Source organism: Brevundimonas sp. MYb52, assembly GCF_002979535.1.
Lineage (GTDB): Bacteria > Pseudomonadota > Alphaproteobacteria > Caulobacterales > Caulobacteraceae > Brevundimonas.
On record NZ_PCPB01000001.1, the window covers coordinates 106,017 to 162,680 of the forward strand.

Annotated in this window: 52 protein-coding genes (2 of these 52 running past the window's edge); 19 read left to right on the forward strand and 33 right to left on the reverse strand. The window is 65.8% G+C overall.

The window, feature by feature from the left end:
* On the forward strand, positions 1-337 hold the final stretch of the coding sequence (locus CQ039_RS00640; RefSeq protein WP_105564418.1) for an endonuclease/exonuclease/phosphatase family protein. The gene continues 563 nt to the left of window position 1, outside the view; the window shows 337 of its 900 coding nt (coding positions 564-900); the start codon falls outside the window, past its left edge; its stop codon occupies positions 335-337.
* A 43-nt stretch (positions 338-380) separates the two neighbouring features.
* On the opposite strand, the gene CQ039_RS00645 is transcribed toward CQ039_RS00640, so the two are convergent.
* From CQ039_RS00645 to CQ039_RS00665, 5 genes are read right to left on the reverse strand one after another with little or no spacing between them, the layout of a single operon-like run.
* Complete coding sequence (locus CQ039_RS00645; RefSeq protein WP_105564417.1) at positions 381-1,280, reverse strand: DUF4238 domain-containing protein; 900 nt, start codon at positions 1,278-1,280, stop codon at positions 381-383.
* A 57-nt stretch (positions 1,281-1,337) separates the two neighbouring features.
* Positions 1,338-2,225: an NgoMIV family type II restriction endonuclease gene (locus CQ039_RS00650; protein WP_105564416.1), complete on the reverse strand. Its 888-nt coding sequence runs from the start codon at positions 2,223-2,225 to the stop codon at positions 1,338-1,340.
* The gene (locus CQ039_RS00655; protein ID WP_105564415.1) at positions 2,222-5,119 is read right to left on the reverse strand and encodes a Z1 domain-containing protein; all 2,898 of its coding nucleotides are present in this window, start codon (positions 5,117-5,119) and stop codon (positions 2,222-2,224) included. Before CQ039_RS00655 ends, CQ039_RS00650 begins: the two co-directional genes overlap by 4 nt.
* Positions 5,116-6,102, reverse strand: coding sequence for a PD-(D/E)XK motif protein (locus CQ039_RS00660; protein ID WP_105564414.1), 987 nt, complete (start codon positions 6,100-6,102; stop codon positions 5,116-5,118). The genes CQ039_RS00655 and CQ039_RS00660 overlap by 4 nt, the downstream gene beginning before the upstream one ends.
* A gap of 4 nt (positions 6,103-6,106) precedes the next feature.
* Positions 6,107-7,597 (reverse strand): ATP-binding protein, encoded by a 1,491-nt coding sequence (locus tag CQ039_RS00665; RefSeq protein ID WP_158256015.1) that lies wholly within the window; start codon positions 7,595-7,597, stop codon positions 6,107-6,109.
* Positions 7,598-7,697: 100 nt separating this feature from the next.
* Between CQ039_RS00665 and CQ039_RS00670 the strand changes: the two genes are divergently transcribed.
* The 6 genes from CQ039_RS00670 to CQ039_RS00695 all read left to right on the forward strand — a co-directional run bounded on the left by CQ039_RS00670 (position 7,698) and on the right by CQ039_RS00695 (position 13,913).
* A complete protein-coding gene (locus CQ039_RS00670; RefSeq protein ID WP_105564412.1) occupies positions 7,698-8,402 on the forward strand; it encodes a hypothetical protein in 705 nt (234 codons plus the stop codon).
* Positions 8,403-8,485: 83 nt separating this feature from the next.
* Entirely contained in the window at positions 8,486-9,535 is a 1,050-nt protein-coding gene (locus tag CQ039_RS00675) for a DNA cytosine methyltransferase (RefSeq protein ID WP_105564411.1), read from the forward strand.
* A 24-nt stretch (positions 9,536-9,559) separates the two neighbouring features.
* Positions 9,560-9,967, forward strand: coding sequence for a very short patch repair endonuclease (locus tag CQ039_RS00680; protein ID WP_105564410.1), 408 nt, complete (start codon positions 9,560-9,562; stop codon positions 9,965-9,967).
* Positions 9,968-10,222: 255 nt separating this feature from the next.
* Complete coding sequence (locus tag CQ039_RS00685) at positions 10,223-12,313, forward strand: ParB/RepB/Spo0J family partition protein (protein ID WP_105564409.1); 2,091 nt, start codon at positions 10,223-10,225, stop codon at positions 12,311-12,313.
* Positions 12,314-12,460: 147 nt separating this feature from the next.
* Complete coding sequence (locus CQ039_RS00690; protein WP_158256014.1) at positions 12,461-12,940, forward strand: thermonuclease family protein; 480 nt, start codon at positions 12,461-12,463, stop codon at positions 12,938-12,940.
* 64 nt (positions 12,941-13,004) lie between these two features.
* Complete coding sequence (locus CQ039_RS00695; protein WP_105564407.1) at positions 13,005-13,913, forward strand: HEPN domain-containing protein; 909 nt, start codon at positions 13,005-13,007, stop codon at positions 13,911-13,913.
* Between the two features lie 164 nt (positions 13,914-14,077).
* Here CQ039_RS00695 and CQ039_RS00700 read toward each other — a convergent pair whose 3' ends face one another.
* The 8 genes from CQ039_RS00700 to hxsB all read right to left on the reverse strand — a co-directional run bounded on the left by CQ039_RS00700 (position 14,078) and on the right by hxsB (position 27,675).
* Positions 14,078-15,406, reverse strand: coding sequence for a response regulator (locus tag CQ039_RS00700; protein WP_105564406.1), 1,329 nt, complete (start codon positions 15,404-15,406; stop codon positions 14,078-14,080).
* Positions 15,403-15,882, reverse strand: coding sequence for a response regulator (locus CQ039_RS00705; RefSeq protein WP_105564405.1), 480 nt, complete (start codon positions 15,880-15,882; stop codon positions 15,403-15,405). Before CQ039_RS00705 ends, CQ039_RS00700 begins: the two co-directional genes overlap by 4 nt.
* The gene (locus CQ039_RS00710) at positions 15,879-18,644 is read right to left on the reverse strand and encodes a hypothetical protein (protein ID WP_105564404.1); all 2,766 of its coding nucleotides are present in this window, start codon (positions 18,642-18,644) and stop codon (positions 15,879-15,881) included. The genes CQ039_RS00705 and CQ039_RS00710 overlap by 4 nt, the downstream gene beginning before the upstream one ends.
* A gap of 347 nt (positions 18,645-18,991) precedes the next feature.
* Positions 18,992-22,588, reverse strand: a complete 3,597-nt coding sequence (locus tag CQ039_RS00715; protein WP_199183518.1) for a DEAD/DEAH box helicase — start codon at positions 22,586-22,588, stop codon at positions 18,992-18,994.
* 219 nt (positions 22,589-22,807) lie between these two features.
* A complete protein-coding gene (locus tag CQ039_RS00720) occupies positions 22,808-23,989 on the reverse strand; it encodes a lysozyme inhibitor LprI family protein (protein ID WP_105564403.1) in 1,182 nt (393 codons plus the stop codon).
* 83 nt (positions 23,990-24,072) lie between these two features.
* Positions 24,073-25,086, reverse strand: coding sequence for a His-Xaa-Ser repeat protein HxsA (gene hxsA, locus CQ039_RS00725; RefSeq protein WP_105714850.1), 1,014 nt, complete (start codon positions 25,084-25,086; stop codon positions 24,073-24,075).
* Positions 25,073-26,233 (reverse strand): His-Xaa-Ser system radical SAM maturase HxsC, encoded by a 1,161-nt coding sequence (hxsC, locus tag CQ039_RS00730; RefSeq protein ID WP_105564975.1) that lies wholly within the window; start codon positions 26,231-26,233, stop codon positions 25,073-25,075. Before hxsC ends, hxsA begins: the two co-directional genes overlap by 14 nt.
* Positions 26,230-27,675 (reverse strand): His-Xaa-Ser system radical SAM maturase HxsB, encoded by a 1,446-nt coding sequence (gene hxsB / locus CQ039_RS00735; RefSeq protein WP_105564976.1) that lies wholly within the window; start codon positions 27,673-27,675, stop codon positions 26,230-26,232. Before hxsB ends, hxsC begins: the two co-directional genes overlap by 4 nt.
* A 217-nt stretch (positions 27,676-27,892) precedes the next feature.
* Here hxsB and CQ039_RS00740 point away from each other — a divergent pair, with 217 nt between their 5' ends.
* The 8 genes from CQ039_RS00740 to CQ039_RS00775 all read left to right on the forward strand — a co-directional run bounded on the left by CQ039_RS00740 (position 27,893) and on the right by CQ039_RS00775 (position 33,243).
* Positions 27,893-28,123: a hypothetical protein gene (locus CQ039_RS00740; protein ID WP_105564977.1), complete on the forward strand. Its 231-nt coding sequence runs from the start codon at positions 27,893-27,895 to the stop codon at positions 28,121-28,123.
* A 3-nt stretch (positions 28,124-28,126) separates the two neighbouring features.
* Positions 28,127-28,444 (forward strand): hypothetical protein, encoded by a 318-nt coding sequence (locus CQ039_RS00745; protein ID WP_105564978.1) that lies wholly within the window; start codon positions 28,127-28,129, stop codon positions 28,442-28,444.
* A complete protein-coding gene (locus tag CQ039_RS00750; protein WP_105564979.1) occupies positions 28,441-28,707 on the forward strand; it encodes a hypothetical protein in 267 nt (88 codons plus the stop codon). The genes CQ039_RS00745 and CQ039_RS00750 overlap by 4 nt, the downstream gene beginning before the upstream one ends.
* A gap of 43 nt (positions 28,708-28,750) precedes the next feature.
* The gene (locus CQ039_RS00755) at positions 28,751-29,470 is read left to right on the forward strand and encodes an SOS response-associated peptidase (RefSeq protein WP_105564980.1); all 720 of its coding nucleotides are present in this window, start codon (positions 28,751-28,753) and stop codon (positions 29,468-29,470) included.
* Between the two features lie 752 nt (positions 29,471-30,222).
* The gene (locus CQ039_RS00760) at positions 30,223-30,516 is read left to right on the forward strand and encodes a DUF736 domain-containing protein (RefSeq protein WP_105564981.1); all 294 of its coding nucleotides are present in this window, start codon (positions 30,223-30,225) and stop codon (positions 30,514-30,516) included.
* 66 nt (positions 30,517-30,582) lie between these two features.
* Positions 30,583-31,473: an ArdC family protein gene (locus CQ039_RS00765; RefSeq protein ID WP_105564982.1), complete on the forward strand. Its 891-nt coding sequence runs from the start codon at positions 30,583-30,585 to the stop codon at positions 31,471-31,473.
* Between the two features lie 220 nt (positions 31,474-31,693).
* Entirely contained in the window at positions 31,694-32,215 is a 522-nt protein-coding gene (gene mobC / locus CQ039_RS00770) for a plasmid mobilization relaxosome protein MobC (protein WP_105564983.1), read from the forward strand.
* Positions 32,216-32,295: 80 nt separating this feature from the next.
* A complete protein-coding gene (locus CQ039_RS00775; RefSeq protein WP_199183519.1) occupies positions 32,296-33,243 on the forward strand; it encodes a hypothetical protein in 948 nt (315 codons plus the stop codon).
* Positions 33,244-33,250: 7 nt separating this feature from the next.
* On the opposite strand, the gene CQ039_RS00780 is transcribed toward CQ039_RS00775, so the two are convergent.
* From CQ039_RS00780 to CQ039_RS00870, 18 genes are all read right to left on the reverse strand, one after another.
* Complete coding sequence (locus CQ039_RS00780) at positions 33,251-34,567, reverse strand: type II toxin-antitoxin system HipA family toxin (protein WP_105564984.1); 1,317 nt, start codon at positions 34,565-34,567, stop codon at positions 33,251-33,253.
* Positions 34,564-34,908, reverse strand: a complete 345-nt coding sequence (locus tag CQ039_RS00785; protein WP_105564985.1) for a helix-turn-helix domain-containing protein — start codon at positions 34,906-34,908, stop codon at positions 34,564-34,566. The genes CQ039_RS00780 and CQ039_RS00785 overlap by 4 nt, the downstream gene beginning before the upstream one ends.
* Before the next feature lie 156 nt (positions 34,909-35,064).
* Complete coding sequence (locus tag CQ039_RS00790; RefSeq protein ID WP_105564986.1) at positions 35,065-35,724, reverse strand: LPD7 domain-containing protein; 660 nt, start codon at positions 35,722-35,724, stop codon at positions 35,065-35,067.
* Positions 35,724-37,595, reverse strand: coding sequence for a type IV secretory system conjugative DNA transfer family protein (locus tag CQ039_RS00795; RefSeq protein WP_105690018.1), 1,872 nt, complete (start codon positions 37,593-37,595; stop codon positions 35,724-35,726). Before CQ039_RS00795 ends, CQ039_RS00790 begins: the two co-directional genes overlap by 1 nt.
* Positions 37,561-38,571 carry a P-type DNA transfer ATPase VirB11 gene (virB11, locus tag CQ039_RS00800; protein ID WP_105564783.1) on the reverse strand — a complete coding sequence of 337 codons (1,011 nt, stop codon included), beginning with the start codon at positions 38,569-38,571 and terminating at the stop codon, positions 37,561-37,563. The genes CQ039_RS00795 and virB11 overlap by 35 nt, the downstream gene beginning before the upstream one ends.
* Entirely contained in the window at positions 38,571-39,704 is a 1,134-nt protein-coding gene (gene virB10, locus CQ039_RS00805) for a type IV secretion system protein VirB10 (protein WP_199183520.1), read from the reverse strand. Before virB10 ends, virB11 begins: the two co-directional genes overlap by 1 nt.
* Positions 39,701-40,525, reverse strand: a complete 825-nt coding sequence (locus CQ039_RS00810) for a TrbG/VirB9 family P-type conjugative transfer protein (RefSeq protein WP_105564784.1) — start codon at positions 40,523-40,525, stop codon at positions 39,701-39,703. The genes virB10 and CQ039_RS00810 overlap by 4 nt, the downstream gene beginning before the upstream one ends.
* Positions 40,522-41,205: a virB8 family protein gene (locus CQ039_RS00815; RefSeq protein ID WP_105564785.1), complete on the reverse strand. Its 684-nt coding sequence runs from the start codon at positions 41,203-41,205 to the stop codon at positions 40,522-40,524. Before CQ039_RS00815 ends, CQ039_RS00810 begins: the two co-directional genes overlap by 4 nt.
* On the reverse strand, positions 41,202-41,420 hold the full coding sequence (locus tag CQ039_RS00820; protein WP_105564786.1) for a hypothetical protein: 219 nt from the start codon (positions 41,418-41,420) through the stop codon (positions 41,202-41,204). The genes CQ039_RS00815 and CQ039_RS00820 overlap by 4 nt, the downstream gene beginning before the upstream one ends.
* A 1-nt stretch (position 41,421) precedes the next feature.
* Positions 41,422-42,342 (reverse strand): type IV secretion system protein, encoded by a 921-nt coding sequence (locus CQ039_RS00825; RefSeq protein WP_105564787.1) that lies wholly within the window; start codon positions 42,340-42,342, stop codon positions 41,422-41,424.
* A 226-nt stretch (positions 42,343-42,568) separates the two neighbouring features.
* On the reverse strand, positions 42,569-43,288 hold the full coding sequence (locus CQ039_RS00835) for a type IV secretion system protein (RefSeq protein ID WP_199183546.1): 720 nt from the start codon (positions 43,286-43,288) through the stop codon (positions 42,569-42,571).
* On the reverse strand, positions 43,288-45,663 hold the full coding sequence (locus tag CQ039_RS00840; protein ID WP_105564790.1) for a VirB4 family type IV secretion/conjugal transfer ATPase: 2,376 nt from the start codon (positions 45,661-45,663) through the stop codon (positions 43,288-43,290). Before CQ039_RS00840 ends, CQ039_RS00835 begins: the two co-directional genes overlap by 1 nt.
* On the reverse strand, positions 45,656-45,991 hold the full coding sequence (locus CQ039_RS00845) for a type IV secretion system protein VirB3 (RefSeq protein ID WP_105564791.1): 336 nt from the start codon (positions 45,989-45,991) through the stop codon (positions 45,656-45,658). The genes CQ039_RS00840 and CQ039_RS00845 overlap by 8 nt, the downstream gene beginning before the upstream one ends.
* Entirely contained in the window at positions 45,984-46,166 is a 183-nt protein-coding gene (locus tag CQ039_RS00850; RefSeq protein WP_105564792.1) for a hypothetical protein, read from the reverse strand. The genes CQ039_RS00845 and CQ039_RS00850 overlap by 8 nt, the downstream gene beginning before the upstream one ends.
* The gene (locus tag CQ039_RS00855; RefSeq protein ID WP_105564793.1) at positions 46,166-46,468 is read right to left on the reverse strand and encodes a TrbC/VirB2 family protein; all 303 of its coding nucleotides are present in this window, start codon (positions 46,466-46,468) and stop codon (positions 46,166-46,168) included. The genes CQ039_RS00850 and CQ039_RS00855 overlap by 1 nt, the downstream gene beginning before the upstream one ends.
* Positions 46,465-47,079, reverse strand: coding sequence for a lytic transglycosylase domain-containing protein (locus CQ039_RS00860; RefSeq protein WP_233190328.1), 615 nt, complete (start codon positions 47,077-47,079; stop codon positions 46,465-46,467). Before CQ039_RS00860 ends, CQ039_RS00855 begins: the two co-directional genes overlap by 4 nt.
* A gap of 77 nt (positions 47,080-47,156) precedes the next feature.
* Positions 47,157-47,408, reverse strand: a complete 252-nt coding sequence (locus CQ039_RS00865; RefSeq protein ID WP_105564795.1) for a helix-turn-helix transcriptional regulator — start codon at positions 47,406-47,408, stop codon at positions 47,157-47,159.
* A 59-nt stretch (positions 47,409-47,467) separates the two neighbouring features.
* Entirely contained in the window at positions 47,468-47,866 is a 399-nt protein-coding gene (locus tag CQ039_RS00870; protein ID WP_199183521.1) for a hypothetical protein, read from the reverse strand.
* A 308-nt stretch (positions 47,867-48,174) separates the two neighbouring features.
* Here CQ039_RS00870 and CQ039_RS00875 point away from each other — a divergent pair, with 308 nt between their 5' ends.
* The 4 genes from CQ039_RS00875 to CQ039_RS00890 all read left to right on the forward strand — a co-directional run bounded on the left by CQ039_RS00875 (position 48,175) and on the right by CQ039_RS00890 (position 51,553).
* Positions 48,175-48,780, forward strand: coding sequence for a GntR family transcriptional regulator (locus CQ039_RS00875; protein ID WP_158256023.1), 606 nt, complete (start codon positions 48,175-48,177; stop codon positions 48,778-48,780).
* A gap of 79 nt (positions 48,781-48,859) precedes the next feature.
* Positions 48,860-49,096, forward strand: coding sequence for a hypothetical protein (locus tag CQ039_RS00880; RefSeq protein ID WP_105564798.1), 237 nt, complete (start codon positions 48,860-48,862; stop codon positions 49,094-49,096).
* Between the two features lie 55 nt (positions 49,097-49,151).
* Positions 49,152-49,790 (forward strand): lasso peptide biosynthesis B2 protein, encoded by a 639-nt coding sequence (locus tag CQ039_RS00885; RefSeq protein ID WP_105568033.1) that lies wholly within the window; start codon positions 49,152-49,154, stop codon positions 49,788-49,790.
* Complete coding sequence (locus tag CQ039_RS00890) at positions 49,787-51,553, forward strand: asparagine synthase-related protein (RefSeq protein WP_105564800.1); 1,767 nt, start codon at positions 49,787-49,789, stop codon at positions 51,551-51,553. Before CQ039_RS00885 ends, CQ039_RS00890 begins: the two co-directional genes overlap by 4 nt.
* 194 nt (positions 51,554-51,747) lie before the next feature.
* Here CQ039_RS00890 and CQ039_RS00895 read toward each other — a convergent pair whose 3' ends face one another.
* Together CQ039_RS00895 and CQ039_RS00900 are read right to left on the reverse strand one after the other, a co-directional pair.
* Positions 51,748-54,129, reverse strand: coding sequence for a S9 family peptidase (locus tag CQ039_RS00895; RefSeq protein ID WP_105564801.1), 2,382 nt, complete (start codon positions 54,127-54,129; stop codon positions 51,748-51,750).
* Positions 54,129-56,664: the 3' portion of a TonB-dependent receptor gene (locus tag CQ039_RS00900; protein ID WP_105564802.1), read on the reverse strand. The gene runs 422 nt beyond the window's last position; the window shows 2,536 of its 2,958 coding nt (coding positions 423-2,958); the start codon falls outside the window, past its right edge; it ends in the stop codon at positions 54,129-54,131. Before CQ039_RS00900 ends, CQ039_RS00895 begins: the two co-directional genes overlap by 1 nt.

Below are 56,664 nucleotides of genomic sequence, written 5' to 3' on the forward strand. Positions count from 1 at the left end.
ACTCCCGGTGCTCGAGACCTGGGTCGATGATCGCGCTCGGGCCGGCGAGGCCTTCGTTGTCCTGGGCGACTGGAACCGACGCATGGCGAGCCGGGGCGACGCCTTCTTCGACGGGCTGAATGACGGCGAGCCGGCGGCTGCAGCGTTGACCCTTGCCGGCGGCGACCGTTCGGCAGGCTGCAAGGCGCTCTACCGGGAGTTCATCGACTTCATCGTCGTCGGCGTGGACGCCGCCGCGCGGGTCGAGCCAGGCTCGTTCCAGGAATACGTCTATGACGCGCCTGAGGCTGAGCATCCTTCGGATCACTGCCCGATATCGGTGCGCCTTCAGGGGTGAGGGCGTTCAGCGCGGGGCCAGGTCGTCGGCGGGCGCGAGCGCTTCACGCCGCGGTTTCGGCGAGACGCTCTCCGAGCGTCGGCGCTGAAACCGTTGCAAACCGCGCCTTGATGAAGGCTTCTTGGCTCCTGTCCGACGCCCAGACGTAGGTCCGTGCCAAGGAGACAGACGTCAGGTTCCGGGCCCGTACGATGTCCCTTGGAGGATGGGTGCGGAGGTTTTCGATGCGCACGGCGTCATGGGCGGCAATGAACAGCTTTTTGGGGCTGATCGGGACGGTGATGATGGCCCTCGTATCGCCCAAGCCCAGACTCTGCTCGATCCCGCGGTCAGAGAAAACAAGCTCCAAGTTTGAGGGCGACAGGTCCAGAACCGACCAGCGCATATTGTTGATCAGGGCGCCCGTCTTCGGATTGTCTATCAGCACCGTGGCCAGTTTCATGCCGACGCGCTCGACCATATCGGGGTCGTCGCCGGTGATGAACTCTTCAAAGGTCGCCGGTTCGCCCAGGCGCTTGATGGACTCATAGGTTTCCCGGACCTTGGGAATCTCCGTGCCCCAGTCGTTTCTGGCCCGGGCCTTCACACCGGCGATGTCGGCGGGGGTGCGCAGCTGCAAAGAGAGCATGTAGCGGGTCCAGGCGCTGCGCTGAGCCGAAGTGGACGGCAGATCACCCGCCTTCATCCGCGCCAGTTCCACCGCAGCCAGAGAATCGACCTCCTGCATGAACAGGGTCTCGGCCTGCTGCGTCAGATGCGCCGGCAGACCGGGCATGGCGTAGAGATCGGTCTTGAAGCCGGTCGCCGTCGGCGGCAGTCGACGGACCTTGATCTGCGGCCCCCACGGTCGATGAAACTGCTCCAGCTCACCATCCGCACCGGTCCATTCATCCAGATGGAAGACCGGGGTGAAGTGGTGCTTGCGGGGAGGGTTCGAGGTCATGATGCGCCGGCGATTTCAAACCGACACGTAGGAGCTGGGCCAACAGGCGTATAGCCCCTACAGCAACAGATCCAGCGGCAGGTCGGCTATGTCCTTCAGTCGGCCGTTCTTCACCATCAACTCGAGATCCCGCTTCTGTTTGGCGCGGGCCTTATGACCGGGTTGACCCTCGCCGCTCTTTTCGTGCTCCGCCATGGCGGCGCGCAGCTCCGTAAGCGCAACATGGTAGGTGCAGTCTAGGTCGCCGGTGCCGATGGCGACCGAGCCGATCCGCGAGGGGAGGGGCTCTGAGGTGACGACGACGATATGCGGCGCGCGGCCGGTGCGCATCCGCAGGAGATTCAGGGCTTCCAAACGTGAGTTTTGGGATCGGTCGGAACGGATCGTCTGCTTGCAGGAAATGCTGGCGTGCAGGATCAGGCCTTTGGCGGCTCGTATCGTCGATAAATCGCCGTAGGCGTCATCAACCACGAGCCCTTTGGCGTTCAGTTCCTCACGGGACAGCGCCCGACGTTCGACGAGGATGTCGGGGGTGACCACGTAATCCCCTCCGAAGGCGTGACGAAGCGCGTCGAGCTCAGGCAGGGTGAGGTTTTCCGGAGCGATCGGCCGGTACTGATGATAGTCGGTGATATCCTTCCTGCGTCGGGTGCTGAAACTGCGCCCGCCGAAGATGTCCAGCAGCTCCAGCGTCCGTAGGACGAAGTCCTCGACGACGACCTCGAACTTGCTCCCGCCGGTTTGGGGCGCAATCTTCTCCAGCCAAACCTCGGCTTTCAAAGCGTTGAGATACCCGTTGCCGAGCGCAATCGAGGTCGTGTTGCTTCCGTCCGCGACATTGGCGTTTCCGTTGTCGCGGAAGTGCAGAACATTCGATTTCAGCAGCTCCGCATGGAAGCGCCGCCGCTCTTCCGTCAGCTGGGCGATGAGAGGCGGTTCGCTCAAAGGGCCGCCTCATCGCCCTGCGCCGCGCCGTCGGCGTCGAGGTCGACCACGGTCTCGTAGGGGCCCGGGATGTGGACCGTAAAGCCGACCGCGTTTCGGATGTTGTTCTTGGGGAAGAGCAAGGTGAAACCAACGGTCACCGCCTCCCGATTCGCCGATCCCTTTGTTTCTGTGATCGGATAGAGCAGCATCACGCCGGTCCTGGGACCAACCAGCGGGGTAAGCGTCGCGGACGGTTCAGACAGCGGTTTAATACCGGCCAAATGCTCGGCGAACGCCCGATGGCGCTTGTCGTTATAGGTGTTGAAGCGTGTGCCGCCTGCCGGTTTGCGGGATCGATACACGACATTCAGCTCGGCTCCCCCCAGTGAAAGGTTGCCTTGAGCGTTGGCGATCTCGGGGCTGGCCACGAGCCATCGGTCGATCCCAGGCAAGCCCGCCGATCCCTCCAAAAACTCCATCTGCAGCTGCATCGGGTTGCCGGGGCGAGGGGCGTTCGGCTTGTCGTCGTGCCAGCGATACTCTCTCAGGAAGGCGGTCATGCGCTCGGGCGAGGTCTCGAACACAGTCGCGTTCAAAGACAGCCCGCCGTCCATGTTGCGACCTGTAGCCTGTAGAGCCAGGGGCTTGGAGCCTTCAATGAGCGTTTCGAGCGCGGTGAGATTGACCTTCTTAAGTTTTGCGTCCGTGGGCGCGAAGGTCGATTCCGACAGGTCGCCGCCGTAGTTGCGGAAGGTGATGCGGGCGTTGCGCATCTTATTGGCCGCAGTCGGCCGCAGCATGTGCGCCGGCACGAGCGGCGGGACCGCTGCAGGGATGATGTCCGGATCCTCTGCATAACGCACCAGTTCGCGCCGGAACATCTCTTCGTCCCGGCAGATCGCGCCGAAGGCTTCGTAGAGATTGATCCGTTTCGTGGACTTCGGCCCGCCGTCGATCTCGTCGGTTCCGATGTAGAGGCGGACCAGATCCTGATAGCCTCGGCGGAACCCGAACCAGCGCCCCATCTGCATCAGGGTGTCGCCGGAACCGGCGCGACGTCGATAGTAGCTGATCGACAGGCCTTCCAACGTATAGCCGCGCGACAGCTTCGCACCGCCGACGAGGATCTTCCAAACCCGCGTCCGGTCGAAGTCGGGGGTGTCCTTCTTGTGCTCGTTATTGACGATCTTCACCGCCTGCAGCGGTTCTCCGATCTTCTGCAGACAATCGCCGATGAAGGGCAGCAGGTCCTCGAAGTTTTCCGGGAACGGCAGATCGTCGCCGCGTTGATCGTAGACGCGCCTGAAGTCGCTCTCAAAGAGCTTTTCGAGCCGTTCCAGTCCCTTGCCGCCCTCATATCCGGCCTTGGCGTAGATCGACTGAATGAGCTTCGAGAGCGCCTTATGATCGGCCTGTAGCGTGGAGACGTGCGCCAGCATCGTGTGGTGCTTGAACTTCAACGTCGGATCGAGATCCGCGCGGTACAGCTTCAAGGCTCCGGACAGAACGAAGCTGTCGATCGCATTCGGGAGATTCTTCTTATCGTCGTCCTCGCCCGTGACCGAGCGCACGAAGTCGCGCTCATTGGGCCCGATGGAGTCGTCGGCCGGAATATCGAGGTCGTAAAAGTCCGCCACGCCCATGTATCCGGTCGGCCGCGGCAGGGAGATCAGGAAATCCTTGGGGAAGATGTCGTCGGCGGCGGGATCGACGAGGGCGTTCGCGGACGGCGTGGCGGTGAAGCCGACGTACTGTGACCGCGGCAACTGGTTCAGCAGTCCGACGATGGCTTTGTTGGTGGTCGTGCGGTCGATGATCTCCCCCGACGCCGACGGCGCCGCAGTGTTGATGGACGCCTGATCGCTTTCGTCGTCGATGATCAACACGGGGACCTGATCGAGGGGCGCGCCGATCTTGCCGCGTCCCAGCGCTCGCAGGTCCGTCGCCAGCTTCTGAAGAACCTTCGGATTCTTTTTGACGACGGCTATGCGCGCGACGGACGGGTGCAGGTTTTCCGGGGCCCAGAACGGCTTGGTCGTGTCCTTGCGGTCGAACTTCCATCCTTCCTTGCCGTAGGCGAGGCTCTTGTAGTCCTCATCGGGCCCGGTCAGCCGACGGATGTCGAAGGCGCCGCGATCGCTGGGCAACCCGTCATGAGAGACAAATTCGTAGTAGTCCGGATCGGTTCGGTACTCGTCCTCCAGGAGCTCTCGCCCGATCAACTCCTTGTCCAGTCGACGCTGGGTCTGCGACCGCAGAACATCCAGAGTGCCCGCCATTACGATGATCAGGCGGTAACCGGCGTCGACGGACTTGGCGATCAGGCCGGTGAAGTTGGCGGTTTTGCCGCTCTGAACGTAGCCCACCACGAGGCCTTTGGATTGGTAGGCAGCCTCCGCCCTGGGATCGGCCAGCTTTTCCACGATCCGGTTGGTGTTCTGGTCCAGCTGAAGGACGGCGTCTTCGCTCCATCCGTTGGCGGCCAGTTGGCGTGCGTAGGCTTCCCAATAGAAGGATCGGGCCGCGCGAACCTCCGGCGTGTACCAAGGCGCATTCTTGAGCGCGATGACCGTCGCTTCCTCAAGAGGATGGAACGGCAGCTTGTCGACGCACAGGGCGATCCAGGCGTCATCCAGACCGAGTGTCTCGTAGATGACCGTGCGGCGGGCCTCAGAGTTTCGGGCCGCCCCCTTGGTCCAGTCTCCGTCCGCGTTGTCCCACAAGGCCAGGCGCCGACGAAGCGCGCTGAGCGCATCGTCGGTAGGGGCGCAGGACAGCAGATGGTTCAGTAGCGCGGCGGGCTCGAAACCCTCGATCTCCTGCTGCTCGGCTGCGAACTCGAGCTGACGCATCAACTTCAGCGGGCGGCCCGGCATGCCGGCCAGAGCGGCGTGAAGAATTTCGAACATCATGCTGCTGAAGCCTCGGCGGGAATGACGGCCAGGAACTCGGGAGATCCGTCGGCGTGACCCAGGCCGGTCACGTCGATGTCGTAGCTGACGGCGGCGATGCGCTCGCTCGCAAAACCGGGGGGAAGGGCGGCGAGCGCGCAAGGCGTGAGCCGCGGGACGCCGTCCACCACCGGGATCAGAACGACCGGACTGCGTAGCCGTCGACGTCTCGCATAGTGGGCGCGGTGACGCTCGGCGTAGGCCGACATCTCCAGCTTGGCTTCGAACGCCTGCAGGTCGCCGGAAGGGACGAGACCTCTGAGATCATCGACGAGTGCAGGCAGGGTGCGACCGCCCGTTCCGGCGTCGGCGATCTGCGTCGAGACCAGGAAAAGACTGCAGCCGACGCTGGGAGACAACTGACCCGCGCCGTTGATGGTGTGGACGCGTTTTGCGCTCGAGGTGGTCTTCACCTCGAACTCCACGGATCCCAGCCGAAAATCATGAGCCTGGCGATCGGGGCCGACCCAGGCCGAGACCGCTTGGGTGACGTCCGCTTGCAGAAGGCGTTCCAGGAGAAGCAGCTCGCCGAATAGGCCCGCCTGGCGTTCCTCCGAAAGGATCGCGGTCTGAGCGACGAGCGTGTCCCAGAGTTCGACCGCCCGGGCGAGTGCGGCGTGGGGCGCGATATCGGCCAGAACCGAGCCTGAAACCTGGCCGATCAGGCGGTAGAAGCTTTCGTAGAGTCGGGGCGATCCCGTCGAGATCTCGAGCCATCGACGCCCGTCCGCCGTGACGTCGGCGACCCCTATTTGTTCAAGTGCAGACGGCGGCGCCGCCGGCGCGTTCGCCTCAAGCTCGAACCGCGCGCCGAGGCGCGCCGCGGCCTCGTCGGTGAAGACGAGGATGCCGGGGGAGGCCCGAACGAGCAGTCGATGGGGCAGGCCGGGGTCGAGATAGTCGCGGCGGAGGTCTTCCCACGCCGGCAGAGCGGTGGCGCTCATCGGTTCATTTCCCCAGAGCGTCCAACAGCAGTGCGTTGCAGACCTCGAGCTCGGACGTGCGCTTGCCCGAGAATCGCAGTCGCTCGAAATCGTCCTTGAACAGCAGGAACAGCAGCATCTTCACGAAGGGCGCATCCGCGCCCGAGGCCGGCGCATCGCCCAGGATGTCGCGTCGATAGGTCTTGTTCAGAAGGAGTCGGGTCTCTGACAGATCCAGACGGAAGACCTCTTCGTCCTCCAGCGTCTCCCACGCGAAGTCCAGATCCTCCTGAGGTCCGTCTCCGACCAACAGCTTGGCGGCCGCCTTGCGGGTCGGCATAGGCATGCCCTGGCCCGGGACCAGAGGAATGGTCTTGGCCGCCCGTGTGGCCCGTTTCGACGCGGCGCAGGCTTCGCGCGCGGCGTCCAGATAGTCTTCGAACGTGACCGTTTCTCCGGCCGCACGCGCCAAGGCCTGAGACTGGGCAGCCGTGACCTGCAGGCCCGACTTTTGGACGTTCACCCCGTTTCCGCCCTGCGGCAGTTCGACCGCCACTCGCCCCAGGACGAGGTCGGGATCCTGATCATTGCGCACGACGTCGTTCCAACCGCCCGCCTGAACGATTCGGTTGTTCCGGTAGAAGTAGAAGCCTTGGAAGGACACGCCGTTTCGGCCGCCTAGGAGGAACCCGTCCGTGCCGGATCCGGCCGGCCAGATGTGTGCGAGCATGTCCAGTTCGCCCAGACCCGGAAGCTCGGCCTTGAGAGCCTTCGGCCAACCCTCGGCGCCCGACATCGGATAGTCGAACGGGTCGCGCGCCTTGACCGATCGGGGGACGGCCAGGCTGCGCCTTTCATGGCGGACCGTGATCTGGATCACTAGGGCGCCCTCGGACAGGAACCGATGAAAAACCAGGCCAAGATGAGCGTCCAGGCGCGAAACGGCCGTCGCCAGGAAGGTGTCCAGGTCGTCGTCGCCGCCGCCGACGCCCAGGCGTGTCAGCTTGTCCCAGACCACCAGAGCGCCGGTCGAAGGCCGTTTGGTCGGCAGGCAGAGCCTGCGGAACTCAGCGTCGGACCCTTCGGCTTCGAGAATTTCGCAGGCCCAGTCGTTGTCGATCTGCTCGGCCGACCAACGTGCGGCCGAGGTCACGCCGCCCTGGCGCGTGATGACCGTCATCGTCTCGCACTGGCTGAAGGACGCCGACTTCATCCCCATACCGAAGACGCCCAGCGCACCGGGATCGTGATCCGTGCGACCCGCGAACTCCATGCCCACCATGAGCTGGTCGGGGCTCATGCCGCGCCCGTCGTCCGCGATCGTCAGGGACGTCACCTCGTGGTCGTTGCGGAAGAGCGTGATCTCCACGCGGCCGGCTCCGGCGTCGATGGAGTTATCGATCAAGTCCGCAACTGCGTCCTGCAGCTCATAGCCGATGCGTGACCAGGCCTTGACCGTCGCTCCGCCGTGCGGCGGCAGGTGCCGGCTCTCGACCGCTTTCAATCCCTCAAGCATTCCGCCCCTCATCCCTACGACCTAGGGCTACAGTCATGCTTAAGCGGCTGCAACCGACAAGCGAGATGGTCGGGGCCGACTACGTCCGCTATTGACGGTCATGGCCCGTCGTTCCCAAACCTCCGATCCCGAGCTTCTGCGCAAGCGTCTGATTGAGCTTCTGCACGACCTCCCGCAGCGCCTGGCCCACGGCACAGTCGGCGAGCAGGTCGGCGAGCTCGTGCAGGTTCATCATCATCTGAGGGACCTCGGCGCCTCGATCGGCGCGACCCTCGCCCCTGACGATTCCGATTCCGGACGCGCGCGTCTGATCGCCTACCTTCGCGCTCAAGTCGGCAGGATCGTGCATACAGACGAGCTCATGATCGTCGCCGGCATCGGCGACTACCCGCGACGCATCCGCGAGCTGCGCGCTCACCACGGCTGGCCCATCATCTCGGGGTTGGCCGTGCGCGACCTTCGCGTTCTGCCGGTATCCAAAGAGGCCCTTAAGGCCGTGCCGGCCGGGATCGCGCCCGACGAGTATCTCTTGTTGGAGGATCATCAGGATCGGGAGGCGCCGCTGCGATGGACCGCGTGCGGCGCGATGCGCGACCCTGCGGCCGCTCCGCGCAGTCTGGTGCGGGACTATTTCGAGCGTTTTCCCGGTCAGAGGATCACGGCCGAGGAGCTGCGCTATCTGGTCGGCAACAAGACCGATTGGGTGGCCGGCGTCGCAGACCTTCTCGCATCCGGGCGGATGATCGAGGGTGCGGATCTCGCCGCCTCGAATTCGCCGCCTGGAATTTTCATCCTACGGGATTGACGGCAGGGCGTATGTTCGCGTTTTGTTCTCCTGCGGATTTCAATCCGTGCTTCGAATCGCTTCTTTGGGCAGACTGATCGACTATGGCTTATCGTCTCATCGATCTCTTTTCCGGCGCCGGCGGCATGTCGCTGGGATTCCGTGAAGAGGGCGTCGAGCCCGTCCTCGCGCTCGACAACGACGCGGCCGCGATCAAGACGCATAAGCTCAACTTTGACGGCGAGGCTCACTGCGCCGACATCGAAGCCTGGCTGAAAACCGCCGAAGTGCCGCAGGCTGACGTCGTCATCGGCGGTCCCCCTTGCCAAGGCTTCAGCCTGCTCAACAAGAAGCGCGACGGCGACAGCCGACGGGCCCTTTGGGAGCCCTACCTCGAGATAGCGAACCGCTCGAAGGCTCGGGTCTTCGTCATGGAGAATGTAGCCGAGCTCTACAAATCTCCTGAACTCGTCCAGATTCGCGCCAAGGCCGAAGATTACGGCTTCAAGACTAAGGCGGTCATCGTCAACGCGGCCGATTACGGCGCGCCGCAGACCCGTAAGCGGACCATTGTGATCGGGTGGCGCGATGTCCCGGAGCCGGACTTCCCGCCGCGTCCGACCCATGCCGATCCGAGCAAGAACCTCAACCTGCCGGCTTGGCGCACGGTGAAGCAGGCGATCGGGGATCTCCCCAAACCCGTCGGCACCGAAATCGGCGTCGGCTCGCCGATCGATCTGCACTTCGGACGCAACCCTACGGCCAAGAGCCTCGCGCGTTACAAGGCGGTCCCGCCAGGCGGCAACCGCTTCAACCTGTTCCAAAACGCGCCTGAGCTCACCCCGGACTGCTGGGTGCGCAAGACCTCGGGCGGCACGGATCTGTTCGGCCGACTGTGGTGGGACCGCCCTTCGGTTACCATCCGCACCGAGTTCTTCAAGCCGGAGAAGGGGCGCTACCTTCATCCCGTCGAAGATCGGCCGATCACGCACCGCGAAGCCGCGCGCCTGATGGGCTTCCCCGATGACTTCCGTTTCCACGGCACCAAGACGGAGGTGGCGCGCCAGATCGGCAACGCCGTTCCGCCTCCGCTGGCCGGCGCTTTGGCCCGCATGGTCGTGCGGATGCTGAACCCGCTCAAGATGAGCGCCTGATTCCGGAGAAGCCGGGCCGGGGCGATGGACAAGCTCGATCCTGAACGCCGCAGCGCCAACATGGCGCGGGTGCGCGGCAAGGACACCGGCCCTGAAATGCGGGTGCGCCGGATCGCCCACCGCATCGGCCTGCGCTTTCGTCTTCATCGCAAGGACCTGCCGGGCAAGCCGGACCTGGTGTTCCCGAAGCATCGCCTGGTGGTATTTGTGCACGGCTGCTTCTGGCACCGGCATCCCGGTTGCAACCGCGCCTCTACGCCGGCGACACGGCCGGAGTTCTGGCAGGCGAAATTCGAAGCGACCGTCGCTAGAGATAACCGTCAACAACAGGTGCTCGAAGCTGCTGGGTGGAAGGTGCTGGTGCTCTGGGAGTGCGGGCTCAAGGATGAGGCGGTAGTCGAGCGCCGCCTGAGAGAGGCCATCGCCGCCTAGCTACGACGAAGTAAGCTCTAAGGGCTCCGCCCTCGCGCGGGCCAGGGTGAAGCGGCTTCGCCGCCGGATCGACCGGTCTCCCCGGCCTTCCGCGCCGGCATTCCTGAATTTTGGACATGGGCGCCAGGCTTGTGCAGGCCGGGTGATCCCCCTCCGGTCGATCCGCCCTGGCCCTTGCTACCCCGGTCTCGCCGACGGGCAGGGTTCCAGGCGCGCCTTTCGCGTGCCTGGAACCCTTGCCCAAAGGAGGCAGACATGACTGCTCATGACGTCCAGACCGCCCCGACCGCGCACCAGACAGAGGTGGCTCCCGAGCCCGCGCATGGCGCGGAGATTGTGGTCCCGCTGAACCGGCTCAAGGCGTCCCCTAGGAACGCCCGCAAGGTGAAGCACTCGACGGCGGCTATTGAGGCGCTTGCGGCCTCGATCAGGGCCAAGGGCGTGCTTCAGGCGCCCGTGGTGGAGATCGAGCGGGACGGGGAGGGGACGGCGACGGGAAACTATCTTGTCACCATCGGGGAGGGACGGCGGCAGGCTTTGCGGATGTTGGTGAAGCGCAAGGCGATCAAGCGGACCCATCCGGTCAAGGTGGTGGTGGACACCCTGAACGACGCCCATGAGATCAGCCTTGACGAGAATATCACACGCGAGGCCATGCACCCCGCCGACCAGTTCGAGGCTTTCCGCAAGCTGGCGGAGGAAAAGGGTTACGGCCCGGAGGAGATAGGGGCGCGTTTCGGGGTGACGGCCCATGTGGTGCGCCAGCGTCTGCGGCTGGGCGCGGCGGCGTCGGAGTTGATGGCGGCCTATCGCGACGGGACCCTCAATCTGGACCTCCTGACCGCCTTCTGCGTCAGCGAGGATCAGGACCGGCAACGTCAGGTGCTGGAACAGATGGGGCCCTACACCTCCGTCTTCGCCATTCGTCGCGCCATGACCGAGGCCAAGGTCCGCGCCGACGACCGGCGCGTCAGTTTCGTGGGGCTTGAGGCCTATGAGGCCGAGGGCGGGGCGGTGCTGCGCGACCTCTTCACCGAGGACGGCGGCGGCTGGCTGGAAGACCCGGCCCTGCTGGCTCGGCTGGTCGGCCAGAAACTGACGGGGCTGGCCGAGGAAGCGCGCCAGCGCGAGGGTTGGAAATGGGCCGAGGCCTGCGCTGAGTTCTCGGAGGCGGCGGACTTCGGGCGGGTCTATCCGGTGGTGGTGGTCCGGTCTGAAGCGGACATGGTGGAGATGGCGGCTCTGTCGGAAGAGTATGACCGGCTCATTTCCGAGGCGGATGCGGTCGAGGTCCTGCCGCCCGAGACGGACGCCCGACTTGAGTCCATCGACAAGGCCTTGCAGGCCTATGGACCGGACTATGACTACACGCCCGAGGCCAAGGCGCGGTCCGGGGTCATTGTCATGCTCGGCCATGACGGGCTGGCCCGTTTCGAGCGCGGTCTGGTCCGGGCCGAGGATGCGGCGCAGGCGCCGCCCCCGCCGTGGGATACGGACGAAGGCGCGGACGGCGAGGCCCCGGAATACGCGGAGGCCGATGACGCCCGCGCGGACGGAGAAGCGTCGGAGCCTGATGAAGGACTGGCGCCCCTCTCTGAACGTCTGCTCATCGACCTCACGGCCCACAAGACCATGGGGCTGCGGGACGCCGTGCAGGCCGATGTCGCCGCCGCCCTGGCGACGGTGGTTCACGCCATGGCCTTGCAGGTCTTCTATCCGGGCTACGGCGACTTCACCCCGCTGCAGTTGCGTCTGTCGGCGGGCGGGTTGGAGCGTCTCGCGCCGGGGGTGGGAGATAGCCCCGCCGGTCGGCGCGTGACCGACCGCCTTGAGGCTTGGGGCGCGCGGCTTCCGGAGCGGGCCGAGGACCTGTGGTCGGTGGTGGCGGGGCTGCGCCGGTCCGACCTTCTGGACCTGCTGGCCTGCTGCGCCGGGGTCGGCCTCCATGCCGTGCGCGATCCGCACGACCGTCGGCCCGGCGCATGGGCGCAGGCCGAGACGCTGGCCACGGCGGTCGGGCTGGACATGGCCGGGAGCTGGTCGGCCACCGCCGCCAGCTACTTCTCCCGTGTCCCTAAGGCGCGGGTGCTGGAGGCCGTGACCGAGGCTGTCGGCGCGGAGGAGGCCGGTCGGATTGTCGGCTTCAAGAAGGGCGATATGGCGGACGCCGCCGAGCGGCTGTTGGAGGGGAGGGGCTGGTTGCCGACCGTGCTGCGGGTCGTGGTTCCTGAGCCGGAGAGTGAAGCCGAGGTCGTGGCGGGAGAGGCGTCTCCTGACGCGGCCACTTCGGGTGACGCTGAAGATGCGGCGCCGACCGACAACGGCTACGCCTTCGCGGCGGAATAGGTCGAAGCCGAAAGAGGCCGCGCGTCCGGAGGGGCGTGCGGCCAGCCTTCGTCTGAGCGGCGGGCGGACCGGGCGCTCGCGTCCCTGTGGGCCGCTCGCGGAGCCATCCACGCAATGCCTCAAGCTCTACGTTATACAGGTCGTCAGATGCGCATCCTGATTCCTCTTATGGTCCTGCTTGCGGCCTGCGCCCCGGCGCCGCCGACCGTCATGGGGCGAGCCTCGGTGATCGATGGCGACACCCTGGAAATACATGACCAGCGCATTCGACTGTGGGGCGTGGACGCCCCGGAGGCGCGGCAGCTCTGCGACGACGCAGTCGGCGCGGCCTACGCCTGCGGACGGCTGTCGGCCAACCGGCTCGATCAGCGCCTTGAGAACAAGACCGTCTCCTGCTGGCTCCAGGACACAGATCGATATGGCCGAATGGTCGCCCGGTGCGAGATGGACGGCGAAGACGTCGGCGCCTGGCTGGTGAGGCAGGGTCTCGCCGTGCGCAACGCCCGTTACGCCGGAGCCGCCTATCTGATCGAGGAGGTCGCCGCCCGGCGAGACAAGGCCGGTATCTGGGCCGGGTCCTTCACTGATCCCGAAGACTGGCGCCGCCAGCGCAGGGGAGGGAAGTGATGGCCCGCCCTGTAAGCTTATCTGTGCTTGCGGTCCTGCGCCCCATCGGGGAGACTCGTTTCCGATGAACAAGAGCCTCGACCATTTGCCGAGCCTGAAGCGCGCCGAACTCCTGCGGGTGGTTGACGTGCTCAAGGCGTCGTTCGCCGAGGCCATGTCCACCAAGCGCGCCGACCGCCTGAAGAACGGCCGCATCCTCAAGATCATCCTCTACGGATCATATGCCCGCGGCGACTGGGTGCACGATCCGGTAGGGCGCTACTTCTCGGACTTCGACATCCTGATCGTGGTCGATCATGAGGACCTGACTGACAGCGAAGTCTGGGACGCGGCCTTGTGGCGAACGACGCCGGGGGTCTCGCGCCTGCGGACGCCGGTGAGCTTCATTGTTCATAGCCTGGACGACGTGAACCGCCAGCTGGAGCGTGGGCGGTCCTTCTTCGCGGACATCCTGCGCGAGGGGATTGTGCTGGAGGATACGCCGGGCGCGAAGTTCGTAATGCCTGAGGAGCTGTCGCCGAAGGTGGCGCTGGCTGAGGTGGAGGAGCACTTCGAAGAGTGGTTTGATAGCTCGGAAGGCTTCCGTGACACGGCCGCATACAATGTTGAGAAGGGCAGGCTAAAGCTCGCAGCCTTCCACCTGCACCAAGCGACCGAGCACCTGTACCACTGCGTGCTATTGGTGCTGACACTCTACAGTCCGAAGTCCCACAACCTCGTCTTCCTCCGTCGTCGTTGTGAGCCGCTGGACGGTCGGTTGCAGGATGCGTTTCCGCACGACACCAAGTTCGAGCGACGCTGCTTCGAGCTCTTGCGCGCGGCCTATGTGAAGGCGCGCTATTCGAAGCATTACAAGATCACCGACGAAGAGTTGTTCTGGCTTACGGAGCGCGTCAACGTTCTGTCAGGGCAGGTAAAGACGATCTGCGAAGAACGTGTCGTTGCCCTGCGAGCTCGCGTCGAAGCTGCATAGCCACTCAAAAATGAGCGCCGGCTGAAAGCTGGGCACCTCGTGCCGTCGGACGTCTGAAGCCGGCTACGGCCGTATCTGGCCAACTGCGGATGGTCATTAGATGATACGGCTCACTAGTTTGGGTTTCGTGATGTCTGGCTCCCGACAAATGGGAATCTGGCCGCCTAACTAGCTTTGGTCACGCTTGACCGGTTAGGTTCGAAAATGTCCAACTGCCCGATGATGCCGAGAAAGACTTCTGTGGCGCAGCGTGAGGCCATTACCTGAGCGTTGGCACCTTTGTCGGCCCGACCAAAATCCGCTACGCCTTTAACGGCGAGCACTGAAGGCTTCTTTCCGAGGCAACGGTCGACGGCCGCATGTAGGCCAGCGATCTCCATGTCCAAGCCCAAGGCATTTGGATGCCGGCCAAGGATTTCGGTGATCATGTCATCGTCTGCCACAACGCTGGAACCACTGACGATGGGGGAGAATTTAACCTCGGGAATCGCGCGGATATCAGTCTCGTCAAATTGCTCTGCAACCGCCTTATATTGCTTGGTGTTTGCTACCCGACGTAGGCGGGGCGTCAGGTGGGCCGATGCCTGCTCCACAGTCTGTTCAACCTGGTTACGGATCGCATCATCAACTAAACGGGTCTTAGCGCGATTGCGGAACTGACCGTCCCCTGATTGTTTGTCCGACTCGTACTTACCTTCCTCCCAACAAGCGACCTCTCGGGCCACCAAGACGTCGAGCAGTTTTCTGGGTGAGGCACTGACCGAGGTATTGAATCCGCAGCACATCCCGACCATGGCAATCATACGGGGTCTGAACAAATTCATCGCCTCGCTCGCAGCCGCAGCGGCTGGAGCCATCCCCATTTCGCCAATGCAGACAAGAGCAGTTTTCAGGGGGCGCTGTCCTGGCCCGGCGACCTCTCCGATGGAGACCATGCCAGCCCATGGGAGGAACTCTTCCGCTACCTTGCGCTTGAAGAGCGATTGCGCAACGGGCACGTATTCATTCTCGTGGCGTGCGGTCATCACTACAAGATCAAAGTCGTAACTCTCTAGGCGGAAGCGAGCTGCGGCTCGCTTTGAGGCGACCAGATATCGGATGCGGCTACACAGGGCTGTCCGCCATGTGCTGTCAACAGCGTCGTAATGGAGAAGAGCCAGAAGGTGTTCATCGTAGAATGGGCGTTCGCACTCGATTTTGAGCGGGTAGGCGGTCAGGCCGATGATGTGGGTGGGAGGTATTAGGCGATCACCCCTCACGACCTGTTTGATTAGAGCTTTAGAGACGTCATCTGTGGGGGAACGGACCGCGTCGGGCAGAAAGAGATCGAGTACGACGAGATCGTAAAATCCATCGCGTAGACGTTCAAGCGCCTCTTCATAATCGACGGCCTCGTCGAGCTCCAAGGTATACTGGTCCTGAAACTCTGCCTGTAGTGCGCACCGTACATCACGCCGCTTGTCTTCGGCATCGTCGACAATCAAAATTCTCATTTTCTCGGAAGATCTCGTTTTAAGGCGTTTTCGGCGGCCGAAACTAGTTGCTGTTTCCAGTCTTCCCCAGATAGATCTACGTGCACGGTTGTGACGTAGTTTTCGGGGAACAAGTCACGCAGCAACTCGTCCAACTTCTCGATCGAGTCGATGCCCGGAAGCTCAACCGTATGAAAGTTGGTGTGCTGGGTCGCGACTATAACCGGCGTCCGGATACGCATGCGCGACATATATTGTAGCACTTCCACGCCTGCGAGGGACTCCTTTGCGATAGCGCCGCCCCCCTCGTTTGAAATCTGGAAAGTCATGTCCAGGATAACTAGGTCAAAGCGCTTGTTGGCTACTGATCTATAGGCAGCGGCGATTGACGGCGTGGGGAGCACGCCGTCACGAAATGCTGGCGGCAGAGCGTTGATTATTTCCTGCTGCTTAGTCAGATTGTCCTCGACAATCAGAACCTGATATCGCTCGTTCATTTCAGTATGGGAGCTGTAAACAGTCCACCCGGAGGGAGGGCGGAATCAAGTTCGATTACGAACCGCGCCGTCCGAGGTGAAATCGGCGGAATGTTAATGACTGGCTGCTGCATCTGCGCCTGTTTGTAGGCGAGCCGCATCTTCTGGAAACCGGAATGCCGGTCCTTTTGCGCCTCACGGGCGACACGCTTCTGGGCCTTGGCTACAGTCGTTGCATGGTTTTCGATAACCGTTGTGACCTGCTTTATGTTGATAGCGTTGACGCAGCGTATCAACATTCGCTCGTTCGTGACGACCAGCCGAAGCTGGGCTTGAGTTCTTAGATCATCGCCGCTGCCTTTAAAGGCATTGGACAGCAAGTTGCGCACCACCTCTTCGAAGAAGCCGAGCAGTTCGCCGCGGATTTCGAGCCCAGTATGCTCCACACCGTTAACGGTGACGGTCGACTCGACCTTGAGCTTTTCGCGTGCGTCCAGTGTAGCGGAGATAAGATGAAGCTGGACGATGTCTGACAAGGTGAATGGGCGAGAGGCACCCGTGAGACTAACAAGGGCCATCCATTCTCGGACCGACCCGTGCGCCTGATGCAAGCACGTCTCCAGACTGTCGACGTAGGACCTGACCTCATGTCGGGTGCCCTGCGCGATCTTCCGTCGCATCGCCTTGATCTCTGCGTTGATCACCTTTCGGACGTCATCGCTGAGGCCCTTGACGGCGTTGCGCAGGTGGCGGCGAAGTTCGACTTTGGCGGTGGCGACGAGGGTGCGTGGCAAGACCTTGCTAGTGGGCGACCCTCCCGCCGCAAGATAGGCCAACAGACGAAGCCGGATCCGTTCCTGCAGCTCGCCTGCAAAGGCACTTTCTTTTTCGACTGTAAGTCTCACATCCATGAATGTCTTGACTAGATCACTCACCTGTTCGCGTAGGGCAAGAATCCGCAGTCCGTGTTCGCCAAACCGGGCTTGCACCGGACCCTCGTCCCAAGTCAGCATGGCCGCCTTCGGCCAAACGGCCTGCATGGCATCGTCGAAGGCCTTGAGATAGCGCGGTAGGATAACTCCGTGCCGCAGGTTACTGCTCAGTGCCTGATTGATGCCATTCTCAGAGCCTTCAAGCAGATGAGCCGTGATCTGCTGGGCGCTGTAGGCGGCTAGGCGCGGCGCTAGACCTGTGGGGGCCGCCTCCGCGCCTATCTGCATAGCTGAGATGGGCAAATCCTGCGCGAAGAGGTCAGCGATTTCACGCTTGAGCTCAATCCAAGCGACGCGCACTCGACCAGACCGAAACTGACCCTGAAGAAAATCAAATCGGAGATTGTCGAGCTCTCGCTCAAACCGACGGCGCACTTCGGGCAGCGGGATGAGTGACTTCAGGTTCGCAAAACGGAGTGCGCTGATCGTCATCAAGCTGATCCGGTGATGTTCGTTGACCTTCATCGTCCGGTGTGCGCGAGGCGACGGCAGAGAACTAACGAGCCGCTCCATGATGGGGCGATCCAAGATTGCCCGGGTCAGGGCGGCGGCGGGCCGTTCCGGAAGCGCCGAGACCTGCATCAGTAGTTGATTGACGCTGTCCCCACGGCTGCGGATATCGATCAAAGACATCAGGTCGGCGATCAACGCGCCCTTGCCAAATCGAAGGGCAACCCGCGGAAAGCTGGAACTCACCTGATCTTCCGACATCAGATACGTCATAAAGGCAGTCCGGGCGTCCTGACCTAGATGCTCACCCACTGCTCGGCTGATCTGGTCCCAGGGTAAGAATCCGATGAGCGCGGCGTCCAAAGCATAGAGGTCGATGACAGCCTTGATCAGTGAGGACGGCTCACGTTGCTTGAGCGCCCTGCGGATGGCCATGTAGAGCTGCGAGACCGCCTCGAAATAGAGCGCTGGGCGCCCTCTCGAAGTGTCGGTCGGTGGGTCGGGTGCGAGCAGCATCTCAACAGCGGTCGCATGCCGAGCCGAGATCGATCGGCGCACCTCGGGCATTCGTCGACGAAGGAATGCCTGTTCTTCGGAGTAGGGTCCCACCAAGCGCAGAAGAAGAAGTTTAATGACCAGATCGTCTAGGCCCCATTTAGCGGCTAGAGTGAGCATCTGTTCGAGCTGCGCTTCTTGGAGCGGCATCGTCGGTTCGGATAGGGCCTGCAGCAGGGAGAAGACGTCCGGCCCGAACAGCGGCACGTGAGCTTGTTTGGCTTCTTGCACAGCGCGCTGAAAGCCCGCCATCCCTGCATTGGAGCGCGATGGAAGTTCGCCGCGGATAGCTTCCCACGGCGAATCGTATAGGCCAAAGCTATAAGTCTCCTGGGCCGCGAGCGATGAGATCGGGCCTAAATGCCTGAGCGTTTCGGGCAGTCGTTCGGCAGCGGCTAGCGACTCGACAACGATAGACAGGTCCGCTGGACCCAGCACCGAGAGCGCATCCGGCTCGAGGGTGGCGGAACTCATCAAGGCACCGATAGTAAACAAGGTGACGAACTGCTCGTCTTGGGGCGGGACAATGGAGCGGACCAGTGGGCGCTGAGCGTCAAGTGACGGGGCGGTGAGTACAGCCGCGACATAGGCCCAACGATCATCACCTTGGTAGGGCGCTGGTGCCAGGCTTGGGACTTCGCGCCGCCCCATCAAGGTTCCAAACACCGAGGGATGGCGCTGCTCTATGATTCTGTGGGGGCCGCCCGCGAAAATCGCCGACGCCAATTTCCGACGCAGCTCCAAGCCTTCAGCCAAGCGTCGCGCGAGATTCTCCTCCAGAAGCATCTCACGATCGGAAATGCCAGCCTCTAGCGGGCTTGTGTGGGGAGCAAAGGGCATTGAAGTTTTCGTCCGCGGGCGGCGACAGCTTAAGTGTCATTTTCGCGTCACCAGCGACGCTCCGATCAACGCGAATCAACCTTTCTTTTTCGTCTTGTGGTGGAACCATACCGTCTCCAAGGGTTCCCGCAACGGTGATCTTCAATGTGGAAAGTCAGCGTTTTTGGGAAGTGTCGCGTCGCCGCGCGAATGGGTTCCACGTTCATCAATCGCCTTCTAGTTCTGCTTCTCGACGGTGGGCCAACGACCTCTTCTGGTGAGTTTCAGTTTTCGAATTGAAAGCCCCCCTATCCCTATGGAGTGAGTTGTGACGCCAGCTCGCGTGTGTGACCCACGCCCGACCAAGCCCCATACGATCCCACAACGTATAGCCTCTGCTTTGCGCGTGAGACCGCGACGTTGAGGATGTTTGGGGTTCCCGCAGCCCAGGAACGGGCTCCATTCTGAGAGGCTTTTGGCGCACCCAGGACCAGGATGACGGCCTCGGCCTCTCGGCCCTGAACCGTGTGAATCGTGCCGACCCTGTCCTTCAGCCAGGTGCCTGGGTCCACGCCGAACCGCGCGAATACCGCCCGCTCGGCTTTCAGCCGGGTGCGCAGTTCCTGGGCGACGATGCGGAAGGGGGTGATGATGAAGACGTCAGGATTTTGAACGCCCGCCTCGGCGATTTCACGAAGCAGGGCCACGACGCGCTCGCCTTCGTCCGGGCTCCATTTCGAGTCTGCGTCACCGTCGACGTTGTGCCACTTGGAAGCCCCGAGAATGTCGCCGATAGTGCTTGCCTTGGGACCGGGCGCGTGGACCATCTGCCCGTCGTAGGCGATGCGGTTGGATATGCCGAACATCGGTTCCTGGCAGCGTCTGTGGACGAGGAGCGGGATGCCGACCTGACGGGGCCCTTGGTCTGACTTGAAAGCCGCTTGGAACGGCGAAACCCGATCAGCCAAGGTCTGGCTGGAGGCTTCGGGCGCCGCCCAGGCCTTCCTGTCGATTTTGAAAAAGTTGGTGATTTCGACGTTCAGCCGTTCGGGCAGGGCGACCACCGGCGGAATTTGAAGCGGATCTCCGACGATGACGGAGCGCCGGGCGCGCATGACGGCGCCGACCGCGGCTTGCGGAAGGGCCTGACCGGCCTCGTCAATTAGCAGCCAGCCGATGCTCTCTGGCGGCAAATCGCCCAGCATCTTTTCCACCGAAGCGAAGGTCGTCGACAGCACCGGCGTGACCATGAAGAGGGTCGACCAGAGATCGCCGAGTAGCGCGCGCTTTGCTGGGTCTTGTGGGGAGCCACCCTTAAAGACGTCCATGAGGATCGACAGGTTATGCAGCACCTTCTGCGCTGAAACGTCGATGAAGGCCTTGTGAACGGCCATGGCTGCGATGAAGAGGTCTTCGCGCTTGGTTTGAAGGCTGTCAGGTAGCCACGGCGACGCCAGGTTTGAAGCCTCGTGCCCGGCCGCGAAAAACGCCTCATCGACGATGCGCTTGCCGAGCGCCGGACGATAGACGTCGAGTTGTGCGCCGAGCTGGAAGACCCTGTTCTGCGGTTCGATGAGCGCTCGATCCGCACGAGCGATCTCCAGATTCAGTGCTTCAACTCGCTGAACGCAGTCGGCGAGGGTGGTTTCCGCCTGCAAACATTTGATGTCCGCAATCCTGGTCGCTTCAGCCAGCGGTAGGTTTTCCCGTGTCCATGCCTGCCTCGCCTCCCGACGGAATAGCCAGGCGATAAGGCCAGGGCGGCGCTTGCGGTGGCGTTTGACGGCGTCCTGAGCCTGTTTGGCTTCAAGGCGGACCACCTCAAGGTCTGCATTGTGGAGGGCGCTGTCGGCCTGCGCTTGTTGCAGACGGGCGATGAGGACGGCGCGTGCCGCCAGCGCTTCCGAGACCGCCGCCTTGGCGCGGCTCAGCTGAAGCGCCAACTGCCGCACGGCCTCAAGGGCGGAGAGCTCATCTTGGATTTCGAGGTGGAGGGTCGTCAGCCTTTGCCGCGCGCGATACCAGTTTGCCGCAGCAGCCTGGGGGGAGGCAGGAGGCGTTTCGTTAATGACCACCGAAGGGGTTTTACGGTCGATCACCTTGTCGGTGACGGGGTCCTTGATCTCGCGAACGACCGCATCGCCTTTGGCCGCTTTGAGATAGATGCGGAAGCCTTGGTCGTCATCCCACCAGAAGGATTTTGAGAAGGCGGCGCGGTTCTTAGCATTGCCGAGGACCGCCGCGATAATGCCCCAGGTTTCCAGGGCATCCGTCGTTGCGGGCGTATTGGGCTCGCCAGCTTCCTCCGACTCGTCAGCGTCCGACGGCCGGTAAACGAAATCGCTGATGGATTTGAAATAGGCGAGCTCCGTCGGGCGCCCGATGGCCTTGATGGCTGGCAGTTCGCGGCTGACGTTTTCGACGGCCTTGTTGTTGCTTGAGGCGACGATGACCTCGTGTCCCCTTAGGGTCGGATCGAGTTTGTAGAGATGGAGGGCGTGAGGACCACCGAACGACCATCTTTCTCCGGAAGGGCGGAACGCCTCTTTGGGGTCGTCAAATTCCGCCATTGCGAGCGCACGATCCAGGACGGCGGCCGCGACAACGTCTCTCAGAAGCGTGGTCTTGCCTGTCCCGGGGGGACCGTTGACAGCGATCACGCCAGAGCTGTTTGCAAGCTCCGATCGCGCGAGGTTCACAGCCGCTTGCTGTAGAAGGACAAGTGGGTGTCCTCCGGGACTGGGCCAGCGTGCCGCGGGGGTCCTTGCCGGCGCCACCGCATGCTCGACCGCGACCTGGTCGTTCAAGAGGTCAAAGGATCGTTCCGGACGTTCGACGCCCAGATATTGGCGCAGACCGCGGGGCGCAGTCTGTTTGCGGCAGTGCACTGCCGCAAGGGCCAGGTCGCCCATGTAGAAGGAGTTCAGCAATGAGGCTTCGGGCGGGTTCTTGGCCTTGTAGTAATGGAAGACCCGCAGTGCGAACGTCGGCGCTTCCGCCAGGTGGTTCGGAAGGTCGAACGTCTCCAACAGACAGGCGTAAGCACGGCTGAGCGTAGCGCGATCAAGGGGGAGCCTTGCGTCAACGTCGTCAGTCCGACGAAGGATGTCGTCGAGCGCTTGAATCACCTTGGGTTCGATGCTGGGCCAGCCGCCCAAGGCCTCCAGCTTCTGCTTGAGGGCTAGGGGGAGCGCCCAGGCGAAGCTCGAGACTGCGATGCCGTTGTCCTCAACCAGCAGGCCGTTGCGATCCACGAGAATGGCGGCGATCGCCGCCTTGTCCTTCGTTCGGCTCGGGAGCTCATCATCGGCGCCGAAAGCTTTGACGAGATCCGCCGTCGCTGGCCCCATGGGGATCGCCCCCAGGATGATCTGATAATAGAGTTGGTAGTTCTTGCGGGAGGTTTCGCCGCGCTCCCAGGGGAGGTCGCCCTTACCTAGCTCCGCAACGCTTCCGTGCTGGCCGATCGTGAGATCGTTAGGTCGTTTGTAGGTCTGAGGTGAAAGCGCCTCGAGCGCCGTCCAAGCGGCGAGAATACCGGCGGACGTGTTTGGTTCTGTCGGTCGTTCCGCGACGAAGACTTCGTCGGTATCCGCTGTCGCTAAGCTCGCCGTGGGCGTGGCGCGCGCCTGTTCGGGGGCGGTAGCGGTAGAGGGGCGCTGGGCCGGCTTGCGTGCAATGGGCTGGATCTTTGCTGCAGTCGACTTCGGCGTCGCCGTCTTCGACGTCGAGGAAGGCTCCTTGCGTACGTGTCCCTGGGTGCGGCTGCGTAGTTCTGCGGCCCGCTTCGTCTCGCGGAAGCTTAGTTCATGTTCGAGGCGCTCCATCACGCTCGAGTCCTGCGTCGCTTGAGCGAACAGGTCCTCGAGCTGAACGATGCTGTGCTGGATGTAGGGACGCTTAGAAGGCAAGGAAAACACCTGTCGTGATCGGCATACTGGCGTGATTAGAACAAATCGCTGGCACGCTTGGGACGTGCCGCTTCGCGACGCCCGAGGCTAGGGCGGCGTGGTGAAACTGCACATTTCGCGTGATGAAAGTGGCGCCGGCAGCGATGAATGCGGCCAGGTCGAACATACGCCAGAGCGGCGTTTTCCGCCGTGGATCTCGGGGTCCAATGACCTTCATCGTCAATCCACCGCCAGCAGCAGCTCGATACGGCCTTGATAGAGTGCTGACAGGGCGGCTGGATCTGCGAGATCGTTTCGCGCCGAGAGGAAGGCGCGCTGGGAGGCGCGCAGGGCTTGGCGGTCCCGGCTCAGGGCCGAGGCGCGTGTGTAGGCCATCGCCAACATCCGATCCTGGATCGCCAGCGCCGGCAGGGTGCAGACGCTTTGCTCGCCTGCCGTGCGCGCTGCTCCACACTCGAAGGAGGGACCGGCGGCGTTCAGAGGCGCAATATAGGCGGGTGAGGCGTAGCCGTTCTTGCCGAGGAACCACTGAAGGGCCTCGGGATAGGTCGCAAAGGTCAGCTCGGCTTCGGGCGGGCAGGCGTCTTTCGTTCGGATCCGGCAGGCCTTGGGGAGATCCCAGTCTGACGCCTGATCATAGGCCCCGAGCATGACAGCCCAGGCCGCGTCGAGCTGGCCGAGCCTTGCCGCTGTCGCGACGAAGGCTGCGCAGGCGCCGTTCGACCCTGCCAGGCAATCAGGCCGTACCTCATCCAGATAGGCGGCGTAGGTCGGGCGGAACGCGCGTTCGGACGAGAGGGTTGTGATCTTGCCCTGATGGACCTGCTTGATGACGGGCGGCGCTGCGCTCTCGGCGTAGGAGGCGAAGGCGTAGAGGAAGGCTTGGTCGACGAAGACCATCTCCTTGCGGCCGTCGTTGTCGAGGTCCTTGGGCGTCGCCGGAACGTCTCCGTCCCATGACCCCAGCTCCGAGCGGTTCCAGCGGCCGTCCCGGCGCTCAAACACCGTCACCTGTGTGCAGCAATGGGCGCCGCCGCTGTAGTCGGCGACGATCAACTGACGTGTGGGATCTGCGGCGTCCATCTGGACCACCATGAAGGTCAGGTTGGCCCAGCTGGAGGCTGAGGTCTGGTGGTCGAGAGCCGCGCCGTCCGGCGCGACGATCTTGAGCTGCGCCGCAGGGAGACCTTCTCTGTCGACCATCGGCGATACGCTCAGGCTGTAGCCGCCCACGCGGAAGGTCTGAGCGAGGTCGTCGCCCTTCCACTCTATCCACTGCCCTTCGATATTCGTGTCGGGCAGAGGTGAGGCTGTCGGGGCTGCGGCGGTGGACGGCGACGACAGGCCGCGTGAGCGGGTGTTCTCGCCGCCGATGGCCACGGCGACCACGACGCCGAGCACGGCCAGACCAAGAAGCCACGGCCATGACGGGCGCTTTTCCCCTGTTAAAGGCGAACCGGGGGGCGGGGAGGACGGCCTCTGACCTAGGTCCACGAGATGCGCACCTCAATCGCCTGGCCCACGAAGGCGGCGTACGGCCCGTCGACCCGCATGCGGTAGAGGGCGGCGGCGCGCACAGCGGCCTGGCCGTAGCGGCGGCCCGGCGGGGTTTCCGATTCGGCGAAGCAGGCGAAGAGGGTTCCGTCTTCCGCCACCATGCACCGAATGACGGCGCTGCCGAGCGGGTAGCGGGATGCGCCGGAGGGCCGCAGACGATCCAGATCAGCGGCGGTCGGTTGATCGAGCCAGACGGGCTCGGTCGGCACGGGTGCGATCGCTGCCGGAGCCGCAGGAGCGACCGGCGGGGCCGCCGCGGGGGCGGAGGCCGCTCCGAGGGAGGGCGTAGCCACGGTGACGCCCAGGCCGTCGAGCGTTGCAAGGTCGAGATAGCCGGACTGGGGAAGGCCGCTGGCGGCCTGATACTGCCTCAGCGCCGTCCGGGTCTTGTCGCCAAGGAGACCGTCGAGCCCGCCTGGATCATAGCCGCGAACCGTCAGGGCCGTTTGAACCCGACGCACCACCTGACGGATTTCGGACTGGCTGAAGGCGCGGCCGTTGATGCGGTCGCTGGGCGTGGAGGTTCCGCTCGACACGAAGGGCGTCGTGGTCGGCGTCGAATAGGTCGTGGCCGGAGGGCTGTAGAGCGGGGCGACGGCGCGCGGCGTCGTGGTGCGTGGGGCGGGCGTGCTGCGCGGGGCGGGCGTGCGCGGCGGGGTGTAGACCGGCGGCGTGTAGCGGGGCGCGCTATAGCCGCCGCTGCCTGAATAGTGGGACCGGTGCGAGCTATGACTGCGGTGGCTGCTGTGGCTGCGGTGCTGCGCCAGTTGGAGCAGGCGTTTGGCCTGGGCGGGATCGCGCCAATAGGTGACGCTGCGCTGCACCTCGGGCTTGTCGGCCACGGCCTTGGCGTCGGCCTGCGGAGCTGCCATCGCCGGTTGCTGGGCGACGAAGGGGCTTGCGACGCCGAGGAGAAGGGTCAGGCGGTCACGCCAGTTCATGAAGCGTCTCCGGAGCTGGAATGGGTTTGATGGCGCGGCTCCGCCAGGTCGGCCCGGCCGAAGCGAAGAAGCCGGCGCAGTCCGCAGCCACAGTGCAGCCCTCGCATTCGGGCGCGAAGGCGTTCTTCCAGTCCGAGATGGACTGGCGCGCAAACGGCCTCAGGGACAGAGGGAGGATGCAGAGCGGCAGATTGTAGAGGGAGGTGGTCAGGCCGCGATTGGCGAGATGGAAGACCGCCTCGCGCAGCGGAGCGACATAGTCGATCGGATCGATCCAGAGGCGGTAGCGGTTGCTCTTGGCGAAGCCCATGGGCTCTAGGCCCATGAGGGCGACGTGTTCGACGAAGGGCAGCCGACGGTAGAGGAAGGAGGCGAGCTGGGGCAGGCGGTCCACGGTCATGCGGTGCAGCACCACGCGGATCTCGACCCGGGCGCCCAGCCGGCCCAGTTCGAAGAGGCCTTGCAGCGTCTCCTCAAAGGCGCCGGGCGCATCGACGACGAGGTCGTGGTCGGCGGCGACGTCGCCGTAGAGCGGCACGGCCCAGACGACCTTGTTCTGATGTCGCTGAACCAGGCTCTCGGCCAGAGCGCGCGAGGCGAACAGGCGGCCGTTGGTCAGAATGTGGAGACCGGTGTCCGGCAGGTGCAGCGCGCAGGCGTCGATCAGTCGGCCGAGATCCTTGCCCAGCAGGGTGGGCTCGCCGCCGCTGACGCCGAGCTGGACCTCTTCGCGGTCGATCAGAGGGATCAGTCGGAGAAGCTCATCCGTCCGCCAGCTGTCGTCCTCGTCGCGCGGCGGTTGCGAACACATCAGGCAGCGGCTGTTGCAGCGCTCGGTGACGAAGAGGGTGTTGGCGCCGGAGCCGCGCCTATAGAGGACCGAGACCTGGGTGGAGTCGGGCCTGAGCCGCACCACGTCGCCGGGCTGGACGACGTGAGGATTGCGCAGTCCCGAAAGGGAAATGCGGGCCTCAGGATAGGCTTCTTGGCCTACTGATCCGGCGAAGGCGTCGCCCTGCGCTTCCCATAGCAGGATGTCAGCAGGCGCGAGGTGAGAGGCAAGGGCCTCCTCAGCTGTCAGCACCTTCAGGATTTCGACGTCCTGAACGCCATGGATGCGGGCGTGGGTGTGAAGCGGAAGGCTCATCGATCGACATGTCCTGGCGCTAGGATGTCGCTGCGCGGCCTGCCCATGGCCCAGGCCAGGAAGGTCGTCAGAGTGGAGGCGTCGGCGTCCGCCAGCCGGTTGAACAGCAGGGTGAACAGGCTCTTGTGCTTGAAGCAGAACTCACTGGTCGAGCGATCGCCGATTGGATCGCCCTGGGCGGCGGCGTGATACACGGGATCGGCTCCGCAGAAGGGCACGAAGGCGCACGTGTCGCACCCAGGCAGGGTCTCCGCCACCGAGCCCGTCGCCAGCCAGCGCATGGCGGGCGAAGACATCAGCGTATCGAGCGAGTCCGTCACTCGGCCCATGGCGAAGCGATCATCGCCAGTGCGCGCGGCCATACGGGCTTCGTCCGCCGGATAGACCTGACCGTCGTAGTCATAGACCAGGACGCCCAGACCGGCGCCGGCAGGGGACCTCAGGTCCATGTAGCCCGAATGGAAGGGGGTCAGCATGTGGCGCAGGAGGATGGCCGTATAGGTCTCTTCGAACGGCTCGCCCGATGCGTTGAGTTCGAGGATGTAGTCGAGCGCCGCCTCATAGAAGGCGAGGAACTCGCTCATCTCATAGCCGATGGCGCGCCGGGTCTTCAGCGCGAAGCCGTAGGGGCTGATGGGGCGCAGGAAGATCGAGGGGAAGCCGAGGTCGCGATAGTGATCGACCAGCCGCTTGGGGTCGGACAAGGCGCGCCGCGTCAGGGTGGGAAGGGCGCTGACGGCGTCGTTGCCCAAGACGGCCCGCGCCCGCGCCAGGGCGTGAAGGGTGCGGGCCCAGCTGTCGCGGCCGGGGTTGGGGCGGTTGGCGTCGTGCCACTCCGCAGGACCGTCGATCGAGGTCGAGAGACGGATTTCATGGTCGCGGCAATAGGCGAGGTCGTCGTCCGAGAGATGGTGCAGGGTCGAGACCATGGCGAAGCTGAGCTTGCGGTCATGGGTCTCGTTGAGTGCTTCGGCGCGCTCGACGATGGCGCGAACCAGGTCGAATCGGAGCGCAGGTTCGCCGCCCTGGAACTCGATGGTGAGCGCCGGCGCCGGCGCCTCGAAGACCCGATCAAGAGCGGCATAGGCGTCGTCGAGGCTCATATCGAAGCCGGCCGCGTCCACCGCCGCGCGCGACACCTGACAATACTGGCAGCTGTGATCGCAGCGCAGCGTCACCACGAAGATGTGGAGGGACGGACCGTCTAGGGCGAAGGATTTCCGTGTGGCGTGGGCGGCGCTTTCCAGATCGCTCCAATGCTCGCGAGGCGTGTCATTGAGCAGGACGCGCGCCTCGAGGTCCGCGTGGCGGGGATGTCCGAGAAGGAGGGCGTCAGCCGTCAGGGCGTCGTGCTCGGCACTGGACAGCACGGCGTAGTCGCCGAAATCATTGGTGACGAGCACCCGACGCCTTTCAGCGTCCAGTTGTATCGAGCGTCGCATAGAGCCCCCTCTCGCCCTGGTCGGTCATGCCGCTGATCCGACTGATTTGCAACGAGAGATCGTCGTTCGATCGCGCTGGGACGTGGACAGCAGCGGGCGCTCCCTCCGCTCGGCTTCTTCACAGACTTGGAACAAAATAAGAACATTTGACTTGTGCGGAGGAGCCTCCACCGCCTAGAGCGGCGATGGGTCGGTCGGCTGGTCTGGGAGCTGCACCATGCAAATGAACTTGGAAGGAAGGGCGCTGTCGGTTGCGGAACCGACGCGCGAGGATTTCGCTCTCGGCCGTCTAATGGCGCTCTGGCAGCACGGGGAGGCCGCGCGGGCGGACCCCGTCTTGCTGAACATGCAGGTTCGCATCGCGGCCGAACTCGCGCGGATATCGCCCGATGCGGCGGCAAAGGGCAGGGCGCTCTTCGAACGCCTGACCTCGGGCGGTCGCGCCTGAGCCATGGGTTTCCGTGCCTATGAGCAACGACCGCTCGCCTATCATCTGGCGACGCCGATTTCGGCGTCGGAGATGCGGCGGCGGGGCTGGGTGGCGATGGCGCGCTGTCAGGCCTGCCAGCTTGATCTGCGCATCGACCTGGACCTGATGGTGCGGCTCAACGGGCCGGACCTAACCTTGTTCGGCCGGACCTGCCGGTGCCGACGTCTGGGGTGTTCCGGGCGGATGGTCTTCATGGGCACCCCGCCTGGGCAGCAGATCGGCCTGTTCTGGCGACTGCAGAAACCCAACGAGATCAGCGCCAAGGAGGCTCTGGGATGAGAACGCCGCGTCGCGCCCGACCGAGTGATCACGACCTGGCCCGGCTGAAGGAGGCCCGGGACATTCTTGAGGGGCTGATGATCCAACTCCGTCCCTCCACGCCTGAATATCGGTCCGTGGTGAACGCCTTCGACGCTGTGCGGACGGCGGCGATCGATTGGACGGGCAATCCCGCGATCTGGAGCGGAGCGGACTCGGCGGGCCGCCGAGGCCTGCCGGATGCCTTCGTCAAACGTCCCGAACATACAAAATGGCCGCGCTAGAGAACGACTCCACAGCCGAGATTTGGCGTGAGAGGTTGAACTGATGTGCAACAACTACTCGCTGACGAAGGGACAGGCGGCGATCCGCGACGCGGCCAAGGCCATGCGTGACCTGACCGGCAACCTCGCGCCCATGCCCGGGATATTCCCAGACTATCCCGCCCCCATTGTCCGGACCGGCGCCGACGGCGTGCGGGAGCTGGCCCTGGCGCGCTGGGGCATGCCGTCGTCGCCCCAGGTCATCTTCGAGGCTGCGGGCCGACGCGCGGACAAGATGCGTGCACGAGGCGGCAGCGTCGATTTTGACGCCTTGCTGAAAATCGAACCGGACAAGGGCCTGACCAATATCCGCAACACGGACAGTCGGCACTGGGCGCCGCACCTGGGTCCGGCCAGGCGATGTCTGGTCCCCTTCACCAGCTTCAGCGAGTTCAATCGCGAGGCGGGCGGCGACATCTGGTTCGCCCTGGCTGAAGATCGTCCCCTGGCCTTCTTCGCCGGTCTTTGGATGCCGGACTGGACCGGTGTGCGCAAGATCAACACCGGCCTCGAGACGATTGATCTGTTTGGTTTTCTGACCTGCAGACCCAACGCCGAGGTGGAGGCCGTTCACCCCAAGGCCATGCCGGTCATTCTGACTCAACCGTCGGAGATCGAGCGATGGATGTCGGCGACCTGGGAGGAGGCGCGGAGCTTGCAGCGGCCGCTGGCCGATGGGACGCTTCGCATCGTGGCGCGGGGAGGGAAGCTGGATGAGGCCTGAGGACGAGAAAACCTTGGCGCTTAAGCTGTCGCGCGACGCCCTTTATTTGCATGAGCGTTCACGTAAGGCCGGCTGGATTGGCGCGTCGATCTGGCTGCGTTTCAGGGCTTTGATGTGCGAGGAAACGGCGTCGCGATTGAGGCGTCGCACGGGCTGATCCGATCAGGATTGGAGCAGTAGGGGTGATCTGCTGAACGCTTCCGCGGGTGCCCTTAAGCGCCCGAGATCAGGACGGCCTAGCCTTTTCGGCCTTCATCGACCCCGTCTGTAATGGCGGCCCTCGTAGCCGGGGCGGCCGATCAGCATGCCGACTGCAGGGCGGTGCGGTCTGATCCTCTTAGGCGCCCGAAGCGGCGTCCTTGCGGTTGCTGCCGGCAGGCGCGCTGGACCCGACGCTCTTCCTGGTCTCTGACCGCCGCAAGTCGTTCGGGGGCGGGCGGATCGGTTCGGGCGGCTTTGCCTGAGTGAGGAGGGGGCCTCGGAAGGCGAGGACATTCTCCTGCAAACGCGCCAGACGGCGCGACCTCTCGAAGGGCGTATCTGACCGATAACCGGTCGGCTGGCGCAACCGCGCGCTCGACTTTCATCCCCGGCCTGACGGCCTTCCTCGCGAAACAGGAAAGTCTCCCTTGCGGTCCTCCGCTTCGCTGCGGGGGCTCGACTACGTTCGCCCTGCGCGCCGCCCGGATCCCGGTCTCCCGATCGCCATCGAGGCCGCGGCAGGCGTGGCCCGAAAGCAAGGAGAGACGACCATGGCTTCCATCGGCACCTTCACCGCTCAAGGCGACGGCTACACCGGTTCGATCAAGACCCTGACCCTCAACGTCAAGGCGGCGGCCTTCCGGCCCAACGAGAAGAGCGACGACAAGGCGCCCGACTATCGCATCTTCGCTGGCCAGACCGAGTTCGGCGCAGCCTGGAAGAGGACGAGCCGGGAGAACCGCGACTACCTCTCGGTCAAGCTCGACGATCCCAGCTTCTCGGCTCCGATCTACGCCTCCCTGGTCGAGGCCGAGGACGGGTTCAGCCTGATCTGGTCACGCTGACCGAGCCGCGGCGGCGCTGAGGCAGCGCCGCCGCCCATCCCTTTATCGCCATTCGAGGAGGCCGCCATGACGCGCCCGAACGAACCCGCACGCCCCGATATCCACACCCGCATCACCCACCAGATCATCGCCCAACTGGAGGCCGGGGTCCGTCCCTGGAACCAACCCTGGGCCGCCTCGACCAGCGTCAGCCGACCGCTCCGGCACGACGGCACGCCCTACAGCGGCATCAACATCCTTCTCCTCTGGTCGGAGGCCGCCATACAAGGATTCACCGCACCGACCTGGATGACCTTCCGCCAGGCCCTGGCGCTTGGAGGCCATGTCCGGAAGGGCGAACGCGGGTCTTCCGTGGTCTACGCCAACACCCTGATCCGTACTGACACCTCGGAAGGGGGCGAGGACGAGACCTCCCGCATTCCCTTCCTCAAGGCCTATACGGTTTTCAACACCGCCCAGATCGACGATCTTCCTGAGCGCTATGCGCCCCAGCCGCAGCCGACGATCAATCCTGAGGTTCGCCTCAGCACGGCGGAGACCTTCTTCAAGGCATGCGGAGCGGATGTCCGGCACGGCGGCGGAAGCGCCTACTATGCGCCGGGACCGGACGTCGTGCAGATGCCTGCATTCGAGAGTTTCCAGGACGCCCAGAGCTACTACGCCACCCTGGGCCATGAGATGACCCATTGGACCCGTCATGCCAGCCGGCTAGATCGGGATCTTGGCCGTCAACGTCACGGCGACGAAGGCTATGCCCGAGAGGAACTGGTCGCGGAACTCGGCGCGGCCTTCCTTTGCGCCGACCTTGGTCTGGCGCTCGAGCCTCGCGAGGACCACGCCGCCTATATCGCTTCCTGGCTCCAGGTGCTGCGCGATGACAAGCGGTTCATCGTCTCGGCCGCCGCCCACGCACAGCGCGCGGTGGCATGGCTGCATATGCTGCAACCCGATAGCTGAAATCGGCCTCTACCGGTCGGTGTCCCGCATCGCTGCGACGGCGCCGGCCGGGAAGGTGGGCTGGACCTCTCTGCCTTCTGTCGTGCTGAGGTGGCGGTTGAGCGCGCAAAGCCGCCCGTCGGGCGGGGTGGGATCATCCGTAGGCCTACGGGGAGAGGCAATGAGCGGTCTAGGGCAGGATAGGCTTTGCGCCGGCAATGTCTGACAGAGCCTTTTCCCTATGGACCGCTTCACCGTTCGTCTTCCTCCTGACCTGGCCCGCCGCTTCGATGCGGCGGCGAGCGCTTGCGGCGGTCGGTCGAGGCTGTTGAGGCGGCTGATCGAGGGTTCGGCGGCGGATGGGGATCCGATCTCCGGAACGGCGCCGGCGGAGCTGCTGACCGGAAAGCTGACCTTGAGACTGGGCGCCACCGACCTTGCTGCCGTTGAGGTCGCGGCTGCGGCGGTCGGTCTGTCTCGCACACAGTGGGTGGTCGCCCTCGTGCGCCGACGGCTCCATGCACGGCCGCAGCTTTCGCCGCCCGAGGCTGCCGCTTTCATCGAGGTCCAGCGCGACCTGCGTCGTATCGGCGTGAACCTGAACCAGATCGCTCGGACCGTGAACGCGACGGTTCCGGGAGAGCGGGCGCCTGATGAGGAACTGGCCCGGGTCGTCGCCTTCGCAGAGGAAGTCAGGGGCGGCCTGTCGGGTCTGCGTCGGGCGTTTGAGGGCAATCTCGACTACTGGTCGGCCGGGTCGTGACGGACTTCCGGTCGCCATTCGGTTTCGAGGAGGCGCTGCGGCCGCCGGTTCAGCCAGGCCGTGCGCGGATCACGCGGCCGGTGCTTGGGCCGAGTGGATCGGGCGGCGGCAAGGGGGCGCGGGCGGCGCTCGCGCGCGTGGCCCGACGCGTGCCGGAAGCCATGGTCAAGATCACCGGCAAGACGCGAGACGCCGGCCATCTCGCCCGTCACCTCGACTATATCTCCCGCAGCGGACGCCTGCCTCTGGAAGGTCCGGACGGCGAGCGTCTGGCCGGTCGCGTCGAGGTGCGGGCGCTCGCGGACGACTGGGCGGGGGAACTGTCGGTCGAGCCGCTACGACGGCGAACGGCTGTCTCCATGTCGATCGTGCTCAGCATGCCGGCGGGCACGGAGGCCTTCCGTGTCGAGGACGCGTCGCGGGCCTTCGCGGAGAAGGTGTTCGGCGAGCGCTTCGCCTATGTCTTCGTCCTGCACGACGAGGACCGGCATCCGCACGTCCACCTGACCGTTCGTATGTCAGGGCGCGAGGGCGCGCGGCTGAATCCGAGGAAGGCGGACCTCCAGAGATGGCGGGAGGTCTTCGCCGAAGCCCTGCGGGAGCGAGGCGTCGAGGCGGAGGCGACGCCGCGGCGCGCGCGGGGCGTCGTGCAGAAGGCGGAGCACACCTCGGTTCGCAAGGCGCGTGAGCGGTTCGAGGCTGGGGCCGGCCCCATGCCGAAGGTGCTCGCGGGCGCCTTGCGCGAGGCGGCGCGCGGGGAGGGCGAGATGGCAAGCTGGGAGCGTCAGTCGATTGAGCGTCAGCGTCTCATCCGGCGCGCCTATGTCGCTGATGCCCTGGCCCTGTCCCGCTCTGTTGATCCACGGGAACGCGAACTCGGCCGTTCGGTCGAGGCCTTCGTCCGCGGCCTGCCCAAGCCCGAGACCCGGCGGATGCGCCTGCGCGACGAGATCGCGGCGGTCCGGGATCGCGCTGATGGTGGAGCGACGCGGTCGCCGGAGCCGGGGGCCCGGGGCCGTTCCCGCTGAGGCGATGTCAGTCGGTTTTGGCCGCCTTCAGTTCAAGGCGGAGGGCGCGCTGGATGCGGACCGCATCGGCCTCATAGACCCCGGCGTCGTCGGCGTAGGCGCGCCAGGCCGATACCGGGGCGCTGACTTCCGCGATGAGGGCGAGGGCCCTTCTCCGGCTGAAGCCGCAGTAGGCCCCGAAGGCGACGAGGTCCTCCAGGTTAAAGTCGTCGCGCTTGCCGTTCAGGCTCATCTGGTGCTGTCGGGTCCAGGGGCCTGAGGGGTTGTAGGCATAGGCCACGTCATAGGCGGGGGAGAGCCGCCAGGCGCCGGTGCGGTCCATCAGGAAGGCGATGTTCTTGACGTGGTCGTCCTGGTTGCGGATCAGGATGTTGAAGACCGCGCGGCGGAACTGCTGCTCGATATCGACCGCCGGCAGGCCGAGCCGGCGAATGGTCTCGACGGCCTGTTCGTAGGCATAGGCGCCGGTGGCGTTGAAATCGAAATGACGGATGGCCGCCAGGGACTGCATGTGCAGCTTGTCGCCCGTGGACGTCCGGTCGAAGCGCCGGGTCATGAAATGGCTTCGGCCGCCTTCCTGGTGAAGGCGGCATTCGGACATGTCGATGCCGGCGTCGGCCGCCATGCGCGAGAAGGCGTATTCGATCAAGCCGAAGCCCTGGGGATCGGCAAGCTCCTTGTCGCGGTTGTTGCTTACCCCGTCGAACTTGATCAGCCAGTAGGTGAAGCCGGCATCCGCGGGGAGTTGGCCGGACCGGAACTCGCCGGTTGTGGCGTTCCAGGCGAGGACGGCCTTGGCGCGGGCGCCGCCGGCCGAGGTGCCGACGCGCAGGATCTCTTCCAGCGTATCCCGGTCGTCTTCTCCGGACAGGACGCCGTGCAGGTCGGCGCGGGCGTCGAGGACCTGGTTGGCGAGATCGACGAGGGCGTCGATCTGGATCGGGCGCGAACGGCGCTCGGCCTTGAGCACGGTCGGGTGGAACTCAAGCGCCCCCATGCCGCGCGTGCCGATGTAGCAGAGGCGTTCGACGGGATTGAAGCTGGCGGCGTCCCGGCCTTCGCGTGCGAGCCAGGCGTCAATCAGGGCGTTGCCGTATTTGTCGGGAAGGGAATCCGCCAGGAGACCCGGCAGGCCCTTGAAGGCGTCTCGCGGCAGTTCCGGAAAGGCGTAGGGGGCCGCGTTCAGCGGCATGGCGAGCGGCGCCAACTCCACGCCGCTGCCGAGGAAGTCGGGCATGTACTGGAAGACGGCATGGCCGCGCGCCTCGACCCAGCTGACGGCGCCGATGTCCGTGCCCCAAAGGCGGATGGTGGCGTCGGTCATGACTTGTCGCCCCAGGCCCAGCGGGAGGCGGGTGGGGGCGAGGATGCTGGCGCTGCGCGTTGGCGTTCCCTGCCGGCCGGCCGCACCCGTTCGACCGGACGGATGTCCAAGGCGGGCGTCAGGGCGTCGAGGCGGCCGGCGATCTGCAGGGCGTCCATTGCGCGGATGAGATTGTCGAGGGAGACGTTCTTTCCGTCTTCCAGACGACGCAGGGTGCTGAGGGAAATCCCTGCCTCCGTCGCGAGCTGCGCCTGGGTGAGGTTCCGGCTGAGGCGTTCAGCCGCCAGTCCGCGACCCAGACGTTCAGCCTGGCGATTGATCTCTGCCTCGGCGCGCGACATGCAATCCTCCATATATGAGCGATTATCGCTCATGGGACATGGTAACGTCTATATATGAACGATTGTGAGGAGTCCAATAGCGACTCTGGTATCGCTCATATATGAGTGGTTGTGTCGTCTTTGGAGTATAATCGTTCATATATGGACGGTTGTACTTCAACGCTCTCGGTCCCGTCTTCGTGTCTGGGCCTGACCGGCCTCGCGTTCGAACAGCCTACCGGCGTCGAGGTGGCGGATCACGCGGGCGACGGCGCGCTGCATCAGACGGGCCTGGGCGGCGGGGTCCTTTATGAGCGAGCGAACGGCGATCGCGACCTGGGCCATCCGCGATGGGGCCTGTGCTTGGGCGCGGGCCCGATCACCATCCTTTTTGGCTGTCTTGCCGGCCGGGGTTTTCCGCTCCGCCGCCTGACGGTCGATCTCCCGGGGGCGATAGCCCCGCACCTGGAGGTCTAGGGCCTGAGCCTGGACCCAGACCTCGCGCCGGAAGGCGGGGTCGCCACTGACGACGATCTCGCGCCAGCCGCGGTGGTCGGCGATCCGCAACATGTCCCTAACCACGTCCGGATAGGGCTCGCGCGCGGTCAGGCGTCCGCCGTGATCACGGAAAAGCGCGTCTTCGCCCCGGTTGTCCCGGTGGAAGCGTTCGGCCCTGCCTCTCCGGTCGTGCTCGACCAGGTATTTCGCCTCCAGCCCCTCGGGCAGGTCGCCCTTGTGACGCGAGATCGGGGCCGCTCTCGGAGAACGGCCGGGCGGCGGGCCAAGTCCATTCTCCGTCTCGCGGCCTGGCGTCTCGGCGGTTCTGTTTCTGGCCATCACTCTCTCCCGTCGGTGCGGTCTCGCGGCGCGACCGCATGGTCGATGACGGCGTCCACCCAGGCCGCGACCTGGGCCTCGGCGGCGCCTTGGGGCGGTGGCAGGGGCGCGCCCTCCTGCTCAAGCGAACGGACCAGACCCTCGAAGCTCCAGTCGTCGCTTTCACCGGTCTGTTTTGAGGGGGGAAGCGTTGGAAGGGGCGGGGGCGTTGCCGGCCGGGGTATGGACGGCACCTCCGGAGGCGCGATGGGGCGGCGTTTCAGGGCCGGGTGGGTGAAGAAGCGAAGCTTGCGGCCGAAGATGGGCGGCAGGCCGGCCTTCAGGACGATGATGGCCTCGGCGTCCATCTGCATCAGCTCCTGGGGCAGCATCAGGGGGCGCTTCTGGTCGGACAGGGTGACCGAGCGCTTTCCGGAGCCCAACATGGCGGGCCGGCTGCGGGACAGGGCGGCGTAGGTATAGGCGCCGAGCCGCTCGCTGAGATCACGGGCCGTCTTCAGTTCCTTCGGGGCGAAGGCGACCTCGACGGCGCAGTTCGACATGATCTCCTCGGCGACGTCCGGCCCGTAGATGGCCCGGAGCTGGGCGGGGCTCTGCAGGACGGGCAGGAGGCGCAGCCCATAGCCGGCCACATAGGCGAAGGCGCGCGCGAGGACGCCGGCATGGCCGAGACGGGCGAACTCGTCGAGCAGGACCAGGACTTCCAGCGGCTCGGCACGCCGATCTGGTAACCGCCGGGTATTCAGATCTACGAGCTGCTGGAAGAAGAGGCTGTAGAGCGGGGCGCAGCGCGCGACATTGTCCGGAGAGACGCCAAGATAGATCGAGGTCGGGCGGGAGCGCAGGGTCCTCAGGTCCATGTCCGAGACCGACGTCGCGGCGTCGACCAGGGGATTCAGCCAGAGCGCCATACGCGCCGTGATGGTCTGTTTGATGGAGGCGAAGGTGTTCTCGCCGGCCGTGGCGAAGTCGATGAGGGCGGCGACGCAATAGGACGACAAGGGGCGTTCGGAGAGGGCGCGCGCCTCGACCAGGGCGGGAAAGCGCCGACGAGGATCGCCGCCGGTGAGCTGGCGAAAAATCTCGCCGAGTGTGAAGGGCAGATCCGGCGTCTCGGCCACATAGGCGCCCACGCCGATGAAGCCGGTCCGCGCCGCCTCGTTCCAGAAAGGATCAGCATGCTCGGGCGCCGGGAAGAGCATGGTTGCGATCTTCTGGAGTTCGTCGAGGGTCTCGACAGGGTTGCGCCGGTTGATGTGGCCGAGCGGATTGTAGCGGGCGGTCCGACCCTGCGGGTCGAGGGGATCAAAGCGCCAGACTGTCTGGCCGCAGCAGGCGCGATAGCCGGCGGTGGCGGCCCAGTTCTCCTGCTTGACGTCCAGGACCACGACCGAGCCCGGCCAGGTCAGGAGATTGGGAATGACCACGCCGACGCCCTTGCCCGTGCGGGTCGGGGCGTGGAGCAGGACGTGCTCGGGGCCGTCAAAGACCAGGGGGCGGCCCTTGGCCTGGCCGATCAAAATGCCGGATCGCGCCCTGAGCCCGGCCCGGGCGATCTCCGCGCCGTTCGCCCAGCGCGCGGCGCCATGGAGCGGTCGGCGGCGCGAAAGGGCGACCGCTGCGGCCATGACGGTGAGCAGGAGGGCGCTTGAGCCGGCGCCGACGCCCAGCCAGCGCATCAGCTCGTGATCCTGGCGGGATCGCCAGACCCAGGCGGGAAGCCTGACCCAGTCGAGATCGGAAACCAGCTGTCCCGTTCCGGTCAGGGCGATGACCAGGGTCAGCGCTGCGCCGATGCCGGTCAGGGCGAGGCCGGCGACGGCGTAAGCCGCCGCCCTAGCCGCGGGCGAGGCGTTTGCGAGCGGGGTCATGCCAGACCTCCGTCATCTGGAAGCAGCCGTCGACCTTCTTCATCTGGACCACCACATCCACCATCAGGTGCAGCAGGCTGCGGATATCGTCGCGCGGAAGGTCGCGGCCGCCTTCGGATTCGCGCACCAGCAGGGTGAGCTGTTCGAAGGCCAGGGCCGCTGAGTCAGCGTGCACGGTGGTGATCGAGCCGGGGTGGCCCGAGTTGACGGTGCGCAGGAAGAAAAAGGCGGCCGCGCCGTCGCGGAGTTCCTGCAACAGGATCCGGTCCGGTCGCATGCGCAGGGCGCTTTCCAGCAGGGCCTTGGGACCGATCTTGGCCGGACCCTGTCCGTCCTTGGCGTAGAGGAGATGGACGGCGTTGCGATGGGGCACGACCAGTTCGCGCGTGTCCTCAATCGTCAGCAGCCGCTCATGCGCGGGAATCAACTCCACCAGTCCCTTGGCGAAGGTGGTCTTGCCCGAGCCTGTGGCGCCGGAGATGAGGATATTGCGCCGGCTCTCCACCGCCAGCCGGAAGAAGCCGGGCCAGTCTCCGGCCTGGCGCAGGGCGGTCAGGGCGGTGTCCGTGGGGTCGACCTCGTCGCCCCTCACGGCGGTCGCCGCCGCGAACAGTCCGGCGGCTTCGAAATCCTCGAGTCCCATGCGGCGGCGCGAGGGTTTACGGATGGTCAGGGAGACGGCGCCGCTCGGTACGGCCGGCGGAAGGACGATCTGGCACCGCTCGTTTCCCGTCAGGATGGTGGAGCAGATTGGATGTTCGGCGTCGACGTCCTGCCGGGTGAAGGCTGCGGCCGCGACCGCCAGGGTACGCAGCCAGGCCTCACTCAGATCGGCGACCTCGTGCCAGCGCCATTGGCCGCCGGCTTCGACCCCGACCTCGCCCGGACGATTGATCACCACCTCCGTGACCGCGTCCGGCACCAGGAAGGGGCGGAGCGGCGCGAGGTAGTGGTCAAGGACGGACGTGTCCTCCATCAGCGCGGCCGAAGGCGGTAGACGCCCGCGAAGTTGAGATCCTGGGCGACGAAGATGGAGACCTCGGCGCCTTGCGCCTTGCGCAGAGTCGGCGGGATGGCGACGGAGTTCTGAAGGGCGACGGCGGCGGCGTCGGACGGGACCCGCGCCGAGGACTGGAACTCCTGTCCGCGGCCGGCCGCCGCATAGACGCCGTCATCGACGATCGACAACAGAAGGGTGCCGCCGAAACGGTCCCAGAAACGGGTGTCGATCTCGCCGTCGAAGCCGGATTGGCCCAGGGCGTCGGTGGCGGGCGAGGCAAGCGCCACCGCCACGCCCGTCGGGGTGACGGCCCGCGTCCAGAGGACAAAGAGCCGGCGACGGCCGGCTTCAAGCCCGCCGCGATACTCGCCCAGAACCCGCGTCCCGCGCTCCATCAGCACCACGGCGCCATTGTCCGAGAAGACGTCGCGAGACACCAAGCAGCTGACGTAGCCAGGCGTGGCGCTGTCCATGGCGGTCTGCAGCACGCAGGGCAGGTTGGTCCCGGCGGTGATCAGGAGGTTGCGATCCGGGAGACGGCCCGCCTGGGCCTGGCCGATAGGGCTGAGGCGGCGAAGTTCGTCGAGCGAAGTCGGGCTTTGGGGCGCGGTGACCGGCAGGGGCGTTGCGTGATCGGCGCCGGTCGAAGCTCGGCCGGAGCGACTATAGGCCAGCAGCGGCGCCCGCCGGGCGCTCTCGGCCAGCACGCGCCTCTGTTCCGCCGCCGAGACGCCCGAGGGCGCGGCGCCGGTCGTGTCCTGAGGTCGCTCGATCGCCGGTAGGGGATCACCCTCGTCAATCAGCGGGAGTGCGTACGGGTCAATGTCGTCGGAGAGAAGCGGGGGCTCTGTTCGGCGGGCAGGTTCGAAGGGCGCGCCTTGTCGCGCCGGCTCGTCGGCGGTCTGAGATTTCCGATCCCGGGCGTCGCCCCGATCCCAGGTCGCGAAGAGGAATACGCCGCAGCCGGCGGCCAATGCAGCCAGGGTGATCATCCGTCCCTGGCGTCCGCCCAGCCGTCCCGCGATGGGGGATATGCCCCGGTCCTGACCGTTCGGCGGGACCTCGGGACGGTCTGGCGCCTCGGGCGGGGGCAGCGGCTCGGTGGTCATGGCCGGCCTCCCGTCGGGGCGCGCTCGACCATCGGAGAGGCCGTGCCGCCGGGCATGGCGACGCCGCGCGTGTCCCAGGCGTCGTTGAAGATGCACAACACCGAAGCGCCGCGACGCAGACGCAGGGCGCGCGCTGTTCCGTGGATGACCACGAACTCTCCGCGAACGTCATAGGGGATCAGCCGCTCGCTTCCGTCCTCGCCGATCTCGAAGAGGGCCGGGATGGCCTGGGCGCCGGGAAAGCGCAGGATGGTGAAGCGGCCGTTGTCGCTCACTTCGCTGGGTTGAAGTCGGCTGTCGCCCTGGACCGAATAGGCGAGATTGCGCGGTCCCAGGACCGCGCCCTGCTGCAGTTCCAGGCTGATGAGGCCTTGCTCCGCGATGTCGGCGGCCCGGGCGAGGCCGGCGACGGCGCGGGCCTGATCGTCGTCGGGATAGAGGAAGCGGATCTGATAGGCGATCGATGCGCGCGCCCCCGGATCCCGAGCGACCAGTTCGAAGGCGTAGTGTCGGGCCTGCCCCGCGCGGTCGGTGACCACGAGGAGATTGGTGGTCTGGTGGCGCTCGCGTGGCTTCAGAAAGAGGACCGAGCCTTCGGCGGCGACCTCCCAGGCCACGCTGTCGCCAATGGCGGCGTGTCGGATGGTCTCCTCGGGAGAAAAGACGATCTGGGTTGCGGTGCGGAAGGCCCCGGCCACCCGATAGACCTCGCCGGGGGCATAGACGACTTCGCGCATGCGGGCGTCCGGCATCTCCTGGGCGAGGGTGGGGCTGGCGAGCGTCAGGGCGCCCAGACTGATGGATAGGACGAGGGCTTTCATCGGATGACCTCCGGATCGGCGCGATAGGAGACGACCTGGAACCCAAGGGGATTGCGCAGCCGGTCCGCCTCCGTCATCGGCGCACGGGTCCAGGTGAAGGCTATGGTGGCGATCCAGTCGCTCTCGACGACCTGCCGGGCGTGGCGGAGCGTGCGGCGGAAGCGGACATTGGCGACATCCTCGTTGATGAAGCTGATGGCGCGGATAGCGACGACGGCCTCGCCGTCAGGGCCATAGAGGTTCTGCGGGCTCTGAGGGTTGGAGCCGCGGTAGAGCTCAGACCAGCGCGTCTGTTCGCCTGGAGCCGAGAGGATGGACACCATGCGGAAGGCGTCCTCGGCGGCCGGGTCGAGATAGCCTTCGCGAGCGCGGACATATTGGGCGAGGAAGTATTTGCTGACGGCTTCGTCGTAGCGCGCCGGCCCCTGGTCTGCCGACAAACCCCTGACCACGTCTACCGCCCCGGTCGACTGATCGACGCGGATGACGAAGGGTTCGCTGGTCTTCAGCGGCGTCAGGGCGATGACGGCCAGGCTCGAGGCGGCGGCGAGAAGCGTGGTCGCGCCGGCCGCGATCCAAGCGAAGCGTCGCGAGCGAAGGGCGGAAGACAGACGATCCTGGTCCCAGCGTCGCGCCTGGGCGAAGTAGCGCTTGAGCTCGTCGGACGGGACGCCGGTCACGTGCAGCCTCCGGTCTGCGGCGCTTTGGCGTGGGCTGGTGCGACGGCCTGAGGCGACGTCGCCGGGTCGGGCGTCAGAACGGAGCCATAGGGATTGGCGGGTCTTCGGGCCGTCCCGTCGCAGGTCGGCAGGTCGGGTCCGGACAGGGAGGCGCAGCCGCCAAGGGCGTAGGCCCCCAGAAGGCAGACGAAGGGCGGCAGGAAGCGAAGAGACATGTCAGGCTCCATTCGGTCGGATGGTTCCGCCGCCCTTGGGCGGCTGGCGGCTGGCCTCCAGAGGCCCACGGGCGCCGCCCGAGCCGCCGGATCCCAGGGTGGCGGCGTTGGCGAAATCGGCCAGGCCGGCGCTGGCGCCGCCCGCGACGCCTGCGGCTATGGCCGGGGTCTGCAGGAAGAAGATCGCGCCGAGCAGGCAGAGCGCGATGAAGATGAGGCCGCCGATCATCGGGTCTGCGCCCTGGATCGAGCCCCACTGGTCCCGCACCAGGGAGAGGACGAGTTGGAAAATGACGATCATCAGGGCGAAGAGGACGAGGTAGTTCACTGCCTGGCTCAGCCAGCCGAAGAAGAAGCGGCGGGTGGCGTCGAACAGGGCGCAGGCGATGAAGATCGGACCCAGGGTCACCAGCAGGGCCAGGGCCAGCTTGGCGACCAGCACCACGCCGAATCCGAGAGCAGCCGCCAGGGCGCCGATGATGAAGACCGCCGCCGAGATGACATAGGGGCCCGGATTGAAGGTCGAGGCGTCGCGGGCGATGTCCTCGCCCAGCCAGGCCGCATAGGCGAAGAACTGGTCGAAGGCGGCGCCGACGCTCGGGGCCTCAGCTCCGCTGACGGCGCGGGTCAGGACATTGGGCAGGCCGGTGAAAAGCGGCTCGGTCACGAAGCTGGAATAGGCGGTCGTGGTCGCCAGGGCGTAGATCAGGGCGAGCTTGATCGAGCGGACGGCGAAATCCATCACCGGTTCGCTGATGGCCCCGCGCAGAATGGCGAAGCCGTAGAGGACCACATAGAGGACGAGAGCGATCCTCAGAGGACCCTCGACCTCGGCGATCACCGCGGACAGCCGGCTGCCAAGGAAGTCGTTGAGGCGGCCGTCGATGAAGTCATAGCTCGGCTCGAAGACTCGGAACGCCATCGTCACGGCTCCCGAATGGTCTGGGCATAGGCGGCCATCCTCATTTGGCGACGGGCCTCGGCCAGGCCCTGACGGGCGGCGATGCAATCGCGGGTCCTCAGACCTGCGTCGCAGTCCGCGACGGCTCTGGCTGCGGTCTGGGGTGAACGCGCGAAGGTCTCGGCATCCTGCACAGGGGACGAGCAGGCCGCTAGGACGGCGAAGGCGAGAGGGGCGACGCGCCGGGTCATTGGAAGGCGCGCTCATAGACAGCCTGGCGGGCCGTCCTTGCGGCTTCGGCCTGTTCGCGGGCGCGCTGCTCCTCGAGCCGGGCTTCCGCGGCCTGGGTCAGGGCCAGCCCCTGCAGGCGGAGCTGTTCATTCTGGATCAGGGCCTGTTCGGCCGCGAGCCGGGCGTCGAGATCCATGACGGCGCGCGCATTGGGGGCGACGTCCAGGGCGCGGCGCAGGGTTTCCAATCCTTCAAGCCTCTGGTCGGACGCCTGGCTGACGGCCTCTCCGATGGCCAGATCCCGGGCTGTCCGGGCCCCTGAACGTTCGAGGCTGTCGCGGTAATAGGCTTCGGCTGTCGGAAGATCGCCTGAGGGCGGGGTGTAGAGGCGGGTCTCGCGGCGGATGGCGTCAGCGCGGTCAGCAAGATCGCCGAGCGCTGTCAGGTCGCCGTCAGCCGCCGCCCGCAGGGCCCGAAGGTCCGGCAGAGGATTGCGAACCTCGGGCAGGCCGAGGGCGCTCGCCAGGTCGTTGACGTCGGAGATCGAGTTCAGACTGTCGAAAAGGGCCTGGCCCTGTTCGACCTGGGCCTGAAGCGCGCGAAGTTGCTGCAGGGCGGTGCGGGCGTCCTCGACCAGTTTGGCATAGGCGGTCGGGTCGTGGACGATGTGCTGGGCCTGGGCGGCGGCGGGCGACAAGGCGAAGGCGGCGACCAGGGCCGCGAGCGAACGGGACATCATGAGGCTCTCCTTTGGGCATGGAAGAGGTCGCGCCATTGCGCATAGTCATCGCCCGCCTCGGCGCGGATCCGGTCGAGCAGGGCGACGGTTTCGGTCCGGCCCGAGAGGACGGCGAGGGCGTCGTCCATGCCTGTGAGGTCGAGTTCGACCACCACGCTGTTGTGGCCCTGCTTGACCAGAAAGCGATGAGACTCGGGCGTCAGCACGTCCCGGACCAGATGGAACTCGGCCTCGCTCAGGCCGAAGCCGTCGACATAGTCGCGAGCCTGACCATGGGCGTTGGGCAGGAAGATCTTGGTCGCGCACTGCTCCAGGATGGCGTGGGCGATCGGCGAGAGGAGCACGTCGGCGGGCGACTGGGTGCCGAACACCATCAGGGCGTTCTGTTTACGCCAGGTCTTCAGGCCGTCCTGGGCCAGGTCCGTGAAGGCGGGGTCGCCGAGCACCTTCCAGAACTCGTCGATGTCGAGGACCAGCCGGCGTCCGTCCACGCGTTCGGCGATGCGGTGGAAGAGATAGAGCATGGCCGGGGTACGGACCTCGTCATGGTCCAGCACCTGGGTGATGTCGAAGCCGACCAGAGAGGCCCCCAAGCTCAGGGCGTCCTCATCGTTGTCGAGGACCCAGCCCAGCGGACCCCCGCGCTGCCAGCGCTCGAGCCGGGCGCCGACGCCGCCGGCGTCGCCCTGGCCTAACAGGCTCCTCAGGGCGGCGATGGAGCGCTGCCGGCGGGGAAGGGCCTCCAGCGCCGCGACGCCATGATCGATCGCCCGGGCCTGGGCCACCGTCAGGGTCTCGTCAGGACGGCTGACCAGGACCCTGACCAGCTGGACCAGAAAGGCGCGGTTATGGGGTGACGGGGGCAGGGCTTTGAACGGGGCGAAGCCGGTCGGTTCGCCGTTAGCCAGCGCCAGATAGGTCCCGCCGCAGGCGCGCACGAAGATCTCCGCGCCACGGTCCTTGTCGATGAAGATCTGCTGAGCGCCGAACCGCTCCAACTGGGCCAGCATGAAGTTCTGGACGACCGTCTTGCCGGACCCGGAGGGGCCGCAGATGAAGGCATGGCCCAGGTCGCCGACATGGAAGTTGAAATAGAAGGGCGAGCCGGCGGTTGTTCTCAGGGCGGCGACGGCAGGTCCCCAGTGGTTTCCAGTCGCCTTGCCGACAGGATGGGCGTGGAAGGGTGCGAGGGCTGCGAAATTGCGCGAGGTGATGGCCGCCGGGCGGGTGCGTCGTGCAAAGGCGCCGGGAAACTGGGACCAGAAGGCGGCTTCGAGGCCGAGGTCCTCGCGCGCCACCACCAGGCCTGAGTCCGCCAGAAGGGCGCGCGCCTTGGACAGATGATCCGCCAGTTCCGTCGGCGTGTCGCCATAGACCAAGACCGAGGCCTGGTGTTCGCCCATGACGAAGCGGTTGCTCGTCAGTTCGTCCAGGGCCTCGGATAGTCCAGCGATCTGGGAGCCGGCCCGGTCGCGGGCCGAGACCATCTGGTTCTGCTTGCGCTCCATCACAGCCCGGGCGGAGGCCTTGGACAGGAAGGCGAAGGACTGGGTGACGACGAAACTGAAGCGGGCGCTGAGCAGGGCGTTCCACAACCCGGTCCGGGTCGTGGCTGGATATTCCTTGATGGCCAGAACGCCGGCGTAGCGGGCCGCCGCCACATCCCGCAGCTCAAGGGTCTCCCGGCCGAAGATGGCGCGTGTCGTGTAGAGGGCGGCGCCGAGGTGGCCGTAGACGATGGGCGCGGGCGATCGCTGTCCGGTGAGGACAAGCCCCATGATCTCCATGGGCTGCGAGAACCAGACGCCGTTCTTCTCATAGAGGCCAAGGCGGCGCGGGGCATAGCGGGCCAGATACTGAGCGAGATCGCGTCCCGCCTCCTCGATCCGGCGCACCTGGATCATGGCGGGTTCCGCGTCTTCGCGCCGCGTCGCGCGAAGACGCCGCATAAGGGCGGCGGTCCGGTCGGAGGGCTCGCGTCCCGGGTGCAGGACCAGGGTGACGAACAACTCATTGACCCACAGGGGCCGTTCGGTCGCCCGGGCGTCATAGGCGGCCCCGAGCTCGGCGGCGAAGGTTGAGCGATAGCCGGTGGAGGGCTCGAGCTCGACCCGACGACGCACCACGTGGTGCCAGATGGCGAACTGCTCGTCGGCGAGGTTCCGCCAGGCCTGGTTCAGCTTCAGGTGCCAATCGTTCAGGTCGCGGGCGTCGGCCGTCTCAAAGCTCGCGCCCTCAATCTGGAACACCAGCATGAGGGCGCCGCTGTCGAGGGCCACGACGTGGTCGTTGACGTGCCGCGCATAGGGCAGGTGGGATCGGGCGTCGCCTTCCCGCCTGAGCCGGCTGTTGCTGACCCAGCCCTCAGCCACGGATCAGCTCCGCGGCGCGGTAACGGCGGACCAGGGGGAGGGGCGAAGGCGAGCTTCCGCCCCAGAGGGCGGCGTTGCGGGCCCGGCCCTTGGTGTCGACATAGACGAAGAGCAGCCGGAAGGCGTTGTGGTCGGCGCGGCAGATGGCGCGAAACACCATGTGCAGGACGGGGGCGACCTGCAGGTAGAGCAGGCTGCCTCCGATGAGGAAGACGAGCCCGGAGAGGATGACATTGACCCCCATGGCCTCCATGGGAACGCCCATGACCATGGCCGGCCTTGTGCAGGCCAGGAAGAGCGGGTCTTCGGCAAGGCGTTCTTCAGCCATGTCCGCCTCCGGCGAAGAACTGGCTGGCGGCGAGGGCGATGATCAGGCCGCACCCGAGACCGCCGGCGATCTGGGCCAAGCGCAGGGCCGAGATCAACCGTCGCCCGAGCGCCAGCCCGAGTGCGAAGGCGGTACCGGCGACGCTTACGGCGAGAAGGGCTGTGGCGGCGGTCATCAGGCGCCGCCGGTGATCAGATTGACGATCTCGGCTGCGCCGAAGACGACGATGATCCCGAGCACGACAATGGCGGCCCGGCGCAGGTCGAACAGACCGAACATCCAGAGAATGCCGACCACGACCACAGCCAGGACGGCGAGCAGGCGCGCCGTATTGCCAGTGAGCATATCGACGACGTTCTGGAGCAGGCCTTCGATATTGGCTGAGGCGAGGGCGGGCTCTGCCAGCAGAAGGCTGGAGGCGCCGGCGATCAGAGCGGCGGCGCAGAGGCGCTGCGCCTTTGAGGTGGATCGGGTCATCTTTGACCTCCCGTGGTGTTTTCGGTGGAGAAGAAGACCAGGGTCGCGGCGATTTGCGCGCGTCCGAACACGTCCCAGGCGGCGACCGGTGGGGGCGCGGCTGGCGTGATCCGGGCGGTGTGCGGGATCTCGGGCGCGGCCTGACCTAGGCCCAAGGTCTCGGCGGCGGCCTCGACCCTGGCGACATAGCCGTTGCGAAAGCCCCGGCTCGGGTGGCCGGTGTTGTATCGCGAGAGGGCGACCCTCAGGCTCTGCTGCGGCGTCTCGTCCGCCTTCGGCCGAAAGCCCGTGCGCAGAACCTGACCGGCGGCGGCGAGATTGCGGCAGGGATCAAAGGCGGCTTCCGGGCTCAGACCGAGCCAGTCCAGGTTGTCGCTATTGATCTGGGCCACGCCGAGATCGAGGTTGGCGCCCCGTTGAAGAAGGTCGCGCGTGATCCGGGCGGCGTCCGCTGCGTTCTGAGGTCGGCGCGCCGGGCGCGGTCCGCGATTGACGCCGATGGCCAGGGGGTCGAACCGGCTTTCGGCGTAGGCGACAGCAGCCAGCGTATGCGGCGCGGTCTGGGGCGAGCAGGTCTGGGCGAGGATGAGTATGGCGGCGAGATCGAGCAAGGCGGGCCTCCAGGTTTGGAGCGCCATTCAGCCTCGCCGCGGCCGGGCCATCGACCCGCGGCCCCCCCGTCGCAAGTCTACGGTGGCGTGCTCACCGGAGTGGGGGAGTCGGATAAAGCGGCCGTGAGCCTGGCGACGGCCTGGATGCGCGTCCGCACGCCCAGCAGATTGCAGGCGTCCGCCAGGTGTTCATCGACGGTGCGAGGCGACAGGCCGAGCGCCGTGCCGATCCGGGCGGAGGTCAGGCCTTCAGCCGCGAGCGTCAGGCACTGACGCTGACGATGGGTCAGGGCGCGGGCGGGAAGCGGGAAGGGCGGGGTCTGGCGCATAAGACCAGCACAACCGCGCCCCGGCCTTGCGGCCAGCCCGCAACTTCCCGGCGAGAGATCTACGGCGCCCCGTCTCCGGTGGTGTCCTCGTCCTCCGTCTCGTCGGGCGGAATCAGTTTTGCGAGCCTCTGTTTCAACCAGGCATTGGCGGCCTCGTCGCGGCGCACCGCCTGCAAAGCGAGTTCCTTGAAGGACCGCGTCACGGCGTTGATGATGGTGCGACCGTCCAGTTCGGCGATCCCGTCGCCCATGTCCTCGTCCAGGGCGTGCAGGGCGACCACGAGGATTTCCACCAGCTTGTTGTCGGCCGCCCTCAGGGCGAACTCCGGCGACCCGAAGGCCATGGCGGCGAAGATGGCGTAGGGGTCGGAATCCGTTACCCGGGCGAAGCGATGGATGCGTTCGTGGTGGACCTTGCCCTTCCCGGCTTCGAACAGCTCATAAGTGCGGGGACGCATCCCCATCTTCTCTGCCACGTCGACGGTGCGCATCCGGCGGTGCATCCGGATCATACGGAGCGACGCCGACAAGGTCGCGCTCTGGGATTGGCGTTTTTCCGGGCCCATCGTCCGGCTCTCTCCCCGCTGATGAAGCGGTGGGATCGAAATCCCAGCACCCCTGTGGGTTGAAAAATGGGCCAGCCCTGACTCAAATGAAAGTCAGTAAGGAAACGGGTGCTGAAAACTTGCGCGCAAGCGAAATTAACATGCGGTTGTTGGTCGTCAGCGCGCGAATATTTTAGGAGCGACAAGGGGCGGCAATGAGGTTGCGTGATCCCTATCATCAGGCGCTTGCGGCTCTTTCAGAGTTCGCTGGTGAAGGCCGGTTCGGCTCGGGCATGCCCCTGGTCATCACGCGCCTGGCTGAGGAACTGAGGTTGAGCCCTACGCCCGTCCGGGAGGCGTTGGCGCGGCTCGCCGGCGAGGGGATCATCGAGCACTGGCCCGGTCGGGGCTATTTCGCGCTGAGCCTGGGGGCGACCGACATCGCCGAGCTTTATGATTATCACCAACGCCTTGTGCTGTGGGCTATCGACCTGCCGATCGTGGCCACTATCGAGCGGCCGGACATGGGGGAAGCATCCCCGGGCGGCCGTCTGGAGCAGGTCTTCGCCAGGGTGACGGCAAGGTCGGGAAACCGAGTCCTTAACCGCGCCTATCGCCTGGCGGCGGCGCGGCTCCGACCGATCCGCCTTGTGGAGGCGGTGGCGGCTCCCCTCGCGCCCGAAGTGGCGGATCGCCTCGAAGGCCTTTTAGAAGACAATTGCATCCTTGAGTTCAAGGCCGCTGCGGTTCGATATCATGAAGGACGAATTCGACTGGCGGGCAGCATCGCCGGAGCCATGAGGCGATCAGAGCAAAGTATAGATTGAATATAGCTTTCAAATAGAGAGGCGACGGCGCTCCCTGATGACGCCGATGCATTTCGCGTCGGCTCCAGGAGGTACTGTCATGTTGAAGACCCTGTCCGGCCTGATCCGCCTTGGATCGGCCGTCGTCCATACCCGCGCCGAGACCGGCACCGAGAAGGAAGAGCTCAATCCGGTGTTTCATTACGACGATATCGGCGCACGCGTCGACGTGGTTCGTCTCGGCGTCGCCGGGCGGGAAACCCGCGCGGACTCCCCGGACGGCTTTCTCGAACTGATCCCGGTCCAGCGCTGGGAAATGGGCGGCGCGAGCCGCTGAACGGCCGAGGACGTCGCCCGACGGGCGGCGTCCTCACGGTCGCCGGGAGATGAATATGACCCCTGTGCTGAGGGCCGGCGTTCATGCCGCCGTGGTCGGCGACGCCCTGATACTGCTCGACCTGGAGAAGGACGACTATCTCTGCCTTCCGGGCGCGGGCGGCGCGGTGACGACCGGCGAGGGCGGCGCTTTGCAGGTCGAGGACGCGGGCGTCTTCGGGGTCCTGGATGCGGCGGGTCTGTTGGGGCCGGGTCCGGTCATGCCGGGCAAGCCCCTGCCTGAACGGCCCCTGGTCTCTGTCATTCATGAATCGGCGGGACGTCCGCCCACGCTACCGATGTGGCTGGATGGCCTGAAGGCCGCGTTCGCGGTGCGGAAGGCCCGCAAGAGCGCCGGGGTGAAGGACTATCTGACACTGGCCGGAGGGCCGGATGGCGACCGGAGTCTGGCCCGCGTCGCCGAGGCGGCGCGCGTCTTCTGGCGCATGGCGCCCTGGCTGCCGATCGAGGGCGAGTGCCTTATCAGGTCGGCCCTTCTGATGCGTTTCCTTCAGCGGCGCGGCCTTGAAGCCGACTGGGTCTTCGGCGTCCGCCTTTGGCCCTTTACGGCTCACTGCTGGGTGCAACTGGACGGCGTCTGTCTCAATGACGACGTCGAACGCCTGACCTCCTACACGCCGATCTACTGCCGATGAAACCTTCGGATCGCGGCTATATAGTCATCCAGTCGGATCGCATGGATCCGGTGGATAGGGCTGTGCTCGATGCCGGGCGTCGCGGCCTCGAGCAGGCGGGCTGGCGGTCTGTCCTGGCGCTCGACGGCCTGGAAGTCTTCGTCGGCCCCGGACGGACGCCCCGGGTGCGTCAGATTCATCGCTGCTGCATCCTGATCGGCGAGTACCGGCCTCATGGCCAGGCCTTGTCGTCCCTGGTCGGGGGCAGTCGCACCCCCCGGGGGCTGGCGCGGGCGGCGGTCGACGGCGGATCGGGGCGATATATTCTGGTCTGGCGCACGGAAGCAGGGGAACTGGCAGTCCTGCGCGATCCCGGGGGCGCGATGGACTGCATGGTCTGGAACCGGGGCGGACTGAGGCTGGCCGCCGACCAGCCGCCGCCAGAGGCGGACATCCTCCTTTCGGACAGTCTGGCGATCGACTGGGAATGTCTTGGCGAGATCGTCGATCAGCCCGGGCTGGTGAGCGAACAGCCGCCGCTGCACGGCCTGACCGCAGTCGCGCCGGGAGAGTTCGCCCTGATGACCGGCCACCCTCTTCGGGAAGCGGTGTGGACCCCGGCCGATATTTGGCGGAAGCGTCGTTCCGATCCCTCGCCCGGCGCGCTGCGGTCCGTGGTGGACGCGGCGGTGGCGGCAGAGACCGGGAGTCATGAGCGACTGGTCGGGGAAATGTCCGGCGGACTGGATTCCGCCATCGTCTCCAGCAGCCTCGCCGCGTCAGGCGGAGCAGCGCGATCTCGTTTCATCAACTACTACGGCGACCGCGCGGAGGGTGACGAGCGGATCTACGCCGAGGCCAACGCCCGTAAGAACCGGCTTTCGCTTGAGACGGCGAAGAAACCCGTCGCAGCGATCACACCCGAACTGCTGGCGCCCCTGGGGTGGGGACTGCGTCCGTCCTTGCACGGGGTTGATGTCGCCTATGATCGGGATATGGCGGATCGCCTGGCGGCCGCGGGCGCGACGGGCCTTCTGACCGGTCAGGGCGGGGACGCCGTCTTCTTCCAGGCCCCGGATGCCAGGGTGGTCGTCGATCGCCGTCGCCGCAGGGGATGGCGGGGGCTCGAGCCCGGCTACTGGGCCGAGGTCGGTCGGTGGACGCGACATTCGGTCTGGTCGGTCGCGGGGCTGGCGCTTGGACCCTCCCGCATTCCACCGGCTGCGGGGCGACGCCATCCCTGGCTGGAGGACTGCGACGACCTTCCGCCCGCCAAGCGCGGCCAGATCCTGCGTCTGGTCAACTGCCAGCTCTTCCACGGAGACTGTCTGCGGGCGCGAGCGGCGGATCTTATCCATCCCCTGCTGGGTCAGTCCGTCATGGAGCATGTCCTCGGCGTGCCGTCGGATCTGTTGCTGGCCGGAGTCCGGGATCGCGGACTGGCGCGCCTGGCCTTCGCTGAGCGCCTGCCTGACCTGATCACCCGACGTCGGGACAAGGGGGATCTGAGCGCCTTCTACGGCCAGGTGGTCCTGTCGAGCCTTCCCTCTCTCCGGCCCTTTCTTCTAGAGGGCCGGCTTGTGGAACAGAGCCTGCTGGATCGGGCCAGGCTCGAGCAGGATCTGGCGCCGGACCGCCTGATGTGGGCGCCCGGGGGCAATCGCCCGCTACTGCTCGCGGTGCTGGAAGTCTGGGCACGACACTGGGGCGAACGGATCGAGCGGCGGAACCGGGCGGAACAGGATCGCCTGGCCGATGGGCAGGATCATCCGGCCCTGGGGTAGAGGGGGGGCGAGCTTCTGAAGCCCGGCTTCCGGTCTCGAGCAGTTGCTTAACGTCATGGTGGTCGCGGGGTGCGGATTTTCAAACCGGATGAAGGTTTGAAATCTGCCCGGTTTGCCAGGTCAGGCTTTCTGATTTTGACCACTCTCAAACCAGGCGGCTTCCATCCCGCGACAACCCCCTGAAAGGCCTAAGATTACGGAGATGGAGGGCCTAGGTATCGAGCGAGCCAGTCGAGGATTCTGGCGTGCAGGTCCCTGAGGTTGCCGGGGCTGGCGTAGGTGTGGCCCTCGCCGAAATAGGTCAGGAGACCGGCTTCCCGGTTGCGACGGTAGAGGGCGCTGAAGAGGGTGCTCATGCGCTGGTTGTCGAGATCGGACTCGATCAGAAGGGCCGGCGTGCGAATGGCTTCGGCCTTGTAGAGGGGGCTGGCCTCGACATAGGCCTCCGGCGCCGCTGCGAAGTCGCCGATAGAAGCCTGTCCGGTCTCGCCCCACCCGATCAACTGTCCGACGGGAACGCCCTCCTCGGGCGCGACCCTGAAGAAGGGCGGAAGCTGCAGGGACAGGCTCAGATCAGGATATCCATTTGAGGCGATGACCGCGCTGAACCGGTCGCTCTGGGTCACGGCGCTGAGAACGCCGTAGCCGCCGAAGCTGTGACCGATCAGGGCGACACGGCCGGGATCGACGAGCCCGAGGTCGCCGGCGGCGTCCACCGCGACCAGGATCCGGTCCGCGATCCCCGCGGCCGGCTGGCGTTCCCCGGGCGCGAGCGGGAGGCTGACGATGAGGACGGCGTAGCCCGCCCCCGCGATCACGGCCGGATTGTTCTGCATCCGGGTTCCCCCGGGGAGGAGCGCCGACGGCGCCGAACGTGGGGCTGTTCCGGGATAGACCTCGACCACGACGGGCAGACGCTCCCCCGGCGCCGTGCCGGGCGGCAGGAGAAGCCAGCTTGTCAGGGCCTCGCCGGCCGGACCCGGATGAGGCACGGGCACGACGCGCCCCCAGTCGATATCCGACCACCCCTCATTGAGCGCGACGAGAGGTTTGATCGCCTTAGTGGACCGGAGTCGCACCTCGCTTTCGCCTTGGCTGGTGTGGCGGGTGACAAGGAAGTCGGCGTGCGGACTGGCCGCGAGGACCACCTCTTCGGAGTTCAGGGGCGTCAGGCAGGCGGGCGTCCCTGAGAGGCGTGACAGACAGGCCTGATCGACAAGGGTGCGTTGGCCCATATCCCGGGGCGAGGGATTCCACCGCGCCGGATTGCCCATGTCGTGGGTCTGCCCCTGGTCGCGAAGCTGTCCCCGCGCCAGCAGCGGTCCGTCCGACGTGAAACCATGGACCCCGTCGGCGCGCTGGATGGCGGCGCGCCCGTGGAACTCCACGATCCGTTCCGAGGGCTCTTTGACAGGAATGGCCGATGAGGCTGAGCCGGGGGTCACCCAGACCCGGGCGCCGTCAGCGGTCCGGGCCTGAACGATCGGCCGGCGGCCGTCCCAGCTGGCAAGGGGAATGGCCACGCCGTCCCAGGTGCGCTGTATCCAGGGTTTCAGCGGGCGGAGATCAAGGGGGCGGGCGCGTCCGTTCGAGGACACCGTCCAGAACTGACCGTCCTCGTCGAAGTCGCCGCCGGGAGGGCGGCCGAAGACGATGAAGGCGTCGGAAGCGGACGACCAGGTCAGGAGATACATGGCCAGGTCCTGGTCGGGCAGCGGGCTGCGCACGACGCCGGTGTCGAGTTCCACCAGGCTCAGTCGTCTCCGGCGGATAGGGTCGCCGACCCGGACCGGTCGATCTGGTCGGGGCTGAAGATCCTCGGCGTCTTCCAGCAGTGCGGCGTGGACGCCGTCAGGCGAGAGTCTGAGATCGAACCACTCCCCGCGGGCCAGCAGCCGCGGTGCACCGGTGATGACGTCCAAAACGATGAGGGTGGAGGGCTCGGCCCGGGTCCGGGACTGCCGGTTCTGACCGCTGGGGATGTAGACCGCGCTCGAGCCATGGCCGCTGGCCGCCGTGCGCCACAGCTGCTCCACGCGTTTCTGGACCTTGAATCCGACACGCATGGCGACGGGCGGATCGTGACGCGGCCGGGCGACGAAGACCATTTCTGTCGGTGATCGCCATGCGACGGTCTGGCCGAACTGGGACATCTCCGGCGTGAAAGGATACCAGGCGGTCTCGCCGGTCTCCAGCGTCAGCACGCCGAGTTGCAGGTCGTCGGCTGTCACCCGGAACACCGCCATGCGGGCTCCGTCGGGCGAGAAGGGACCGGAAAGGTGGCCGGCCTCGTGGCCGGGCGCGGCAAGGCGGATCGGCGCCCTGTCCTGTGCGACGCGATGGACCTCCAGATCGGTCAGCATGGCGTTGACCATGGTGGACAGATCATAGGATCCGGCCTGGTCATAGGGGCGCTGATGCTCGATCGAGACCCAGGCCCCGTCAGGGCTGATGCGGGTCGTTCCGATGTCCTCGTGAGTCAGCAGATCATCGATCGAAAAGGGACGGGGCGTCTGGGCCGCCACCGGCCATGCCGCTGTCGTGGCCAGGGCGAGCGCGAGAAGAGAGCGCCGCATTACCAGGCCTTCGTCAGTTGCAGCGAGACGAAGCGTCCCATCACATTGGCGTTGGCGGCGTCATAGGCCACGCCCTCCGGCGCATCATAGAAGGGCGGGTCGCGGTCGAACAGGTTCTGGACCGTAAATGTGAGACCGGTTCCGGCAAGGAGACCCTGTTCGGGCGTGAAGCGGACCGCGAGGTCGGCGGTCGTCCACGACCCGATGCGCTTCCCGCTGAGGTCGCGATAGGAATTGACGAAATTGACCGAGGGCGAGACGGACCAGGGGCCGCGCGACCATGAGGCTGAGCCCCGGCCGCGCAGGCCGACCGGGAAATTGGGCCGGTCGAGCTGGGAGACGTTCGGGGCGTTGGGCGTCGGCCTGGCGTCGAACCGTTCGAGCCAGGTCAGGTTGAGGCCGAGGTCGAAGGCGTCCGCTCCGCGGGAGAGGCCGTAGTCGATGTTGAGGTCGGCGCCCTGGACCAGGACGCTCGTCGTATTGACGTAGCGGGCGTCGACGATGGCGCCGTAAGACGAGGCGGGGAACTGGTCGCGTAGTCCGGTCGTGGGCAGGTCGAGGATGGCCTGGATCGCAGCGAGGTCCTCGCTGTTGGCAGGGTTCAGAGTTCTGACGAAGGGCGCGAGGGAAGGATCGCTCAGCGCCGTCAGGATGCTCTCGCGGGCCGGCTGGCCGATCCGGTTCTGGAAGTCGGTCCTGAAACCGTTCACCCCGACGCGCAGGCCGGGAAGGCGGTCGGGGCGGATCTCGAAGCCGAGCGTCCAGGTGTCGGCCTCTTCCGGCTGAAGGTCAGGATTGCCGCCGTAGAGGATCATGGACAGGATCTGCTGCGAGCCGCGCGGGAGGATCGAGGGACTGGCGCTGGGCGCGTCGTGAACCTCGCGCAGGGCGGGTGCCCGGAACGAGCGGCCGTAGTTGGCTTTGAGGCGCAGCGTATCGACAGGATCCCAGACGATCCCGATCTTGGGACTGGTGGTCTGGCCGACGTCGGCATAGTCCTCGAACCGGGCCGCGAGCGAGAGCTCGAGCCGTTCAAAGCCAGCACGACGGTTATTGGCGGCGAAGAGAGGGACGCGGACCTCGCCGAAGGCCGCCGCCACCTGTCTTTCCGTCCTGACCGCGGCGCCGATTGTGGGGGCGAGACCGCTGCTGAAGCCGGTGGACTGCCGCTTGAAGGTCTCCTCGCGGAAGGAAAGGCCCGTCGCCAACCGGAGCGGCCCGCCCGGAAGCTCCAGGAGAGCACCGGAAATCTGGACATTCGCCGATGCGACGCCCGTCCGGCTGTAGGCGCGCGAGTAGCCCGAACTGATGAAGTCGAGAACGGCGGCCGTATTCACCGCCTCGTCGCCGAAGGGGTTCAGGTATCCGTCCCGCGAGGGGCTGAAAGACGTGGCGGGATTGTCGGCGATCGCCCCGAGCGCTTCGCGCAGATAGGTGGACTGAAGCGCTCCGGAAGAGCCCGTCCGGCTCTCCTCCGAGGCGTAGGCGACATAGGCGTCGATCCGCCAGTCCCGGGGCAGGTCGAGGGCCCCGCCCAGGCTGGCGCCCAGGCTCTCGACCTCGCCGAAGATGCGCGGCGGAGCAATCTGACCCTGGAAGGAATAGGCGATGGTGTGCGAGCGCGCGCCCGTCGGCGAGACGAAAAAGGGGTTGGCGTCGGTCACCGTCAGCAGGGTGCTGATCGGAAAGGAATGGGTTTCATAGTTGCGCTTGCCGTACCGGGCGTCGGCCGTGACCTCGAGCCGGTCGCTGAGGCCCTGGCGCCAGAGGGCGTAGCCGCTGTGTCGGGTTTGCCGCGGCAGGACGTTGATGCCGGCGCGCAGGTTTTCGAGATTGACTTGCCCGGGCAGGAAGTCGCCGGGCTGAAGTTCGACCCCTGACTGTCCCGGTGGGATGGCCCAGGCCGGCACATAGCCGCCCGACGCAGGATCGAAAGCGACGATGTTTCCCGGGTTGCTGTAGAACTGACGGCGATCGGACCCGCCGCGCCATCGGAGGTCGGAGTCGCTCGCCAGCCGCCTTTCCGTTCCTGAAAGGGCCTCGCGATCGTTGTACTCATAGGTGAGCAGGGCGTTCCCGCTGCTCCAACGACGGCCGAAGGTCTGGCCGAATTGGTACTCTCCGCTGGCTCCGTCGCTGGTGTTGCCGACCCGGATCCGGGTTTCCGCGCCGTCGTAATCGTCCCGCAGGATGATGTTGACCACGCCGCCCACGGCGTCGGCGCCATAGAGGGCCGAGGCGCCGTCGAGGAGGACGTCGACCCGCTTGATCGCGGCGGTCGGAATGGAGGAGACATCGGCGAAATCGCCCTTGGAGCCCGTGCCCGCCATGCGACGGCCGTTGATCAGCACAAGGGTGGCGTCGCTGCCAAGCCCGCGAAGATTGACGCCGTTGGCGTAGGTCGAGTTGGTTCCCGAGCGATCCCCGCCGTTGTTCAGGGCCGCTTCATTGGCGGTTCCACCGAAGTTCTGCGGCAGGGCGGCGAGGAGCTGGGCCACGGTGGCGCGGCCTTCACGGTCCATCTGGTCGCGGTCG

Coding starts and splice junctions, on each gene's coding strand:
- CQ039_RS00670 (WP_105564412.1), top strand. CDS start 7,698: ATGGCCCGTCGTTCCCAAACCTCCGATCCCGAGCTTCTGCGCAAGCGT.
- CQ039_RS00785 (WP_105564985.1), bottom strand. CDS start 34,908: ATGTCGCGCGCCGAGGCAGAGATCAATCGCCAGGCTGAACGTCTGGGT.
- CQ039_RS00690 (WP_158256014.1), top strand. CDS start 12,461: ATGCGCATCCTGATTCCTCTTATGGTCCTGCTTGCGGCCTGCGCCCCG.
- hxsB (WP_105564976.1), bottom strand. CDS start 27,675: ATGCGACGCTCGATACAACTGGACGCTGAAAGGCGTCGGGTGCTCGTC.
- CQ039_RS00710 (WP_105564404.1), bottom strand. CDS start 18,644: ATGCTTCTGGAGGAGAATCTCGCGCGACGCTTGGCTGAAGGCTTGGAG.
- virB11 (WP_105564783.1), bottom strand. CDS start 38,571: ATGGAGGACACGTCCGTCCTTGACCACTACCTCGCGCCGCTCCGCCCC.
- CQ039_RS00705 (WP_105564405.1), bottom strand. CDS start 15,882: ATGAACGAGCGATATCAGGTTCTGATTGTCGAGGACAATCTGACTAAG.
- CQ039_RS00700 (WP_105564406.1), bottom strand. CDS start 15,406: ATGAGAATTTTGATTGTCGACGATGCCGAAGACAAGCGGCGTGATGTA.
- CQ039_RS00895 (WP_105564801.1), bottom strand. CDS start 54,129: ATGCGGCGCTCTCTTCTCGCGCTCGCCCTGGCCACGACAGCGGCATGG.
- CQ039_RS00845 (WP_105564791.1), bottom strand. CDS start 45,991: ATGGCTGAAGAACGCCTTGCCGAAGACCCGCTCTTCCTGGCCTGCACA.
- hxsA (WP_105714850.1), bottom strand. CDS start 25,086: ATGAACTGGCGTGACCGCCTGACCCTTCTCCTCGGCGTCGCAAGCCCC.
- CQ039_RS00680 (WP_105564410.1), top strand. CDS start 9,560: ATGGACAAGCTCGATCCTGAACGCCGCAGCGCCAACATGGCGCGGGTG.
- CQ039_RS00865 (WP_105564795.1), bottom strand. CDS start 47,408: ATGCGCCAGACCCCGCCCTTCCCGCTTCCCGCCCGCGCCCTGACCCAT.
- hxsC (WP_105564975.1), bottom strand. CDS start 26,233: ATGAGCCTTCCGCTTCACACCCACGCCCGCATCCATGGCGTTCAGGAC.
- CQ039_RS00695 (WP_105564407.1), top strand. CDS start 13,005: ATGAACAAGAGCCTCGACCATTTGCCGAGCCTGAAGCGCGCCGAACTC.
- CQ039_RS00850 (WP_105564792.1), bottom strand. CDS start 46,166: ATGACCGCCGCCACAGCCCTTCTCGCCGTAAGCGTCGCCGGTACCGCC.
- CQ039_RS00820 (WP_105564786.1), bottom strand. CDS start 41,420: ATGTCTCTTCGCTTCCTGCCGCCCTTCGTCTGCCTTCTGGGGGCCTAC.
- mobC (WP_105564983.1), top strand. CDS start 31,694: ATGGACCGCTTCACCGTTCGTCTTCCTCCTGACCTGGCCCGCCGCTTC.
- CQ039_RS00655 (WP_105564415.1), bottom strand. CDS start 5,119: ATGATGTTCGAAATTCTTCACGCCGCTCTGGCCGGCATGCCGGGCCGC.
- CQ039_RS00810 (WP_105564784.1), bottom strand. CDS start 40,525: ATGAAAGCCCTCGTCCTATCCATCAGTCTGGGCGCCCTGACGCTCGCC.
- CQ039_RS00890 (WP_105564800.1), top strand. CDS start 49,787: ATGAAACCTTCGGATCGCGGCTATATAGTCATCCAGTCGGATCGCATG.
- CQ039_RS00825 (WP_105564787.1), bottom strand. CDS start 42,342: ATGGCGTTCCGAGTCTTCGAGCCGAGCTATGACTTCATCGACGGCCGC.
- CQ039_RS00755 (WP_105564980.1), top strand. CDS start 28,751: ATGTGCAACAACTACTCGCTGACGAAGGGACAGGCGGCGATCCGCGAC.
- CQ039_RS00645 (WP_105564417.1), bottom strand. CDS start 1,280: ATGACCTCGAACCCTCCCCGCAAGCACCACTTCACCCCGGTCTTCCAT.
- virB10 (WP_199183520.1), bottom strand. CDS start 39,704: ATGACCACCGAGCCGCTGCCCCCGCCCGAGGCGCCAGACCGTCCCGAG.
- CQ039_RS00790 (WP_105564986.1), bottom strand. CDS start 35,724: ATGGCCAGAAACAGAACCGCCGAGACGCCAGGCCGCGAGACGGAGAAT.
- CQ039_RS00885 (WP_105568033.1), top strand. CDS start 49,152: ATGACCCCTGTGCTGAGGGCCGGCGTTCATGCCGCCGTGGTCGGCGAC.
- CQ039_RS00685 (WP_105564409.1), top strand. CDS start 10,223: ATGACTGCTCATGACGTCCAGACCGCCCCGACCGCGCACCAGACAGAG.
- CQ039_RS00675 (WP_105564411.1), top strand. CDS start 8,486: ATGGCTTATCGTCTCATCGATCTCTTTTCCGGCGCCGGCGGCATGTCG.
- CQ039_RS00870 (WP_199183521.1), bottom strand. CDS start 47,866: ATGCGTCCCCGCACTTATGAGCTGTTCGAAGCCGGGAAGGGCAAGGTC.
- CQ039_RS00855 (WP_105564793.1), bottom strand. CDS start 46,468: ATGACCCGATCCACCTCAAAGGCGCAGCGCCTCTGCGCCGCCGCTCTG.
- CQ039_RS00835 (WP_199183546.1), bottom strand. CDS start 43,288: ATGTCCCGTTCGCTCGCGGCCCTGGTCGCCGCCTTCGCCTTGTCGCCC.
- CQ039_RS00665 (WP_158256015.1), bottom strand. CDS start 7,597: ATGCTTGAGGGATTGAAAGCGGTCGAGAGCCGGCACCTGCCGCCGCAC.
- CQ039_RS00795 (WP_105690018.1), bottom strand. CDS start 37,595: ATGACCCCGCTCGCAAACGCCTCGCCCGCGGCTAGGGCGGCGGCTTAC.
- CQ039_RS00745 (WP_105564978.1), top strand. CDS start 28,127: ATGGGTTTCCGTGCCTATGAGCAACGACCGCTCGCCTATCATCTGGCG.
- CQ039_RS00740 (WP_105564977.1), top strand. CDS start 27,893: ATGCAAATGAACTTGGAAGGAAGGGCGCTGTCGGTTGCGGAACCGACG.
- CQ039_RS00660 (WP_105564414.1), bottom strand. CDS start 6,102: ATGAGCGCCACCGCTCTGCCGGCGTGGGAAGACCTCCGCCGCGACTAT.
- CQ039_RS00750 (WP_105564979.1), top strand. CDS start 28,441: ATGAGAACGCCGCGTCGCGCCCGACCGAGTGATCACGACCTGGCCCGG.
- CQ039_RS00760 (WP_105564981.1), top strand. CDS start 30,223: ATGGCTTCCATCGGCACCTTCACCGCTCAAGGCGACGGCTACACCGGT.
- CQ039_RS00780 (WP_105564984.1), bottom strand. CDS start 34,567: ATGACCGACGCCACCATCCGCCTTTGGGGCACGGACATCGGCGCCGTC.
- CQ039_RS00880 (WP_105564798.1), top strand. CDS start 48,860: ATGTTGAAGACCCTGTCCGGCCTGATCCGCCTTGGATCGGCCGTCGTC.
- CQ039_RS00765 (WP_105564982.1), top strand. CDS start 30,583: ATGACGCGCCCGAACGAACCCGCACGCCCCGATATCCACACCCGCATC.